The following is a 57,671-nucleotide window of genomic DNA, read 5'->3' on the forward strand; positions in this document are numbered from 1 at the left end:
ATATGCCGATTTCTTCATGATTTTTACCTCATTATTTTCTTATTTATTTTTATGCAAATATATAATTTCAACTGCCATTTCAACAGCAAGTTGCGCTGTAATCATTTGATCTTCTGAATGCATATATAATGGAGAGAATGGTACTTGTTGACCTTGCGCCTCTTGAACGATTACTTCCATGTGGATTTGCCCTGCTTTGGCCAAACTTTCTTGAGCTTCTTTTATAAATTCATCAGCTTTTGAGAAATCATTTTCCTTAGCTGACTGAATTGCCATCATCGCACTTGATTTAGCCATTCCTGAATTTGAAATTAGACCCATAGAAATTTCTTCTAGCTTTTCTTTATTCATATCATATTTCCTCCAACTTAATTTTATTACTTTACATATTTATTTGGTGAATTTGTCCTATTATGTAACTAGTTCCTAAAAATGAAATTAAAAAGCCCAACTTAAAAAGCTGGGCAATAAATTAATTAATATTTAAAATATGATAATTTTTTATTCTTTGGCTCAGTCTACTGCGGAAGTAACTCAATTAACAGGTATTAAACCTAAAATTGAAATCTGAATTCCGTTGTTATCTTTGTTAAAAGTCTCAAGTTTTTGTGCGATATCTTGAATTATTTTAGTTATCTGAGCTGTTGCATTTGATAACGAAGGCACTTGTTTGGTTAATTGCTCAATTATTTGGGCAATACCAACCGCTGTAGTAAATCCTGAAGCAAAATCTTTTGCCATTGGACCATTAATATCTATAATTCAATATGCTGTTATATATGTAAATCAGAAATATTGAATTTTGAATTTTCATTCACTATAAACTCTTGGTGTTGAAGTCACATCCACAAGAGATTGTTTAGGAAATAGTAATTCTAATACTTGAATGATAGTTTTATCTTTAAAAATGTAATTTTCAAAAATTTTTGAAACACCTTTGATATCTTTAACTCCTTTTTTTGAGAGTAAATCTTCAAGTTTGTTTTCATCAAATATTACATTTTCTTTATTTTGAATCAATAATGACTTTACTTCATCTTGGGTGAAACTACCCAATTTTGTATAATCATCTGTTAAATCACTTTTTAAATAGTCATTTTTAGCTTTATTTTCGTTAACATTAATATTTGGAATCGCTAAAACTGCTGCTGAAGGAATGACGAATCCAAAAGTTCCTAGTATAGAAAATAAATATTTCATAATAATACCTCCATCAAATTTAACTAATCTACTATAATAGTAATTTAATAACGGTAATTTATTTTTATTATCTTGAAATCTTAATCGTGCACTAAGAAGACGGCTTTCTTTAATTAGAGTATCACATACTTTAATAATTTCCAGTATTTTAATTTTTTTTCAAAAAAAAATTTACCACTTTGAAAGTGGTAAATAATTTTAAATACTAGTTTGTTTTAACTTCAAGTCCTTTATTTGCTCTTCTCTTAAATATTTTTTAATTTTTTTATCAAATGATTTTTTTGTATTATTTGAAATTTTAATTTGATTTTCATTTTGAAAGTAAACATAAATATTATTATTAATTAATGTAAATTGGTTTTCCAATGATTTTTTATTACGAACTTTTAAAATAACTTTTGTTGACAATGTATTTGTCAATCTTAAAGTTAAAATAAGAATGGCTGTACAGAAAACAAATGAGAATCAAGTGTCTGAAATATAGTGAGTTCTTGCAACTACTAGTATATTTACCATTATCATTTCATTTATAAATCAAATTATAAATAATGTGTTAACTGTTATGTGACGTTTTTTATCGTCCTTAATTAAAGTACTTGCAAATAAAACATAATATATTCCTGTATAACCTGAAATTGTATGCCCTGAGGGGAAATCTCCATTAGCCCAAGCTGCTGGTTTAACATAATTTGGATCAAATTTCATTCATCATGTAAGTCACTTTAGATTTGTTCAATACTTTAAATTTTGATACCAATTACCATTAATTTCATATCATTTATAGTATCCATCTGCTTGAGTTCAATAACCTCCGGTATTATAACTTTCTAAAATTTGCTCTTTTAGGTCTGGGTGATCTAGTTCTAATTTTTGAGCTTCAGGTGTTAAATCAATATCAACAGCTCAACCATTTTCATCAAGGTTAACTTTACCAATATATCTTTCAAATTCAACATTTAAATAGTAAGGTCGACCAAAAGTTTGTTTTAAAACATAGTTGATAGTAAAGTAGCAAATCATTCCAAAGAAGATTGAACTAAGAGCTATTACTCATGCGCGATTTTCTACAAGAATTTTTGACTTAGATATTTTAAATCTCAATAAGTAAATTGAAATAATCAAAATAATCGATTCTATTACAAATATACTAATTCGACTAGCGATTTTAAAATTATTGTTTGTTAAATACTCTACATCAATTCCTGGACCTCATCCTGTATTTTCATTTACTACCCCAACTAAACGGTCTAGATTATAGTAGAGGAAAAATGCAATTAACAATGAATAGCATCCAAAAATGGTTTTATAAAATTTTGATTTTTGGTCATGTCTTGAGTAAAAAGTTTCAATTAAAATTGCTACTGAGATTGAACATACTAAGAATAACGAGGTAAATCCCATTTCATTATAAAAAACTACTCAAAACTTGATAAAGTCTACTTGGATTCATTCTCCCATAACATCAGCAAATCACCTGTCAATATTTCCAAAAGATGTTAATAAAAAAGCAACTAAGAAAACCCCTGCTGTTGCAAGGGTTACAATAATATATCACTGTTTATAAATTGATTTAGTCATATTATATTTTCCTTTTATTTTTAAATTTATCATTTTTGATTCAATTAAAGTTTAAATTTTCAAGGGGTCTTCCCTTCACCAAATTCATTAATTGTAACATCATCTCTTATTCCTAAATTAAAGTTAATATAAGAGTCTGGACCCTGGTATTCTCAATCCGATTCTCCGGTGCTATATGAAGTTGAGAATAAATAACCTAATGGATTACCATTTTCTAAGTATAAATAAATGTACCCAGCTTCATTTACTTTTAAATAAGACTGCTTTTCTATTAAACCAAAGCCGTTTATATAGTCTTCAAAAGAACTAATTTTATACTGTTCTTTTTGTTTTTCCAATTTAGCTATTGTTTCTTCAACAATTGGTATAAAAATATCACGAGAATCATATGATTTACCAATCTCGATTTTATCGTCCATTTTTTCAGCTAATTTAAATTCGTAAGTATAATCAAAATTTTCATCAGCTTTTATAGAATCTTTATCTGCAAAACCAAAAATCTCGCGTGCAAAAATTAAGTTTGCCTTAGTATATTCATCATGAAGCAATTGTGTATTTGCAAAAGTTGTATGTTGACGATGAACTATGAATTGTACAGGTAAATCAAGCACAACACTTTCATCATTATTTGTATAATTCAATTGCAAGCTTCTAATTTGAGTTCCATATAACCCAATTGTTCTTAATTCTTCTTCATTCTCAAGGTTTTTATTTAGGTTTATCTTTCTTTCCAAAACTGCATTTCTTAAAGAAGTTAAATCATCATAATATGCTCACATATTGAAGGCATTTATTACCTCCGAAGAAACCTTATCTTTTTTTAGATGAGCTTTTAGTCCTTTTGAAATATAAGCATTACTATATACTGAATTACGACGCGACATTTCTTTGGCGGCATCATCGATAGTTTCTCCACCACTTTTTAAAAGATCCTTGATTAGATCAATACGTTGGTAGTAATCTTTTTTTCAGCTTATTTGAGGCTTGTCATTTTTTTCAGCAAATTGTTGAGCCAAGACAACATGATCTGGGTTGACAACTTGTTGAACTCTTTCTGTTTTAAAATTGAATTTTGAATAATCAATTTGATTATCTAAATTGTTTTTAAAAACCTTATCTTTAACTATATTTTCTAAAACTTGATTAAAATTAGATAAGGTATTAATAGTCTGACTAATTTTTTCTGAATCATAAGAATTGCTCTCAATTATAAAAGAATTAGCATATTCTTTTGAAGCTAATGAAACTTGCAAATCATCAGCTATTTTTCAAAAACTATTTGAAGTTTCTTCATTTTCAAAAATTGTCATTGTAGACTCAAATCAAATATCTGAAGTTTTATTTGCTTGTGTTGAATCTAAGTATTCAACTGTTGTTGTTAATGAGAAATTAAATCCTAAAATTCTTTCACCAATACTTTCAGATTTAGTTTTCTGAACTGCACTTACTTTTTGAATTTTTATTTTTGAGGTAAAAGGATTTTTACCATTTTTTAATAAGGGACGATAATTAACATTGCCAACAATTCTTTGGTTTGCATCTTTATTTAGCTGGTCAAGGTCTATTGTTTGATCTACAAATTTAGAAAATTGATCAAATTCTTTTGTCCCTTCTTCAAAAACAAAGGCATCTCCGTTAGCCGCTGTTCCTACATGGTCTCATAAATTATTAAAATCAAAGTCCGAAAATTCTTGACTGGCTTCTTTTTCGCTTAGGTAAAATAAATTTTCAAAGTTTTCGGCAAGATTTTGTTGAAACACCAATTCAGTTATTCCTAAAAACTTTTTCTCCAAGTCTGCAAAATCAAATTCTTTAATTTTTGAAGTTTCTTTTTGACAAGCCACAACACTTAAGGGTGCTGCAATCATTAATGTTGATGATGCTAAAATACTAAGTAGTTTTTTCATGGTAATACCCCCTATTACTATGTTATATATCTATTTTATAATCATAACAATTTTTTAGGTTTTTTACAAGCACAAAACAGTTGCGAATTCATTTTTTTATTAAATAAAAAATACCGCTGATGCGATATTTATCACTTAATATGACAGTATCCGTTAGGATTCTTTTCTAAATATTTTTGATGTCTTTCTTCTGCTAGTAAGTAAATTTCTAAAGGCTTAATTTCTGTCATAATTGGTTTTGAATTTTTTTTAGCTATTTCATCACGAGATTGCTGTAAAATAGTTCCAATTTCTTCTTCATCCTCTAAATTATAATAAATTCCAGTACGATATTGTGGTCCAAAATCATTTCCCTGGCGATTTTTTAAAGTAGGGTCAATTATTTTTCAATATTTTTGTAAAAGTTGTTCTAATGTAATTTGGTTTTCATCAAAACTGATTTGACAAGCTTCAACAAAGCCGGTATTTCCCGAACAAACTTCTTCATAAGTGACTTGTTCTTTTGTGCCGTTTGCATAGCCAACTGTTGTTTTTAAAACACCTGGTAAACTATCAAAGTAGGCTTGCACCCCTCAAAAGCAACCTCCAGCAAAAGTTATTGATTTTTTCATCAAATTCACGCTCCTTAAAATTAAAATAACAATTTATTGCTTTATTTTACTCCCAATAAATCAAAATAGTCAAAAAATAATAACTTAATTTTCATTAAAAAATGCCAGACCTCTGAGTTAATTCTCATTTGTTTGGCAATTAATAAATAATATTATAATTTTAATTTTTTAGAAAATATTAAGTACGATACTTCAATCATAACTAAAGAAGTTGCTAATAAGAAGGCTTCATAACCAATTTTATTAAATAACTTATTACTTTTTGATATTTGCTTACTTTCAACTATTTCTACACCCGGAATGGCATAGCCACTATATTCTAGATCTTCTGATTCTGCAATATTAATATATTTATGTCCATTGTCGAAAATGTATGTCGAAAATGAGGCCGTCTCATTTTTGTTATTTCTTAAAATTTGAAAGTCATTTAAAAATGGGTTAGGATTTACAATTGTTTCGTAAGTCATAGCTCATGGAAAGAAAAAGTTATAAGCGTTCACTTTTGCGATATTTAGTTTTTCATATCCTAAATCTTCTTGATATAAAGCTGCTGAAAATATTTGAGCAACAGCTTGATTCCAAACTCTCAATCCAACAGGAGTATTGATTTCCCCTTTTTTCAAGAAATCATGAAGTTTAGGTGTCAGTTGATCATTTATTGTTGGAAAAATAAATTCCATAACTTCATTATTAAAAATTTGATTAGTTGAACGACTGTTTCAAATTTGATTAATACCAAAAGTATAGACAAGCTTATTGAATTCCTTCATGTGATTTTTAGAAAATCCTAAATCCATACCATTTATTAAATTAATAGTTTTTTCAAATTCATTTTTAGTAAATTGAAATTGCTTGTTATTAAAGGGCTGGTTCAAGTAAAACGATTCTTTATAGTTTCTAGAAAGATTATTACTTTCACTTTCTCCAATAATTTCACTATTAACCTTAATTAATAGGGTGTCTTTAATACCCTTTGGAAAATCGCCTTCTAAATGATTTTCATTTTCTGGTTTTTTATAAGCAATTTTTAAATCTTCAATATTATAAATTCCTGAGTTTAGAGATGTAATCATTAATTCTTGTTTAGTTAAAATTGGTGATTCTTCTCCTAATTCAAACAAATCATTTAATAAATTTGCTTCGTTCAAAACTCGGTCTACAACTTCGTTTCCATTTTTTAGTAAATTTAATGTTTGATTTCTAATATTAGAAAATATTGCTATGTCATTTTGTAAATTCAATTGACTATCCTCATTAATAAATATACTTGCAGTCATCCCTAAAAGTGGTGAAGGAATAATTAAAACACTAATTAGTGTTGAAAGTGCAATTGCCAATTTGAATTTTCTAAAAGAAAAAATTAGCAAAAAAGTACCAACAATTATTAGATTTAAAGGAATTATCAAGAAAAACATCATTGGGAAGTTTTTTAATTCTGATGGATTTTTAATTGCTAAAATAATTATGAAAATAATCATGTAAGTCGCTATTATAGCTACACTCACTATTAAATTACTAAATAATCGTGATCAGAATATCGCCTTATTATTTCGTCCTTTTCTAATCTCAAGGTTCATAACACCTAATTCCATATCGGTTAGAAAAATTTTACTTAGATTTACTAAATTAAAGACAGTCAAATTTATAGTTAAAAAAATAAAGAATAAAATAATTGCAAATACATAAGTTTGTCCCATTGTAACCAAAAGGGAGGACAATATAATTGAAAATATTAACAAAACAGAGGTGCAAACTAAAATCGGAATATTTAAAGCAGTTCTCTTAAAGGAATACTTGAAAATTGTTTTATCAAAAATACTATTTTTCATTTTTTAAAATCTCTTCTAATTTACCGCTTACCAAACTTCTGCTTGGTCGGTTATAATGTTTGGCATAAATATCTGCTAGTTTTTCTTTTGTTTTATCAAATTTTTTGGATAAAATGATTTCTCCGTCTTTTATTAAAACTATCTTTGTAATTAACGTTTCCAATTCTTCGATATTGTGGCTTGTAATTAAAATATTAATTTTTAAATCTTTGGAAAGCATTTTTAAAATCTCGTTAAACTCTAGGCGGCTTTCCACATCTAAATTGGCAGTTGGTTCGTCTAAGATTAATATTTCTGGTTTTGTTAAAAGTACCATAACCATCAAAGCTTTCTTTTGCATTCCCGAAGATAATTGAGAAAATTTTGCATTTAATTGCTCTTGTAAATTTAGCGCTGTCATAGTTTTTTCAAATAATTTATTAAATTCATCTTTATTAACTACTTCTTTTGATAATTTGTAGTTATAGTAACAGTAATCTCTTACTTTATAGTTTTTGGGAAAGTTGTTTTGATCTGGAAAAAATTCAATTTTTTTCAAAATGTTGTTATCAATTTTTTGATCATTTATCAAAATTTCACCATGTTGGATTTGATATTCTTGAAATATTGATTTAATCGTGGTAGTTTTACCAGCACCATTATCACCAATGAAACCAATTATTTCACCCTCATTCAATTCAAAACTAATATTTTTTAAAATAGGTTTTTTATTTATAGACTTTTCTACGTTTTTTAGTTGTAAATTCATATTTCATCCTTCTAAAATTTACCAACTTAAAAGTTCAATCGAATCAACTTTTGAAGTTGTTGTACAGGAATGAACAGATCCAGCTGTTCTAGCATATATACTTGAATTTAAGTAAAATGTTGTTATATTTTCCTTTTGATTGTAATATGCAGATAGTTTTAAACTTATTCTAGAAGTTTGGTGACCCCAGCCTGTTCATTGGTCGTTTGTGTAAAGATTATCATTCGATGTTCAAACTCTTTTATTTGATTCAGAAAGTTCTGGATTATAGTCCATGCTTAATGAATAAAAAGTCTTTGGTTTTTTATAAGTCCCTAAATTAAAGGTTCCATGTGCGATAGCATATTTGGTATTAAGGATTTCACCATTTCAATCTAAAGTTTTTGTTGAATATATAGCTTCTTTTTCATCTTTTTTAGTTTGAGTCCCGCTTTTTTTGGTTTTTACAGTATGATTAATTTTTAATTCGTTTATTGTTGAAAAATTTTCTTCTGAAAGATTAGTATTGCTTGATATTTTTGATAAACTAAGCGATGGAGCCAAAGCAAGGCTTGCCGCCGCTAAAAATGGAAATATTTTTTTCATAGTTTAATACCTTTCTTGCAACTTAATGCACTTTAATTATATTACTTTTGGTTTCATTTGTAAATAATATTTAATAAAAATACAAAAAGCGGAAATTTTTACTAAAAATATTATTCTGAATTTTTTTTCAAATCATTTGGTCTAATAAATGCTCAATAACCCAAATAAGAAAATAGCGCCCCAAAAGAAAATAATAAAATATAACTAGCTGTTGTTGAAAATGGACGTTTACCAAATTTTAAATCCCCATTACTTTTATAAGTATAGTAATTGAATTCATTTATTGACATTGCCAAGTTCTTAGATATCAAACTATTTGTATCAATATTATTATTCCCAGAAAAATAAATGGTTTCATAATATCACATAAAGGGATTTAGCAAGAAATTAGCCCTTCCATTTACTTTTAAAGACAAACTTTGATCAAAATAACTAAGAGGTTTTAGATCTTTAATCAAACTATAATTGATCATATTAAACAAGTAAGATCCCGGAGAATAATTGCTGTATTGGATTCAAATATGATAATTACTGAAGAAGTCATACTTAAGCGGTCTAGTATTTGATCTTGTTTCAATCACTAATTTGTTTGAATAGGGACTAAATTCTGACTGATAAATATTTCTAATTGATTTTTTTAAAGCTTTGGTTTCCTTGGCGCTAATTTCAAAACCGTTATTTTTGAGATTATCTAAATTATTGATTACCTCGTTTAATTGTTGAGATTTGTTGTAATTACTAGAACTATTTTTATAGAAATATGAATTTTTTCAATGCTTTTCCTTATTACCTTTTGATTTTATATTTACAGACTTGGTAAACTGGTAAAACAAATTATCTTGTAGTTCCTTTTTTATAGACTCTTCATCAACTTTGATTCTTAAACTTTCTAAAGTTCAGCCAAAATTTTGTAAATAGAAATTAATACTTTCACTGAAGACTTCTTTTTCAATTAAATCACCAAAAAAAGTTAACATACCACGATCTAAAAATAATTTAATCAAGTAATCACTATCTGGAGCATCATCTTTGTAACGACCTTCTCTGGTAATATTACTTTCTAAAACAGTTTTTAAATCAGCAGCACTTTTAGAAAGTTCTGTTAAAAAATTATCATCTTGGTTTTGAGTATTGCGCAGTGATTGTTGATATTTTAAATACGGATTATATTGGTTTTCAATTTCTTTATCCATTGATAAAAAAAATCCTCCGGGTCCCAAAATTGGAAACAGCATAAAAAATATCATTACCATTCAACAAAAAGAAATACTCTTTTTCATAGATCTAGTTGCACTACTAATTCAGATTGTCAATCCAAAGATAATCAAATCAAAAGTGAATAAACTAAAAACTCCAACAGCCAAATTTCTGATTATAAAGCCTTGCATTGAAACCGGAAAAACAAGAGTAAAGAAAGTAAAAATCAGAAAGACACAAAAGATAAAAGTAGAAGTAACTATTTTTAAGGGTAAAAATTTGGCAAAAAATATTGTTGAATCTTTTACACCTCTTCGATTTTCTAATCCCTGAATGCCATTTCTAAGGTCACTAATTGATATCTTAACAATACTGTTAATATTAACAAATGAAAGTCAAAACATAGAAAACAAAATGATAACTATCATTCAAGCTTCGGTTTTCTTTAAAATATTATCAGAGTTCTTCATAGCAATAATCATCATCAAACTCAAGATTAAGAAAAAAATTGAAGTAACAACTATAAAAGCCTTACTTTTAAGAATTCGACTTAAAGAAAATTTAAATATTACTTTAAACTTGTATTCCATTAAATAACCTCATAATTTCCAAGAAATCATACTTCGTCCTAATCATTATACCAATATAAAATTAATAATTAACTTATTTTAAGTATAAAAAAAGAAACTTTAAAAGCTTCGTTTTGTCTATAATTTGAACTATAGCAATTCACTACTTTTCGAAGAACTACTTATTGGTGCTGTATCAACATCACCTAATAAAATAAATAATCCTACGATAAGTCCGAATGGTGCAGCAAAGAATAGTGCGCAAATCGCCATTGCATTATGTACTTTAGGACAACCGTTCTTTAAATCTTTTTTTAAAGTTACTTGAAGGATTATTGGCATAATTAATAATGGTATTGCACCACCTATAACAGAAATTATTGTTAGAATACCTCATCCCGTAGCACCTGCTATCATCATTAAAAATCCCATAAATATTCCTGATAGCGTTCCTAGAGAAATTATTACTATATTAACAATATTTCAGTTTTTAGCAATTCTGTATTTTGTATCTTTTCCCATATGGCTCCTTTCTAAATTATTATATAGTAATTATTTTTTAAAAAGATGTTTTTTTATATTAAATAAAATTAATGTCAAAATAAATATAAATTATCAGTAAAACATAAAAAAATTTCCCTAAGGAAATTTTTATAATTTAAATTTTCAAGGAGTTATTTGATTACCAAATTCTGTAGTTAAAATGTCATCTCTTACCCCAGCGGAAATATTAATGGATAGACTTCCTTGAAATCCTCATTCCAAATCCGAAGTACTATATGACTGAGCCAATTCTAAAGAATTAATTAAAACACCCTGTTTATTGTAAAAGAAGATATAACCTTCATCATTTATTTTGAAAGTTTCACTGGCTTTTAAGAAACTATAGCCATTAATGAAGTCCTTAAATGAACTAATTTGATAACTGTCTTTTTGAGCTTCAAGTTTATCAACAGTCTCGGCAAAGATTGGGTTAAATATTTCTCTGGTATTATAGCTTTGTCCCGCCACTAACTTATTATTAAAAGCGTTCGGAGTCTGGAATTCGAAAGTGTAATCAAAGTTGTTTTCACCAACTGAATTATCTTTTTGGTTAAAACCATAAGCTTCTCTCATAAATAACAAATTAGCACGAGTAAATTCATTGTGCAGTTCTTGAGTTGTTGAAAATGATGTTAATTGTTTATTAACAACAAATTGTTCTGGCATTTCAAACTCAATTTCAGGTCCAACTTCGGGTTGATAGACTAACTTGATTCCAGTTATTTGAGTTCCAAAAAGACCAATTGTTCTTCTTTGCTCTTGGGTTTCATGGCCTTTATCTAATTCGATACCCTTATTTGCCAATAAAGTTCTAAAAGCTGAAGTTTGAGTTCCCCTTTTTAAATGTTCTCACAAATTATAAAGGTTAATTATTTCTGAAGATTCAGGATCTTCTTTCAAATACTGTGCTAATTCAGGATAGATTGAATTATTGTTAAAAATAGAGTTTCTTTGAGCGTGTTCAATTGCTAAATTATCAAGAGTTGATCCCCCATTTTTTAAACCAGCTTTAATTAAATTTACTTTATCAAAGTCTTTTGATCAATTAAATGGTATATCAACCGGAGCTGTTAGGTCTGCTAAAATTGTATATTTTTCAGGATTTTCATATTTCACTTCATCTAATTTAAATTTAAATTGTGACGATCCTAAAACATCTGCTGCGATTTGATTTTTAAAAATATCTTCAAAATTTGTTAGTTTATTTAATTGAGTTGCAGTTTCAAAAGTATTTGCTGAATTGCTTGTAAAGAAGAACTTATTGGCGATTTCATCGTTGGTTATCTTATCAGATAAATCATTTGAAATTTCTTTAACATCGTCACTAATATCAATATCTTCAAGGATTGTAATTGTTGATGAAAAAGTAGTTTCTTGTGTTGTTTCTTTTTGTTCAAGATTCAAAAAATTTATTTCTGTTGAAATTTGAAAGTCAATGGCGACGATTCTTTGGTTGGCAACTCCCGATTTATCAGTTAAAACAATTTTATCAATGTTTACTAAATTACGAATCGGAGTTTCCTTATTAATTAAAAATTTCTGATAATCTGGGTTATTTAAAACTTTATTTAAAATATCGTTTTGAATCACAGTAAAGTTTACTTGATTTTGTAAAAAATCTGATAATTTTATGAATTCTTCTGAATCTTTTTCAAAAATGTATTCTTTGGTGTTTTCGGTATTATTTTGTAATAAATTTCATAAATAATCAATGTCTAAACCTTCAAATTTATCCTTAGCTTCTTGGGCATTTAGAATTTGCAAATCTTTAAATTGCCTTTGCATATTTTCTTTAAAAATTGATTTTAATAAATCTAAAAATTCTTTTAATGATTGACTGTAATCTGGGGTGATTTCATCAACAATTGTTTTTTTACAAGCAACCACACTTAGCGGAGCTGACGCAACTAAAACAGAAGCGGAAAGGATACTCAATAATTTCTTCATAATGGCAATTCTCTTATTTTCTAATATTGAAGCAATTTTAGGTTATTCAAAAATAAAAGCGAAGAATCTCCTTTGTTTGCTTTAATATGTTCATATTATAAGTGTTTATTTTTAAAAATCAATAATAAATAAAAAGTATATTAAATAAAATTTTCCCATTAACAACTTGAATTTTGATTTAATTTCCCCTTTTCTCGTACAAAATTTCATATTCTAATTATGCCCCAGTTTTAAATAAAATTAAAAACTGTAAAAAAACATAACCATTTAGGTTATGTTTTTTTTAAATAAATATTTTAAAAATTTTTAATTTCACGAACTCGATTGTCAGAAAAATATATCTTTAATATCGTATCTAATTCAAGGGCTACTTGTTGCCGCTTGACTTCCAGAATATAAATCTCAATGAATTGTAAAATCCATATTGCTGTCTATAGTGTAGTTTGTTAGAGCTCCAATTTCTTGTCAAGCTAAACCGAGTCTTTCTTCAACAGCTAACATCGCTCACTGAGGTTGATTTATTAAATCTCTTGTATTTCATCGAGCCTCTGAATTTGTATTAGCAAATCTATCCACCCCTAATACGTTACCCCTAGCTGACTCATCAATTGTGCTATAAGTTGGAAAGCGTCTAAGAAATTCGGATAAATTACTTGCTCAATTTCTAAAATTGATAACAGTTTTTTGACTTCTATTTGTATCAAATCCATTTCATCCAGAAGAAACAGATTCTGAAACATCTATTTCTACTGGAAGAGCCAACATCCCGTTAAGAGATACAAAACCTTCATCATTTGCTTCTTTATAACTTACACTATTTTTTTCCACTTCGGGCTTAATTGAATTTATTAATGTCGGTGTTGTCATTGTTAAAATTCCTATTATTGGTAAAATTTTTTGCATAAAATTATCCTCCTATTATGATTCTCAGAAATAAACTCTTGAAACTTCATAACTTATCCATGGGCTGCTAGTAGTTGCCCTGCTGTGTGCTGATATATCTCACTGGATTCTTAATACTAATGTAACGGGATCCATAAAAAATCTAGCTCGAGCAACTATTTCTTGTCATGCTGAACCTATATTTTCTGAAAAGGACATAAGTTGACGTAACGACAAAGTAGAATCAAATAAATCTTTTGTATTAAATTTTAAATTAATATCTGTATCAGCAAAACGATCACTTCCCAAGATATTACCTCTTACTCTTTCTCTAGATAAAGAAAAGGTTGGAAATAAATTCGTAAACTCCTGCGCGCTTGATGCTCATGGTTGTAAACTACTAAAGAAATGTGTGCCTGAATCTTGTTGATTATCATTTCATCCTGATGAAACAGTTCTAAATAAGGGGGTGTTAATTGGCAGCGCCAAACCACGTCCCTCTATTAATTCTACTTCTGCTGGTGGTACTTCATAAGTATTTTTTGAGTCCAGCTGGGTTTTTATCACATTCATAGAAACTGGCGGAACCAAAGCGAGGGCTCCGATTATTGGTATAATTTTCCTCATAAATATTTCCCTCTAAATATTCTATGTTCTTGTAAACTTATAAGTTTACAATTTCATTATACACATATTAATAATAATTTCCATAAAACTTTTAAATATTTGGATTTTTGGAATATCTTAATGAAAACTATAAGCACTATCAAAATTTTGAAAATTAAAACCAGTCATCCCGCTTGACTGGTTTTTAATCTAATTAGTTTTTTTACTATAAATTTCTGAGTAATCTTTTTCAACTTTTTGGATAGTTGATTTTTTGTAAATTGTTTCAATTGATTCTTTTTTATTATTAAAGGCTTTATTGTATTTAGTTACCCCTTTTTCAATAATTACTAAATGATCAATCATTTCCTCTAATTCATTAATCATATGACTGGTAATCAAAATCCCGACACCCTCTTTTGAAAGCATTTTTAAGATTTTGTGAAATTCAATTCTAGTTCCAACGTCTAAATTCGCAGTTGGCTCATCCAAAATTAAGTATTCTGGCTGGGTTACTAAGCAAATTACAAGCATGGCACGTTTTTGCATACCCGCACTTAACTCATAAAAAGTCTTTTCACGATACTCTTTTAATTCAAATTTTTCAAGTAGCATATCCAATCTTGCTACAGCCTCTTTTTTATTCATGCCACACAACAAAGCGTCATGTACTGCAAATTGATAAATTGATATATCCTTGGGATAGACACTTTGGTCTGGGAAAAAGCAAATTTTGCTAAAATTATTATTTTCGTAAATCGATTCTTCATTTAGAAGAACTTGTCCCGTATCTTTTTTATACTCATTAAAGACACTTTTTAACAAGGTTGATTTTCCTGAACCATTATCACCAACAAGACCGATGATTTGTCCTGATTTTAATTCCAAGCTAAAATCAAAGACACCCTTCCCGTTTTTGAAATCTTTTGTTACATCTACTATTTTTAACATTTTAATCTACCAACTTTCTTTCATCCTTGGTTTTACAAAATAATCGATAACCAAGAGCCGATAACACGGTTCCAAAAGTTATAAATCCTAAGTAATTGGCTCAAACAGCAAATGGTCTATTTGAGTATATTAATTCTTCGTTTTTATCTAAATCATAAAAGGTAAATATTGATATTGGTAAAGGAGAGTTCTCAGTTATAACTGAATCTACTTTAGCGTTATTTGACCCAGAAAAATAGACCATTTCATAGAATCACATAAATGGATTAATTTGATAATTTATAGTTGCATTAGACTTTCATTGAAATTTTTCTTCACCAACTTTGATTGGATAATTCAAATAATGCATCATTTCAGCATTTAGCATATTGAATAAATACGAACCCGGAGAATAAAGACTTGAGTTAATTCAAAAATTATAATTTTCCAAAAAGTCGCCTGAATTATTTTTTTCATATCCAATATACATAGTTTGAGAAAAGATGTAAGGGTGAGTGGTATATTCAAATTTATAAGTATCGATAATTGCCAATTTTAAAACTTCAATTTCCTCATCAGAAATTTTTGCCCCCTTATATTCAAATGATTTAAAATTATCTAAGACTTCTTTTAACTGTTGAGGTCCATTATAGTTTTTGGGGCTGCTTTTATAGAAGAATGAATTTTTAAAATGTTCTTCTTTATTTCCGACTGCCTTAATATTTAGTGACTTAACAAAATGATAATAAAGATTATATTTAAGAACTTCTTTTAACTCAGCTTCGTTGATAGTTATGTTGCATTTTTCCAAAGAGGTATTAAACTTTAGAAAATAACTTTCCACAGATTTTTCAAAACTATTTTGTTCTATTAACTCTCCAAAAAATGTAATCATTCCGTAGTTGATAATTGGACTAATAATATCAGAAGCAAAGAATTTTGGACGATTTTCAAAATCCAATTCTTGAACGATATTATCGTTAAAAGAATCTCTCAGCTCAAAAAAGCTTTCAGATAATTGAGTTAAAAAATTTATTTCATTAGTTTGAGTTTTTTGTAACTTAAATTTATTATCAATACTAGTGTCGTAGACATTACCAGCTTGCTCTCCCAAATTGGGATTGAAGGCAAAAAATATCGGACCAAAAATAGAAAAGAACATAAATAATGTCATTAGTATTCATCCTGCTGGAAGAGTTTTTTTCAAAGACTTAGTTAAGCTGCTTAACCATAAAACAACTCCAAAAATCAGAAAATCATAAGCAATTAAACTGAAAACTCCAACAGCTAAATTTCTGATTATAAATCCGCCAAGAGGAACTGGCAAAATCAAGGTAACCAAGGTAAATATTAAATAAACTAGCAAAATAAATGATATTGTAATAATTTTTAATGGACCAAATTTTGAAAAAAATATTGCTGAATTTTTTGCCCCGCGGCGATTTTCCAAACTTTGAATTCCGCTTTTTTCATCAGTTATGGCTATTGTCACAATATTATTAATGTTTGTAAATGAAAGTCAAAATATTGATAAAATAATGATAAAAATCATTGCTACTTCAACATCAAAAATAATGTTTTCTCCCAGACTAATAGCTAAAACTGGTATTAAGATAATTAGTGATATACAAATTGCTGAAAAAGTAATAAAAAACTTATTTTTAATGATTCTTAAAAACGAGAATTTAAATATAACTTTGGTATTTTGTTTCATAAGTCTCCCTTTTTATTTTATACATACTAATAATATCACAAATACTCCTCTTTTAAACTAATTATAAATTAATTAAAATTTAGAATTATTTAAACTTGGCTTTGTAATATGAAATGCAAAACAGCGCCATTAGTAAGCGAAATTACTCTTGGCTACTGTTTTAAAATTTAATCAATCATATTACTTTTACTCTTTTGCTTATTGAAATATCGATATCCAAATGAGGTTAACATAATCCCTGAACCTATAAATAATAAATAGTTAAGTCAAACTATAAAAGGCCTTTTTGAATAAATTAAATCACCTTCACTATTTAAGTCATAAAATGTGAATCCAGAAATTGGCATGACAGAATTTTTTGTAAGTATGTGATTTGATTGGGGATCATTACTTCCTGAAAAATATGCCATTTCATAAAATATCATGAAAGGATTGATTTGATAGTTTAGTGCATATTTTGAATCAAAAATAAAAGATGATTTATCAATATTAAAAGGTTCTTTTAGTGAGTCAATTATTTTATAATTAATAATATTGAATAAATACGACCCTGGAGAGTACGGACTAAAATCAATTCAAAATTGATAATTTAAAAATACATTCTGGTCGAAATTTTGATCAGTTTCATAAATTTCTAAAACGTCTCTATTTAAATTAATACTAAATTCATAATCATAAATATTTTTAATAGTTTTTATTAAGGCACTAATTTCACTTGAAGAAATTTTACCAAGTTCATTATCAAAGCCCCTAAAATTGTCTATAACCTCTTTTAATTGCTGAGGCTTACTTCAGTTGCCTGAAAAATTTTTATAAAAGTAAGAGTTATGATAGTTATTTATTCTCTTGCCTTCTGAGGGGATATTTATTGATTTAACAAATTGATAGTATAAACTTTTTTCAAATGTGTCCTTCAATTTGCTCTCGTTGATTATTATCGACTCATTTGCTAAACTTGAGTCAAAGTTTTTTAGATAATAATTCAAATAAGTAATTAGTTGATTTTTTTCAATTAAATCTCCAAGTAAGGTGATTAACCCGTTTCTTAAAAACAAATCAATAATGTCTCTTTCATTATACAATTTACCCTCTCATCACCCGGGTCTATCAGTTGTAATATTTTCCATCAATTCATTCTCTAGGATTTCTAGACTTTCTGAAAGTTGATTTAAAAAACTAATTTTCTCATTTTGCGTCTTTTGCAAAGCGTGTTTACTGATTTCATAATTATTAAATATATTTTTAGGATTAGAGTCGTAAGAACTTTCAAATAAAAAGAATATTGTTCCAAGGAGCGGAAATAGCATAAACATTGTCATAATTACTCAGCCAACTGGCAAAGCTTTTTTCAAAGACTTTGTCTTGCTACTTATTGCAAAAACTAATCCAAAAATTAGAAAATCATATGCAATTAAACTAAATAACCCGATTGATAGATTTTTAACAACAAATTCTTTTAAAGGTATCGGGTACATTAAGGTAACAAATACGAATATCATAAAAACTATTAAGACAAATGAGGTTGTAATAATTTTTAAAGGTAGAAATTTCGCAAAAAACTGCGTAGATTTTTTAACTCCCCTGCGATTTTGTAAGCTTTGCAGTCCACTTCTTTCATCTATTATTGCAATCCTAATTGCGTTATTTATATTCACAAATGAAATTCAAAATATTGATAAACCTATTATAAAAGTCATTGCTATTTGAGTTTTAAAAACTATTTTTTGACCAAGACTCATAGTCAAAATTTGGATTAATAATATTAAAGCAATTATGATTGCTGAAATAATAATAAAAACTTTACTCTTAATAATTCTTAATAATGAAAATTTAAATATTACGCTAAATGACTGCTTCATAAATATCTTAGATATCTCACAAAGTTCAATTTATTGATAAGCCACTTTCTATTGGATTGATCATTGATAAAGTTAATAATAGTTTTGTAAACATAATATCCTCCTTTATGCGACTCAATCAATTTAGTTAAGTCTTATTTATACTATCACAAATTTAATCCTTTTTTAAATTAATTATAAAATAAAAGAGTTAGAATTTTATAATTAATATAGTGGTTTTTCCTTTTCATAAAAAAAGAAAAAGACCTTTGAAATGGTCCTTTAAAATAATATTCAAGTAATTTTATTTAATGCTGTTACCATTATTTTTAATGACATCTTGATATCAATAAAATGATTTTTTACAGTATCTTTTCATATCTTTTAAATCATGTTCGTCACGATTTACATAGATAAATCCGTAACGTTTTTGAAATCCTTGATGAGATGAAACTAGGTCAATTGCAGTTCAAGGATTATAAGAAATTATTTCAACTCCATCTGTAATTGCTTTACGCATTTCTAATAAATGATTTTTATAATAATCAATACGATAATCATCTTCAACAGTATTGTTTTGATTCAATTCCTCACGAACCCCAATCCCGTTTTCTGTAATCATTACTGGTAGCAAGTATCGTGAATATAGTTCTCTTAAAGTTGTTCTAAATCCAATTGGATCTATTTCTCAACCATATTCATTAGCTTTTAAGTTTTCATTTTTAACACTAACAAACATTCCCGGAACATCAAAACCAGTTTGTTGATCTAATCCATTATTTTTTTGGTACTCAAAATTTGGTTCAGCCGCTTTCACAGTGAAAGTTGAATAATAATTAAAGGCGATAAAATCTGGTTTACCATTTTCTAAAATTTCATCATCACCAGTTTGAAAATCAATATCAATGTTTGCTTGTTTGAAATAAGACAAAGCAATAGGATTATATTTTCCATTAACACAAACATCGGTATACATTCAATTTCTCATTACATTGGCATTTGAAGCGGCTAAGACATCTTCGGGTTTTGCACTGGCAGGATAAGCCATCGCAATGTTTGGGGCAGGACCAATTTTACCTTTTTGATTTTTAAAGTCTTTGTGATACATTTTGATAACCAAAGCTTGGGCTAAAGTCATCACATGGCTTTCTTGATAGCAAAGCTGAGGGCTTTTTTTTACTCCAGGAACAAACAGCCCAATCATATTTACCATAGTTAAAATATTTTGTTCATTAATTGTTAATCAATACTTAACTCGATCACCAAAGTTTTCAAATAAAGTTTTAGCATAGTTTGTAAATGCTTCTAGCATCAACTTACGATTAGCTCAACCCCCTTGCTCTTCTAAAGCTCAGGGCAGGTCGAAATGATAAATTGTAACAATTGGTTCAATTTTATATTTAACTAACTCATTAATTAAATCATTATAATAATCAATTCCTTTTTGGTTAATCTCTCCATTACCTTGAGGATAAATTCGCGTTCAAGAAATTGAAAAGCGATATGATTTCATTCCTAATTGAGAAAATAATTTAATATCTTCTTTGTAGTTGTGGTAAAAGTCTGATGCTATTGAAAAATCACAATACTCTTTGCCGTGATTAGCTAAATCAACAACACTGACCCCTTTACCATCTTTATTACTAGCTCCTTCAACTTGAAAAGCTGAGGTGGAGGCTCCCCAAAGGAAACCTTTAGGATAATTCTCTAATTTAAACATTTTTAAACCCTTTCATTAATTTGTAATTGCTAAGTTTTTTTGATATTTTTTAAATTCTTTTTTGTCAAAATTGTTTTCATCTTTTTCAGTAATCAAATAATTGATATCCAATGAGTGAATGGCATTGAAATAGTTACTGCTTATTTTTTTCATATCTTGATACTTAGTTTTTAAAACTACTTCATCTAAAGTTGAATCAATTAAGTTCATAAAATCTTTTTGTCAATTAGTTAGTCAACTCATTTCAACCTCAATTTGTTCTCTTATAATTTGTGCTTCTGAAAATAGTTTATTAACTTCATCACTATTTTTAATTTTTAAATAATTTTGTTTTAATTTTTCAATTAAAGTTTTATTTTGTTTTTCTTCAGGTTTATTAACCAGAACTTTCAATTTCTTAATTAAAGCCTCTTTGCTTTTTTCTTGTTTTTGAAGCAAACTCTCAGCTTTACCTTCTATTTTGGAAAGTTTGACTAGTTGTAGTTCAAGATTTTTTATTTTTAATAAATCTTCTGCCTTAATATAACTTGATAATTTGTTCAAATTGTTTTCTAAATCTTTTTTAGCCAAACTTGAATTAGTATTTAAAGCTTTGCTGTAATATTTTACTAATTTGTTATTTGTTTTAATAATTTCTTTATTTTCTGAAATTCTTTCTTTGTAAACCAATAGAGTAAATACAATTCCTAATACTAATCCAGCTCCATTAACAATAAATCATAAAACTAAATTAAGCACAGCACTGTTGGCGGCTCCAGTGAAGACATTGTGGGAACTAGGATCAACAAGGATTCCCCCAATTGTTTCAGCCACCAATCTAGGATCTCCAAGTGTTGTGGTGAATCCAAAAACCCCCATTCCTCCAGGTAATCGCGCTTCAACTGCTAGTAATCCAGAAAGTAATCCCGCAATTCCTGCAGCACAAACTCCCGCTAGGAAGGGACGGAATTTTGGTAAGTTAACTCCATAAATTACTGGTTCAGTAATTCCAACTAAAGCCCCTGGTAAAGCTGAAAGTCCTGCAGTTCGTAGTTGACTGTTTTTAGTTCGAACACAAACCCCAATTGTGGCTCCCATTTGAGCAAAGGTTGCAATGTTCATAGCAATTAATAAAGTTGAGTGGAATCCTTGCGCATTTGTAACCGCAATTGGCATTACCACGGTGACATGCATTCCTGTTAGAATTAGTGGTTGTCAGATAAAGGCAAAGACAGCGGTGCCGATTCCAAATGGAATTAAAGCAATCTTACCAATTACAAATCCAATTCCTGATTCTAGTAAAAATAGAATTGGTCCAACAACAAAGAACACGGCAGCAAATGTTATTGTCATGGTTAATAAAGGTCTAAAAATAATATCAATGGCTGTTGGCATTCAACTTTTAATTCATTTTTCAATGTGAAATAAAATAATAGCAGCAGCAATATGAGGCAAGATTGATGAAGTATAAATTCCAACTTTCATATGGAAGTTACCTATGGTAAATAAATCTCATTGGGTTGTACTCATTCCCAAAGTGGCTCCCGCAATTGCTAGACCGATAAATAACTGCAATAAGGTGTTACCACCTAAGTATTTACAAGTATTATATCCAATATAGATTCCAAATAGTTTCAAACCACTTTCTGCGAGCAGATTAAAGAATAAACTAAATGAATCAACATTTGTATTTATTGGACCCGCACCAATTCCCATGTCAACAATCACGTTGCTCATTACCAGAATGGCTTTGATTCCCATTAACAATCCCGAAGCTAATAGTAGTGGAATGGTTGGCATAATTACTCCAGTTACCGCTGCAGTTAAACGTTTTGCAAATGATCTTTTAATAATAATTGGTTGATTGTTTTGATCATAATTTAAATTGCTTACAAACACTTTAACAGCATCCAATACCTTATAAACTTCTCCTCCAATTATAATTTGTAGTTGACTTCCTTGTCAGTTTATTCCTTTAACAATTGGGATGTGTTTGATTTTTTCAATATCAACTTTTTCGGTATTTTTTATTTCAAATCTTAATCGAGTCATACAACTAAAAACTTCAGTGTAGTTTTCTTTTCCTGAAATTGCATAATAAATTTCTTCAGCAATTTTTTCATAACGACCCTTTTCCTTTAGAAAATCAAATTCATCCTCATAGTTTTGATTAACAGGTTTGGTATAATTTCACTCTCCAATTAAATCACCCTTTTTAGCTTCAGCTCCTTCTTTTAAAATTTTAAAACTTCAACCCGGTGAGTCGTTAGTATCCAAAACTATTGGAGTTGCTGTTGAAATATTTTCTTTTTCAATCGCATCCAAATCAACTTTAACAATTTTGTTTTTAAGTAAAATTTTATCATTGACTTTTGCTTCCACTTTAAATGGTTCACCATTTAACTTAACGGTGTCTAATCCAATGTGCATTAAAATTTTTACATCATCAAGTGTTGAAAAATAAAATGCATGTTTGGAATCAGTGATCATTTCTAATTTTCCAGTTTCAACTGGGGCATAGAAATCTTTGCCACTTGGAATAATATACAATCCATCGCCAAGCATTTTTTCACTAAAGACGCCATCATTTAATTTTTCAATACTATGAACTTTCCCATCAACGGGGGCAAATAACTTAATCTTATTTTCCTTCATGTGTTTTTCCTCCTACAATTAAAATAACAAATTAGTTTTATAATTGATGATTTTAACAGTAGGTTTTAAGTGCTTAACAATTTGTAAAGTACTTTACAAATAAAAAAACCTAAATCAATATTTAGGTTTTAAGGCTTGATGGTTTTACAAATTGCTAAAATTTGAACCAAAATGTAGTTTAAATTAATTAAACGAAAGTCTAATTGGTTTGGACCAATATTGTCCATAATAATTTTTCGATCTCTATCAATTTTAAAGCGATTCTCTTGAGAATGAGAAGTTATGCAAAAAATATTTTTAGTTTTTTTACCAGCCATTTGTAATACCTCGATAAAATGAGAATTGTCTTGTCCTGAAATAAAAGCAATTACTAAATCATTTTCTTCAACCAAATTTGAACTCTCGATCATTTGCATTGTGTGGTCAAACTTTAAAACATTTTTATTTAAAAGTAATAAATTTTCAAAAAATAATTGAGTAAAATTTCTAAGCTGGTATGAACTGTAAATAAATATTTTTGAACTATTAGAAATTTCTTGGGCAAGTTTCAAAAATACTGATTTATATTTTTGAAAGTAATTAATGTTTTCAACTACATCTTTTTGAAGGTCTTGAAAAATATCTAGTTCAATATGTGTTGGTTCTTTTTCACCATGGAAATGTTCAAACTCATATTTTAATCTTGTTAATAATTCACGATAACCTGTGTAGCCTAGTTTTTTGGCAAATTGAGTAATATATGATTCTGAAACAATCGCTTCTTGGGCGAGTTCTTTTGAGTTAGGAAAAACCCCAATCATAAACTTATCTACTAGAATTGAAGCAATCACCTCGGTAGTGTTGGGAATTTCTGCTTTCTTCATTTTTATTAATTTAGTAATAACTGCTTCCATAAAATATACCCCTTAAACTTAATTATATCAATTTTAAAATTATGGTTTTAAAAAATGTTACTACTAAGTAAAAAGTTATTTTACACCGAGCTAACATTATCAACTTTTTTAGAAGTAGTAATAATTGATTTGGTTTTTATATAAGCATATCTTCCAATTAAGAAACAGATAAAAGCCGTGATTAAAGAGGAAAGCACAAGGATAGAAATTGATATTGGTTTTAATATATAATCATACAAACTTTCCAATCCTTTGGCTGCTTCTCCAATTTGTAAATCCAAGATTTCAATTCCTACAGTTGAAATTAAATAATTTTTTTCAAAGTAGAAAAATAGAGTTTTTCTGAATGCTATTTCATAAATATCAGGTTTAAAATAAATACTTAATTCGATAAAGATATTAAAAAAAATTATTAAAAATACTACATTAAGAGAGGCGAACACACCTTCTCTTTTGGGGCTACCCTTTTTGTAAACTCTTAATCCCATTCAGTTTGAAAAAGAAATTACTCATAACGGCATAAATGAAATCGGCAATCCAGAAACACTACTGGTTTCCAAACCTCAATCTGAATGGATTGAAAATAGTGAATGTGGATAAAATAATAGCAATCAACGTTCTTGACCGTTTTCATTGACAAAGCCGTTGAAATAATCTTTTTCAACTCCGGGTATTTCTCTTATATCCACACTTTGAAAAATCAATCAAAAAAATACAATTGTTGTGAAAATTGAAAGTATTGTGGTTGAAATAAATAGCGTTAAATAGTAAGCTTTTTTTATTTTAATTCTTGGTTCTTTTGCCAGTGATTTATTAAGTTCTAATGCTTCAACAATGGGTTCATCGTCTATTTCGATCAATCCTATTTCTTGTTTTTTTGGATCAACATTTGTCTTTTTCTGTTTTTTTAAATAAAGGAAGTCTTCTGCTAATAATGATAAAATACTAATCAAGGCTAAGCTAGAAATTATAACTGCTGGTATATTGCATTTCAGATACTTATAATAACCCAAATTTTCAATAATAGAATTTCTTAAAATATCTAGTTGTTGCTTAAGAATATCTGTATCAAAAAAGTCTCTTCCAAAGTAATCATAGATTTGCTGGTCAAAAACCTTTTGAAAAATACTTTTATTCATTGGAAGCGAAAACAAAATAATATAAAAAACAATACATATAGATGAGGCGATGGCAGCTGGGTATAAAAATTTATGACGAGAGTTTTTGGTTTCTATACATAAAAACGCAACCGTAGCAAAAAATGTAAATACAAAAACAAAATCCAATAACTGTACTATGCCCGAATTGTTAGTAATTTTGCTTCCTCCAGAGGAAAAAAATAAATATCGCGAGCTAAGTATAGTTTTATCTGAAATATCAATACCATTAACAATAAAACCGTTAAAAAAATCATTTTCGATTCCTGGAAGGTACTTAATATTAACATCCTGGGTCATTGTTACTAGATATCAAAAAATTTGAGAAAAAATAAAAACCAAAATAAATAAACTGATGGTAACCAATATTTTCGTAAGTTTAATTTTTTCTTTTCTAGACATTTATTTCTCCATCTATTAATCTAATTATTATATTTTTAAAAACTAAATATATTATATCTTATTTGTAAATTATCCTTTATTTTTTAGAGCAAATTTAATAGTAACTATTTTGGGTTAAATTTTTTTACATTACTATAAATCAAGACCATCATGTTCGTCTTTGCCATCTTTGGGTTTAATATAAAAATACGCAAAAGAACTGTACAATAAAATCATAAACATCGTCAAAAAAGAAAGTATATTTGATATTATTGAAAAAATATAATTAACATTAAAATTAAAACTTTCTAAAGCCCCTGATTTTGCTATTTCAAATTGCTCTTGAATTAATGGTGTCAAATTATTTTCTTGAAAATCTGTAAATTGCTTAAAGAATTGATTTTCAAAACTGTTATAAAAAGAATTGTTATTATTAATGTAAAAATTTTGTACTATTATTATCATAATTGCCGGAATTAAAAAATAAAAAGCAACTAGACATTTTCTATAACTCAATGCAATTCTTAATTTCTCCGTGGAACGACAAGAATAGTTAACTATAAGTTGTTCAATGATTAGGGGTCAAAGTATAGAAACAAAAAGAAAAATTAGAGCAATAATTAATAGCGCTTTAATTGTAATGCCGTTTTTAAATCCCAAAAACATCATCTTTGGCATGAATCAGGCAGTCTTGCTTATATCAACATTATTATTTATAAAACCGTTAAAAAAATTGTCTTCAACTCCAGGTAAATCTTTAAAATTAATACTCTGAAAAGCAAGTCATATAAATCAAGATATATTGAAAACCACAAATAAGGCGATCATGCTAATTGAAAAATAATAATAAGTATGGATTTTTTTTGGATCTCAAAAAGTAATTTTCAAATTAAAGTTTTTTCTCTCTTTTTTATTTAACTCATTTTTTTTCATATTAATACCTATCTTTCCAAATAATTTAATAAAATAAATTGCTTAAAATATTTATATTTTGATTAAAAATATCTTCAAAAATCGTTTTTCAATATAATCTGTCATTATAAGTGTAATCTAAATTAAAAATTTCCAATTTTATTTTTAAATTTTTTATACTTTCTTCGAGATCTCTACGTGAATTTACATATATTTTAGTTAATTCCGATTTGGTAAAATTATTTATATTACTTGATTTTTTTTCATTCATAAAATCACTTTCTTGAATTAGATTTCCGAATGAAAATTTTTCACCTATATCTATAAAATTTTCTTCTATTTCTTGATTAAAGAGCTCTATTTCATTGTTTTTTGTTTTCATAATTTTATTTTGATAATTCAGATTATTTTTTTCAGATAATAAATTGAATATTATATTATCAAAAGCCTTAATTCTAGAAGTAAGCTCTCCAATTTCATCTTTTGAAGTGGAGAGGCTTTGAGACTCAATGGTTTTTGTAGTTGATTTAAATTCCTTTTTTAATTCACAATAGTGATCAGTAAAATAGCCCATTGTAACAGCGGTAATAAAAATATTAAAAAGTCTAAGAGCTTTTTTAACATTTTTAATTGTATTATCCAAAACATTTTTGTACAAATCAGACAATTCACTATTTTTTATAAATCTATTGGTCAAATTTAGTGATTTTTCAAATTTTTTAAGTTCTTTAGAAAGATTATCTAATGATTTTTCTCAGAAAAACTCCGAATAGGATATTGCATCTTTAAAATCGTTAGCTGCGTTTTCGAAAAACTTGCCAGAAGCAAGCGCAGTAAAAGATGCTGGAGGTCAAAAAATACTTCATGTTGTTAGGCCAATTGTGATACAACCCTTTGTCATAGTTCATGCATATTTAGAAGTAATATCTTGAAAATTATTATTACTTAAATCGATTTCATTTATAAGAGTGTTATCTAAATTTTCGATATTTTTTATTTCCATATTTACTTCTCTAATAGAATTATCAGCATCTTTTGTCTCCTCTTCAATTATCTCGATTCTTTCTTTATTTTTTGAAATTTCTGCTAAGTTTTCCTCAAACTCTATTTTCATTAATTCTTGCTTAATTTCCTTTGTCTTTACTAAATTTTGCAAAACTAAAATGAGAGTTTCTCTGTAATCATATATGTATTTATATTTTTCGACATTATTTAAATTTGACCATTCATCAAAATTATATTTAAAAAATTCTATTTTCATTATTTGGTCATAGTCATCAGAACTCACTAGATTTTCGTAGGCCAAAATATTTTGAAATAAAATATTTTTTACAAATCCGATTTGTTCGCGAACTTGGCCTTCGCTATATTTTCGAGTTACCAATCTTGAAGAAATCTCGTTTTGAATCTGCAAATTAACATCAACAAAATCTCCATTTTTGCTCACACTTTTATTAAAGGAATCGCCACTTACATTTTCTAATTCATTTAGATATTGAGCAATTATTTCTTCTTCAATGTCAGCCTTTTGAAATGCTGATATAACCTGTTGATTTGAAGTGAAATTATAATTATTTTTTAAGCGAATTCTGAAATTATTGTTATGAGATAGAGAATTAGCAAGAACTGCGGAACTCGAAGAAACAAGCACTAAGCTTCCGATAACCCCTAATCATATATATGTTTTTTTTCTTTTTCTAATTTTCATTTTAATTACCTTTTTCTATTTAATTAATAAATCTATTGATGTTTGATTTTGAATTCATTTACCGCCGAAAAAAATTACTGAGTAATTTTGGAAATTTTGTACAGCTTTATTTTTTTCATAAATAAATATCTTATAGTCAATATATTCCCTCATAAATGGGACCATTTCTTGGAGACAATTGTTAATTAGTACCTGGTTTTCAAGATGACTATTTTGCGAATTAATGTCAACCTGATTAAGTTCATCTTCAATTCCCTTAATTTCTAGTTCATTAACATCGAAAATAATTTTGTCACCTTTTAAAAGATTGGAATTTTGAATTACACTTAAACAAATACTGTCAGTGTAGTGTAAAAACTGATTTCCTGAGGTTGTCGTTAATTCGAAATCAATATCTTCTTTTAAAACTGAGAACCTAGAGTCTGTTCACAAAATTTCTTTAATTAAATTTGCCATTCCCGAAAAAGTCGCCCCAGCATAAATATTAATTGCTGGAGCTAAGAAATCTTTAACCTCGTCAAGTTTTATATATTCCATTTTTTTGACAATACTTTTAGACTCTGAAGAAAAAAAGAATGAGTTATTAGTTGGAACTATTTCAACACTTGAATTTCCATTAAATGTAGTTTCAAGGTTATCTGTTCTAATTTCCACTTGGTCCTTAATATCAATGTCTGATGATAGCAAGTCTAAAGTTGAATTTACTTCTTCTTGAAATTCTTGAATTGTAGTAACACCTAATTGAACTTCGATATTCGCAATATCATCTTCAATTACTTGTAAGTCTAGTTTAGGAACCTCAAAAGTTAATTTCTCTCCAATTAAGTAGTGATTACCAGGGATTATTTGTAATTCTACAATGTCGGTAGGCATAAAATATTGGAAATCAGTATTTGAAATTAGGGTGTAATCTAATCCTCTTTGTGATTGAGGAACTTCTGATAAGATAGCGCTTTCGATTTGATTCAAAAATAACTCTTGATTTGTTTTAAAATTAAAATCTAATTGTTCAATTGTTTCTTTTAAATCTTTAATATTATAAGTTTCAACAATAAATTCAACATTTTCACCGGTTAAAATTCGAGAATCTTTTTTGGCTACTATCCTTACTTTATCTCCTTCTTTTAGCAGATTAGAGTTTGATGGAAATTCAATAATATAATCCTCATCTTTTTTTGCATCAAAGACGTTAGTTTGAATGACTTTTTCAAGCCGTGTTTCAACATCCGACGGTTTCTCATTTATTCTAGGAATAGCTTTTTCATAATTAATAGTATTTATGTCAAAGATATTTATTTGTACTACAGATGCTCCTCGAATTATTCTAGATTTAGGAAAAGAGGTTACAGTAATAGAGTCTCCTTTTGAAAAAGCTAAATCATTTTTCATTTTATAAATTACTTCATAATCAGTTTCTAATTTAATGCCCTTTATTTTTGTTTCTAAAAATTCAATCAACAATTTATCAAAAGTATTTTTGTCTTCTCCTGGTAAGGGCTTTATTAAATTTAATTCTTCATCTAACTCTGACAAACTTATCAAATTAGTAGACTTATTTATTATTTTTCCATAAATTTTATTATTATCTTTTACTGGTTTGATATAAACTTGGTCACCGACCATAAATTCAGGTTCTTTATTAGTAGTAATTATTTCATAATGAGTTTTATAAACTAAATCCTCAGATCAATTTTCAAAAATACTTATAATTTCATTAATATAGTCAGTTTCTAGGTCATTAGGTCGTGGTTCGCGGATATTTATTTCAATATCGCCCATATTTAACATATCAACTTCTTCTTCAAAAACATGTCTAACTTCCTTAGAGCAAGATAACGTCAAGACCGGTGATGTAGTAATAGAAATTACAAATAATAGAGATAATGATAATTTTTTCATTTTATATATCTTCCTTATGATTTTATTATATACTATATATGAACAAGGACAGATAAAAATGAAAAGTTTTATTAAAAAGTACTGATATGCCATTATCCCATTTATTAATTTTTTATTTATCTTAATCTTTTTTATTTTTTTTCTATTTTTTGCTAGTAACGGGATAAACCATGCTAAAAACCAAATGCAATTAATTAATTTAAATAATCTTAAAAATTTATTAGAGGAAGATGAATATTATCTTATTATCAACGAAAATAACAAGTCTAGAGTGGATGGTATTCTTGACGGAGTTTTTCAAGATGCATTTAGTTGTTTAGAGGAAGGTATTCCAATTGAAAAAGATGAGAATTGGACTTTTTTTATTGAAGAATTCACATCTTATCAAAAATATGAAAGTAACTTGAATTACTTTGATTTTGCCTTAGAAATTATAAATTTGCCTATAACATTTTTAAGTTATCAATGTCACAGTTTTCAGACCAATGATTATAAAGCGGTTTTTCACCCCAAAGCAATATCCAGTTTAAATCAGCAATATTACGAAAGCGATATCATAAATAGCAGATTCTGAGTTAATTTTCAAACTGATAATAATTACTTTATTTATCAAAAAACCTTTACAGAACAAATGGTAAAAACCTTGATGGCAATAATTAATCAAGATTTAGAAAATCCCGAAAAGAAGATTCTTTCCAAAAATTATAGTCAATCAAAAAATTACTATTTAAATAAGCGGTTGGAAAATTTTGAGATTTTTTTAAAAAGTTATGAAATCAAAAATTATTTAAAGAACCTATTGAATAGTTGTTATATGACAGTGATATGAATGCCCTTGTTGGTAACTGAAATTATTTACGGACTCAGCTTACTAATTTTCTTAAGATTTTCAGAAAACTACTACTTCCATAAATATATTCAGGTAATTGATCGTTAAAATAAAAAACTTATCCTTTGATTAACAAGAATAAGTTCGCCTTTATATTTTATCTATTTACTTTCTAAATCTTCAACTAATTTTTTATATTGTTGAGGACCTCATCAAATATTATTATTTCAATGGTATAGCTCATTTAATTCTTCAGCTTTTAAGACGCTGTTGATAACAATATTTGGATTAAAAATTATTTCTCTTCCAATTGCCACTAAATCAATATCATTTTTTAAAGCTACTTCAATATCGCTGCGATTTTGGTAATTTCCAACTGTAATAATTTTTTTATTAGTTCATTTAGAAATCTCTTTTGCATATTTTAATCTAAATAATTTAGTTCCAGCAGTTTTAATTATTTTTCCCATATAAACAACCCCGATTGTAGCTCCACTAGAAATATGGAAGTATGACATATAAGGGTCTAAGGCTTCAACTAACGGTTTCATATCATTGATTTTTAATGGGGACTCATCAACATCATCTTCAACTGAAAATCTAATTCCAATTCCTATTTTAACTTCTTGAGTAATTCTCTTAGCAATTGTAATTATCATTTCTGATCTTTCAATGATATTTGAACTTTTATTTACTTCATTTAAAAGTGGGTGGTAGATTTCATTTAAGAGATAACCATGAGCGGCATGAAGTTCTATGAAATCAAATCCAGCTTTTTTAGCTCGCATTGCTGCACTAATAAAATCATTTTCAATTCTATTTAAATCGCTTTTTTCAGCTATTTTTAATTTACTTTGATTTAGGTAATTAAAATAATTTGTTACCCCAATTGTTTGCATATCTAGTTCTGCTTTTGCCCCGGCATGATTTAGTTGAACCCCAATTACAGCGCCCCCTTGATGAGCAATGTCAACAACTTTGGCTAAAGGAGCAATCTGAGTATCATTTCAAAGACCTAAATCCTTTTCTCTAATTCTTCCCTCACTTGAAACAGCAGTCGATTCAACAATAATGGTTCCAATTCCCCCGTATGATCTAGAACCATAATGTTGAATATGAAAGTCATTTGCTAAACCATCTTCACCCATTAAGGTGTCCATTGGTGGCATTACAATTCGATTTCTGGCAAATTTATTATTAGTAATTTCTATTTTATCTGTTATTTTCTTCATTATAATTACTTCCTCTACGCTTTAATTAGCGTAAAGTAATATTAATTCAAATAGAAACCAAATGCAAGTGTTTTTAGAGTGGGCAATCTTTCGCTAATTGTTTCATTAAAAAATACCAACTTGAAAAGCTGGTATTTTATTGCTAAAAATTTATTCACCAATTACTGTAAATCTTTTATTAATAAATTTTTTATTTTTAATTTCATCAATCATCGCTTTGGCATAATCCTCATAAGTTATGTAACTTTGATTATTTTTATTTAAAATAACATTATCAAATCCTATTTCATAATTACCAGTTCCAGGTTTTTGGGCATCAAAAATGGCTGCCGGGCTAAGATAAGTTCAATTAACATCTGCTGTATTTTGTAATTCGTCAAACGCCAAAGACATACTTGTTGCCAAAGGTACATAATCTTTTGGGAATTCTGGGGTGTTTAAAAGTTTTGTAGTTTTTTCATCGTCCACAAAAAGAGAACCCGCTCCTCCAACTACCATCAATCTAATGTTTGTTTTAGATAAAATATTAGCTAAATGCTTTAGACTTGATTGGTGTAAATCCAATTTATCAGGTTCAAAAACCCCAAATGCATCAATTACTACATCAGCTGTTGCTAAATCTTCACTGGTTAAATCAAATAAATCCTTTTTTAAGACTTTAACTTTACCATGATAGTTTTCATGCAAGTCACCTCTTACCACAGCGATAACTTCATAATTTTGATTTAAAGCTTCTTTGACAAGTGCTTTACCTTGACGACCGTTAGCTCCTATGACAAATATTTTCATTGTTATTCCTCCTTTGGGTATTAACCTCATTAACTACATAATAGACCTAATTTATCTTTATGTAAAGCATTAACTTTATTTTAAAAAATGTAGCTTTATTTATAAGCTACATTTTTAAATAATTATTTAAGTTTTCTTATCAAATTTTCTTTACGTTTAGTTTAAATCATTCAGGTTCTATAAAATATAAATGATATAAAAATAGCAATAACTGATCCTAATCCAAAAATAATAGTCATGATAGCCATTATTTTATATTCAATTCCAAAAAGACTTTTTAGTCCTAAGGCAGCTGTTGAGGTTTGAGAACTCAAGGCTTCAGCACCGATTTTTTGTTCCAAAAAGTTTTCTCCAAAATATCAATCTAGATGTTTATTTAAAGTTATTTCATAGATATCTGGTTTTAAAAATAAGATTAACTGAACACAAATATTTATAGTCAAAATCATCATAATAATTCCATAAAAAAGCATTATTGAGCCATTCAGTAGTTTATTATGAATTAAAGGTATTAGAACAACAGGAATTATGATAACTATTCAAAATGGAATTAAAACAATTTGTGTCATAAACTTTGAGCTTGAACTACCCAAATTTCCAAAAGACACAATCATTAAAACTGGATTAAAAATTTGATTAGCAACCGATCTATTATTTTTGTTTATAAAACCGTTAAAATAATCTTGTTCCACAAGCGGAATTTTTGAAAGCGAAACTTTTTCGTTGGAAAGAATGATGTAAAAGATTAAATTAAACAAACCCGTTAAGAATGATAAAGTTACAATTATGTAGACATATTTATTGTTAAAACTTTTCACTTAATAAATCCCTTTCAACACATTTCTAAAACATAATTTACTTAAAAATAGTCTTTAAATAACATAGTATTTATATTTTTAATATTATACCCTATTATTTTCTTTAAACTAGACTTTTTTTATATAAATTTTAAATTTAATAGAAAAGCAATTGAAATTAATAGAATGAACCCGCCATTGTAATATCTGGGAAACCCCTTATAATACATTTAGGAGGTTCATTTTTTTATGGCAACTAAAGGACAAAAATTTAACAGCTATACTAATGAATTAAAAAAAGAAATAATGGATTATGCAAGAACTGAGGGAAATGTTGTGGCAGGAAAAAAATTCAATATGTCTCACCACACTATCAGGGATTGATTCTATAAGGAAAGAAATAGCATTTCTCCCAACAAGGAACTAAATAAACAAAAAAAAGAAATGGATTCTTTGGAGGAAAAATATGAAATTTTAAAAAAGCTCCATGAATTCTACAAGTCAACAGAAGACAAAAAGTAGAATTCATTCGTGAGGAATTAAAAGATCATAAGTTAAAAATTTTACTTGAAGTTTGTGAATTAAAGCGTTCTTATTGAAATCGTTTCAAAAATAAAGACTGAACGATTATTAAAGATCAATTTCATATTGATACGCTTTGAAAAATTTTTAAAGAAAACAAGGAACAGTTTGGTTACAGACAATTAACCAAATTTACTAACGAATACTACGAATCAATTGGTTTACCAAGAATTAATCATAAAAAAGTACTTAGAATTATGAAAGAACAAGGAATTATTTCAAAATATGTCAGGAAATATATTTACAAAAGACGAAAAGCTAAAGTAAATAAAATTTGAGATTTTCCAGACTTGGTTAAAAGAAAATATAATATTCAAAAGGAACTTACAGTTTTATATACAGATGTAACATACTTAGTTTTAAATGGAAAAAGAATGTATCAATCAACAATTATTGATGCTTGTACAAAACAAATAATAGATTTTCAAATTTCTAAATTTAACGATTTAAAATTGGTTTTAGATAATTTTAATGCTGCAGTGATTAGAATAAAAAAAATTAATTCTAGCACAAACGGAATTATAATTCATTCTGACCACGGATCACAATATATCTCAAATGCTTACAAAAATAGATGTCATGCAGAAGGGATCAAAATTTCTATGGGAAGAGTCGGTCAATGTAGTGATAACGTTGTAATTGAAAGCTTTCACGCTCTTTTAAAGAAAGGAACAATTCATAATAATGAATATACAGATATTAATGCCTACGTTACTGATGTCATTGATTGAAATAACTGATATATATTTAAAAAAAATAAAAAGCTTATTGAAATTTTTCAATAAAGCTCTTTGCATATTAATATGGGTTCATTCTATTAATACTTACTTTTTTGGGTTTATTAAACTTAGTGTTGATGTTTCTAAGTCACTGTTAATGTTTTCTTCTCAACTTTTCTTTACGTTTAGTTCTAATCGCTCAGGTTCAATAAAATACAAATGATATTAAGATAGCACCAGCGACTCCTAATCCTAAAATAATTGTCATGATAGCCATTATTTTATATTCAATTCCAAAAAGACTTTTTAACCCCATTGCAGCTGTTGAGATTTGAGAACTTAATGTTTCAGCACCAATTTTTTGTTCCAAAAAGTTTTCTCCAAAATATATATCTAGATGTTTATTTAAAGTTATTTCATAAATATCTGGTTTTAAAAACAAGATTAATTGAAAGCAAATATTTATAGTCAAAATAATCATAACAACTCCATAAGTAAGCATTATTCAACCGTTGAGTTGTTTTTTATGAATTAAAGGTATTAGAACAACAGGAATTGCTACAACTATTCAAAACGGAATTAACACAACTTCTGTCATTAAAGCTCAGTTTGAACTACCTCAACAACCAAAAGACATAATCATTAAAACTGGATTGAAAATTTGGTTAGCAACCGATCTATTATTTTGGTTAATAAAACCATTAAAATAATCTTGCTCTACAAGCGGAATTTTTGAAAGCGAAACCGTTTCATTTGAAAGAGTGGTGAAAAGGATTAAATTAAACAAACCCGCTAAAAATGATAGAGCTACAATTATATAGACATATTTATTGCTAAAATTTTTCACTTAATAAATCCCTCTCGCTATATTCTTATAAAATAAATTACTGATTAATTATTTCAAAATAATTATATTATTTAACTATTTAATATTATACCTTATTATTTTTCTTTAAATTAAATCGTTTATATAAATTTTATGTTTATTATTTTAATCTATTTTTTTAATAAAGCGACAATCGATTCAGGATTATCTGTTACATACATTTTTGTAAATGGATACAAATATGCAAAAGTGCTATAGAAAATAATTGGTATTAAAGTCAGGATCGAAATTGAGGTTGATACTATTGAAAATATTTTGTTAGTCTTAGAATCAAAGATATTTGTAACACCTGATTCAACAATTTCAAATTGTTCTTGGATTACTGGGGTTAAGTTGTTTTCTTGAAAATCTTTAAATTGACTAAAAAATTGGTTTTTAAAACTATTAGAAAAAGCGCTATAATTAGTTATATAAAAATTTTGCACAATTAGTATAACAATTACAGGAACTACAAGATAAAAACCAATTAGGCATTTTCTAAAATTTGCTGTTGCAATTTGATCGTTTTCAGTACCTCAAAAAACATCAAACAAAGCTATATATAAGGCAATCGGTCAAAATATAGAAATAAGTAAAAGCACTAATGAAAAGATTCATAAGAACATGTTAGTGCTTCCGCTATTGTAACCATAAAACATAATCTTGGGTTGAAACTTTGCTTTTGAGTAAATTTTGATTTTATCACTTATAAATCCGTTAAAAAAACTTTCTTCAACTCCGGGTATATCTTTGAAGTAAACTCTACTATAATCTAGTCATAAAAATCATCAAAGATTAATAATTATTAGAGAGGAAATCATCCCAATTATTATTCAATAATAAACTTTAAATTTTTTGGAATTCAAAAAGATATTCTTAAGTATAAAATTATTTTTATCTTGTTTTACTATACTAATCTCATTCATTTTAAGAACCAGCTTTCTGAAATAAATATTATTTATTATTAATTGAATTATTTTGCAAATAAAATATAACTATTTAATTATATACTATTAATAATCAAATATAAAATAACAAAACAGCTTAAAAAGCTGTTTTGTTTTAAAAGAAATTTTAATTTCCCAGCACAGAATTGACCATGCTAAAATCACGGTTAATCTTTGCTGCAAATATCTGTGTCTTACATTTAAATATTATCATCTAAATTTTAACAATACTTTAATATTATTGAATTAATTTTCTCTTGAAAATTCAGTAAGTTGAGCAATTAATTCCAACCCCAAATGCACTTACAATTAAAAACTGAATTAAGAATATGTAGCTTAAGTTTTTATGACTAATTTCAATAGCATTAAAAATAGTTTGTCCATCTTTAAAACTTTGATATTTTTTATCAAAGTAGTCTTCTTGACTTTCGCTTCATTCTAAATATTCATTTTTTAATTTTTCATCTTTGATTTTTCATTCTGTTTTAGGGGAATTTGGAACCCCAAATAAATTACTTTCATAAAAAGTCTGACTTGTCATATTTGACCCATACATTAGGTTATCGTAGAAGTAGAAATAATCTCATAAACTCTTATTCACAGTTCCATCTTCAAATTCTGTAAAAGCAGAAAAAACACTATTATTATTAATTGCAATTGTTAGCATTTCTAGCAGTGCTAAGTTTACTGAAGGAATTTGAAAATGATCACCATACATTAGGTTTGTATCATTTTGAAATTTAGAATCATTAAATTGTGAATTTCCCCTTGTGATTAAAGCATAGGAATTTGATGGTTTGCTATTTTTTTTAGTTGTTAAAAATTCAAAATGGTTTAAAAAAGGAACGATTGGTTCTAGATATGTTTTTGTAACTTGATGACTACTTTTAGAAATTACATATTTCACATTGTCTTGAGTTCTTGATTTTAAACTAGTCATGCTGCTGTGATCTCTTGATAAAACAAACGGTAAAGAAACTTCTTTATGTTCTTTTTCTTGTTTCAATAAGGTTGTTTCGATATCTTGAAAAACAATTTTTAATGAATTTGATTCAGGAAGCTCTTCAACTACATCTTTAAAGGTTCCGTTTTCTAATTTCATAAATTCAGACCCTTTATCTGTACTAATTGATTTAGCAATCGTAATGAATTCTTGGTAATCAGAAATAAAATTCTTGGTTTCATCATTTTGTAAATAAGCTTTATTTAAAGTATTGGAAATATTTTGAGTTACCCCGATTCTGGCATTGACTTCAATTTCATCTGTATAAATTTTTCTTGATTTTAAACTTTGTGTCCCCGCTTCAACAAATGGTGTTAATAAAAAACTAACAACTAATAAAGTTCCAATAATAATAGCGGTGGTTTCAGATAAGAAATTAACAACAAGATTGATAATACCAAAGAAGATAATAACAAATACAAGCACAAATAATTGTGATCCTAGCATTTGAGCTGAGGCAAAGTTTCAAGATACACTATAATTAAATACGGTAATAATTGTGAATAAAAAACTAATAATAACGTTAATAGCGAAAATAAACAAAGTATAAAAAGCTATTATGAAAATTCTCATTAAGAACTGCTCTTTGTGGGCTCAAACATTTCTAATTTCAATATCCAACACTCCCTCTTGTTTTTGCTTTTTGAAAAAGTAATTGAACAAGAAGATTAATTGTACTCCAAAAAGTAAACTTAGTGTTGAGGCCTTAAAAATAATAATATAGGTAAACATAATTCCCCCGATAGCTTCAGGAATTAAGAGAAAGCCAAATATATCAAAAAGTAAATTAATTATTAAAATAAAAATACCTAATAATAAAATCCCCTTTTTAGCCAGCAAAACTTTTATATTTAAAGCAGCACAGATAAAATTATTTTTTCTCATTTTTGATAACTCCTTTTTCGTTGTGGATTAGTTTTGAAAAGTCTTTCTTTTGTTTATGAGTGAATTGGTTATAGATATCCAGGATTTTTTCCTTTTTATTATTAAAGTTTTTGTCATAAACAATTGTCCCACTATTAATAACAATCAAATGATTAATATATTTTTGTAACTCATCAATAATATGGGAAGTAATTAAAATTCCTTTATTTGATTTACTTAAAAATTCAATAACTTCCATCAACTCTTCGCGACTTTCTATATCTAGATTAGCTGTAGGTTCATCTAAAATAATATATTCAGGATCATTTACTAGGGTTGCAACTAAAATCCCTTTTTTCTTTAATCCTGCCGAAAGCTCGCTAAATTTTTTATTACTAATTTCTTTGAAATCTAAAGTTTCAATAATACTTTCCGCTTTTTCTTTAGCCTCTTTTAGACTTAATCCTGAACAAACCCCATTATAAATCGCATAATCGATAACCTTCATTTGTAAAGGAATGTTATTTGAATCGGGGAAAAAGGCAAGTTTTGACATTTCCTCATTTTTAATTTTGGCCCCATCTAAAAGCACTTCACCGTCTTTATATTTTATTAAGTTGAAAATGGCTTTAATAGTTGTTGTTTTACCAGCGCCATTAGAACCAACTAAACCGATAATATCTGATTTTGAAAAATTAAAGCTAACGTTTTCAATTCCGGTTTGGTCTTTATATTTCTTGGTAATATTTTTTACTTCTAACATTATTTCTCCTTATGTTGTTAAATTAGTTTTATTATTTATATATAACATAATTATATTGTACCATTTTATAAATATAATTATATTAATTAGAAATAAAAAAGGAAGCTTTACTTCCTTTGTGTAATCAATGCAATAATATCACATCAAAAATTTAATTAGTTGCTAAATTTTTATTTTCCCTCTTTATAATCTATTTCTTTGGCCCTATTTTTATCAAATTTAGAAAAAGCTGCAAAGTTACCAAAGAAAGCAAAACCTGATAATAATACAATAGAAAAAATTGTTGAAAAGGTTGAAAATATTTCATTTGTACCAGAATTAAAAATTCTTTTAGCCCCTTCCTTAGCTATTTCAAATTGATTTTGTATTTCAAGACTTCAATTATTTTCGCCAAGATCAAGAAATTGATTGAAGAACTGAGTTTTAAAACTATTTGAGAAAGTATCAGGATCAATCATATAAAAGTTTTGCACAATGACAATGATAAATGCAGGTAATACTAAATTTAATAAGATTAAAAACTTTCTAAATTTTAAAAATATTGAATTTTTAATTTTGGTGACTGAATTCACTAGATGAAAAATGAAAATAGCGGGTCATAATATTGAAAATAAAAACAAAACTGATGTCGGAATTAAAACTGCTCAATTGGTTATTCCGGTTCCAAATCCAAAAATCATCATAGACGGTTTGAATTTAGGTCCGAAGTTAATATTAATATCTCTACTCAAAAATGAATTTAAAAAACTTTCTTCCATACCTGGTAAATCCTTAAAAAAAATTTCTTCTCCTCTTAATCAGATAAGTCAATATAGATTAATAAATATTCACGGCAAAATAAATCCCGTCACAAAATAATAATGAAACTCTAATTTTTTTGAACCAGCAAATACATTTTTAAAATATATTTCTTTTCCTTCTTCCATTCTAATATCAATTTTTTTCATTTCTAATTTCCTAACTTTCTAAACTATCTTTTATAATTTTTTTATTATTTTTATCAAAATTTATGAAGAATGCAAAAGTACTATAAAATAGAATAACTGAAATTGATAAGACATAAAACGTTGTTGAAATAATTGAAAATATTTTATTACCACTAAAATCAAAAATTTTTACCGCCCCTGCTTTGGCTATCTCAAATTGATTTTGAGTTTCTTGGGTTCAATTTATTTCACTTAGATGTGTAAACTGTCTAAAGAACTGGGTTCTAAAACTATTTGATAAAAGATTAGAGTCAATTATATTAAAATTTTGAAAAATTAAGATAAATAACCCCGGGATTAGAATTCAAAAGGAAATAAGACACACTCTATAATTTAGAATACTTGGAACCCTTGGGTCGTTATAAGAATATAAAGCAAGATAAATTCAAATTATGGGTCATAGTACAGAAGTCACAATTAAAACCGTTGTAATTATTAGTCATGGTCAGCTTGTAACTCCTTGACTAAAACCAAAAATCATCATAGTTGGCTTTATTACTGCACTATTTGCGATATTAGTTTCGTTATTTACGAAACCATTAAAGAAATGTCCATCAACACCTGGTAAATCTTTGATTAAAACTTGTTGGCCACTTAATCAAAGAAACCAAGCGAGATTTATTAAGGTACACAACAATATTATTGCCATTATAAAAAAATAATAAAAATTTATTTTTTTAGGATTCATGAATATATTTTTAAATTTTGATAATTCTTCTTCTTTGATATTTGTTTGATTTTTCATTTTTTAAAACCTATCTTTCTAAAACATTTACCAATTTTGAAATTTTTTGCTCATAAATATTATCAAAAATATCATTTCAATAATTTCTATCGCTGTAGCTATATTCAATTCTAAAAGAATTCAATTTATTTTTTTTAATTTCTAATTGCTGGGCTAATTTTGATTTTAATTTTAAAAATTTTTCAATTAATTCTGCATCAGAATACAAATGTGAATTAGCCTCTTTCACTTCAGAAACTTTATTAATTCTAACTATGTTTCCGTTAGAAAATATTTGATCAATATTTGAAAATTCGGTTTCCAAATAATTTATCTCATCTTCAAAACCACGATTTAATGACTCCATTTCTAAATTATTTATTTTTAGATCACTTGACTCTCTAAATAATTTTGAAGACTCGTAGTTTATTTCCGTTATTTTTTCATCAATTTTTTCTAAATCCTTTTTAGCAGAAATATTTTTTTCACTATTTAATTCATTTATTATTCCGTTAAAATCACTATTCATATTTTCTCATTGAATACCCATAGTTATCATCGTATAAAGAGTTGTGACAACTGTTAATAAAGCGATAGAACGATCAATAGTTTTAGCGGCATCTTTCACATATGAAGAGAAATTATTAGTAATATTTCAAAGTTTGTTAATAGTAGAGGGCAGAGTAAACACAAGCGGAACCAGTGTATATAGTATTTTTAAATCATAATATGTTTTTTCAAATTTTTGCCCCATTAAATCAACACTCGCTTCATAAGCAAGAGCTGTACCTTTGTGTATCAAGGAGGACGCCAACGCACTTGCAACAAAAATTGGCAAAAATATAGATAGGGCATTTAGAGCGACAGTAGCTGTACCTGCAATTTCAGATATTATCATTTCAGCCAAAGCTGCAGCTTTCGCAAATCCTAAAAATTTTATCAATTTATCGATTTCTGATAATACACTTTCTATATTTTCTTTTTCAATTTTTAGTTTTTTGATTTCTCCTCCTAAATTTTTTGTTAAATCATCAATTTCATTAATTCTTATTTTATTGCTACTTATTATATTTAAATTATTTTCAATTTTTCTTAATAATATTTTTTTCTTCAATTCTTTAAGTTCCTGAGATGTTGTTAAAACATCTTCAACCGATTTGCTATAATCATAAATTAATTTATATTTATCTATTTGATTAAGATTTGATCACTCTTCGAAATTATATTTAAAAAATTCAATTCTAGATAAATCTTTGTAATTTTCTCTATCTGTTATATTTTCATATGCCAAAACATTTTGAATTAAAATATCCTTAACAAAACCAATTTCCATTCTTACCTTTTTTTCTGAATAATTTTCAGTAACAAGTCTAGAAGAAATTTCATTTTGTATAGCGAAATTTGAATCTAAGAAATCGCTACCCCCAATATTTGAATAATAATTTGGAAGCAACTTAATTTTTTCCAACTCATTCAAATAGTCTTCTGTCATTTCTGAAGGAATATTCGCCTTCAAAAATCGTTCGCGAACTAATTTTGATTTTGTAAATTCATAATTGTTGCTCAATTTTATTGATAATTCATTTCTTCTAGATAAGGAGTTAGCCAATATAGCAGAACTTGATGTCACTATAATAATACTTCCAAACACTGCCATCATAATTTTTCTTTTATTACTTATATTTTTCATTTTTTAAATTTCTTTCTATTTAATTTTAATAAAAATTACTTCTTCATTTTTAATTCACTGCCCTTTTTTAAAAGTTATTACAAATTGCTTATTTCAATTTTCAAATTCTGCTTCATATCAATCAAACCACTCGATTGTATAGTCTAAATTTTCTTTCATAAACGGAATGTTATCAATTAAAAACTGATTTAATATTTTATAGTTTTCCAAGTTCGAATTTTTATTATTTATATTTAGCTTTTCAATTTCTAATCTTATTGAAGATAATCCAAACTCTGCTGGATACCATTCTATTTCCTTGCCCTTCAATAATCTAGAATTGATTATCGGTTTTAAAATCACCGATTCTCCTATTTTCAAAAATTCAGTATCAGAATTTCAAATTATCTCATAATCTAAATGCTCACTTAGCGATGAGTATTTTTCATTGCTTGATAACAAGTCCTTTATTATTTTTTTGGTTAGCTGATTACTCATTCCCGCAGATAAGTTTAATGCCGGCATAATAAAATTGTTTAATTCCTCACTATCAATGAATTCGAAATTTATAACAATTTCATTTAAATCGTTATTAAAAAAATAAGAATTTTCCCTCGGGGTTATGCTAATAGATGAATCTGCATAAATTGTATTTTCTAAGTTATTTTTAGAAACTATTAATTCATCTGTTATGTCTAAAATTGGAGAAAAAGTTTCCAGAACTAACAAAAACTGCTCTTCAAAATATTTATATTCAGTAACTCCCGGAGTTACTTGAATTTTTCTAAACTCTTCGTTTAGTTTCGATAAATTAACTTTAGGTACCACAAATTCCAATGAATCTCCAATTAAATAATTACTTGATTCAATTACACTTAAATTAATTTTGTTACCTGGTATAAAAAACTCAAATTCACTCGAATTGCTAATAATATAATCAATTCCTCTTTTTGCATATGGAACTATGTCTAGAATTTGGGCTTCTAAATTATTTTCATAAATTTTTACATTAGTATTAAAATCTAAATCTAATTTAGAAATGGTTTCATTTAATTCCTTAATGTTGAAAGTACTAATTGTAAAAATAATGTCGTCACCAATTAAAAACCTTGATTCTGGATCAACAATAATTTTTACTTTATCCCCCTCTTTCAAAATTTCAAAAGATGTGGAGTATTCAATTTTGTAATCTTGGTTTATTTTTGCTCCAAAAACATGTTCATTTATCTTCTTTTCAACCCTATCGTTAATAATTGAATGCTTTTCATTTATTAGGGGCTTGATACTTTCAAAATTAATTAGATTAATGTCGAATATATTAATTTGTAATATGGCCGCACCTTTTATAATTTCTGAATCAGGAATTGATTGAATTGTAATTAAATCTCCTTTTGAAAAAACAGAATTTTGTGCCATATCATAAATTACTTTAAAATCCACTTCATGTTGGGCTGCTGGAATTGAGTTTTTCAATTCCAAAATCAGATTTTTTTCAAAATTATTCTTTTCATCTCCAGGAAGAGGCTTTACTAGCTCTAAATCTGACTGAAATCTAGAAAGGCTTATATGATTTACTATTTTATTTATTATTTTTCCATAAATTTTGTTATTGTCTTTAATGGTTCTAATATAAATTTCATCATTCACCGAAAAATAATTTTCTTTATTAGTTGATATTATTTCGTAATGAGTTTGATAAAATACCTCATTTGACCAATTTCTAAATGTCTCAATTATCTCATTAAAATAGTCTTTAGCAAGTTCTTTAGGTTTTGGCTCTCTAATACTTTTTTCTATATCGCCAATATCTAACATTTCGACTTCATTTTCAAAATTATTTTGTTTTTTTGCAGAACACGAAATTGTAGAGATTGCTGATGTTGTCGCTGGAATAATAAAAAATAAAGATAATATTATTCTTTTCATTTTAATGTTTTCCTTTCAATGTTATTGTATACTATAAGTGTTAAGGAAAAAAGTATTTGCGCGATTTTGTAATTAAAAATTTTTATAAGATATTAGGATTTATTAATTTCTTAATAATTTCAATATTTTTTATTTTCTATTTATTTTTTTCTAGTAATGGTATTAATCATGCTAAACAAAAAATGAACATGGTTAATTCAGATAATCTAAGTAATTTGCTAGAAAAAAATGAGTACTACATCTTGATTAACAATAAAAATGCAAATCGTGTTGAAAGTATTCTAAATGGCATCTATCAGGATGCGTTTAATTTTATGCAAGAAGGTCTTAATATACCCGAAAATAACGTATGAATAAAATTTCAAGAATCCACTTTATACCAAAAATACAGCAACGAATTAAATTACTTTGACTTTTTCTTAGAAATTTTAAATCTGCCAATTTTATATTTAAATTATCAATCAAAAAGCTTTCAAAAAAATGACTTTGAGGCAGTTTTTGATTTAAACGCAATTTCTGATTTAAAATATCATTATAATAAAAACAACATTATTAATCATCAATTTTGAGTTAATAATGATATAGATAGCAATTATTTTCTATATCAGAGTAGTTTTTTAAATCAATCAGTTAAATCATTAATCGGGATAATAAATCATGACATTGAAAATTCTGATAATAAAATACTTTCTAAGAAATATTCACAATCAAAAAATTATTACTTAACTAAACGTTTAGATAACTTTGAAATTTTTTTGAAAAAATACGAGATTAAGAATTATTTAAATAATCTATTAATTAGTTGTTATATTACAGCCATCTGAATGGCACTATTGATTATTGAAATAATTTATGTAATCACTTTGCTAATTTTTTTAAGATTTTCAGAGAACTATTACTTCCATAAATATATTCAGGTAATTGATCGTTAAAAATGAAAAAAATTCCCAAAAGGGAATTTTTTACTACACTTTCAGAATATTCACAGTGATGATCAATTAAAAAACGAATTTTAAATATTTCGTATCAGAAAGGTTTTTATTTTTAATTTTTCCATTTTTAATTTTATTAAATTCATTATTCTTGCTTTGAATCTTCTCCAAATTTATGAAAAGCTGCAAATGAACTATAAAATAAAATCATCAAAATTAATAAGATTGAAAAAACGGTAGAAATAATTGAAAATATTTTATTGCCGTTAGAATCAAAAATTTCTATTGCCCCTGTTTTGGCAATTTCAAATTGGGTTTTAATTTCTTGAGTTCAATTAGCTTCACTAAAATCAGTGAACTGGTTAAAGAATTGGGATTCAAAACTACTTGTGAAAGTTTCTGACTGAATTATAATGAAATTTTGAGCAATTAGAAAAATAATAGCTGGGATTAAAGTATAAAAAGGGATTAAACTTCTTCTAAAACTAAAGAATAAAGAATTATTTTGTCTAGAAAATCCAATTACATAAAAATAACTTAGGATTGCGGGTCAGGCAACAGATAGTACCAGCAATATTAACGAAATTATTAAAATAGACCAAGTTGTGATTCCATCCTGAAATGCGAATATCATCTTCGAAGGACTGAACGTCACTTTTTGGCTTATATCTATTTCTTTATTTGTAAAACCATTAAAAAAACTATTCTCTACGCCTGGTAAATCTTTAATAAATTCTTGTCCTCCACTCAACCATAAAAATCAAGCAATATTAATAATAAGCAGTAAAACAACCATGCCAATCAAGAAAAAGTAATAAACATTTCATTGTTTTGGGTTTAAAAATATTTTTTGGATTCTTAAAGAAACTTTTTTATTTTCTATTTGATTTTCATTCATATATAATAATCCAACTTTCTAAAGTATAAAATTTTTTAACTATTATCAACACTATTTTTTAAGCAATTATTTTCTCAATCTTTATTAATGATTTTCTTAGCAAAAATTAGATTAAACATTGTTGCATAGAACCAAGTTGTGATTCCCAATCCTAAAAATATAGTCGACGTTAAAATCAAGGCATCTATTTTTGCTTTTAAAATAATTTTTAACTCTGCTACCACAATTTGAGTTTGACGCTCTAGTTCTTCTACACCCAAATTTTCTGCTAAAAAGTTTTTATCAATCTTTCGCTCAAGAGTTTTTTTAAATATCATTTCATAAAAATCTTCATTTAAGTACATTAAAAATTGCCAAAAGCAAAGAATGAAAAAGAAAATAAGAAGACTAAATCAATAAATACTTTTAACAAATGTATGATCATATTCCCTATTTCAAGACTTTTTCATCGGTAAGATAAAGTAGATAAAGACGCTTGCCATTGGCATCATTAATCAAGAGCACACATTTGTTTCAAGAAGATTACTTGGAGGAACTCACTTATTAAATGGTGTAATTAAATTTCATGAATAAAATACAATTTGAATAGGTTTGCCATCTTGATTTGTAAAATTATTAAAAAAGTCTTTTTGAACTTCGCTTAAATTATTGACATTTATATTTTCCCCAATAAGATAAAAATATGTACTAAGACTAAATATTGCCCCTAGGCTAAGAAGTGAAAAAATAAGTCAAAAGCAAATTTTGTTATGTAATTTAAATTTCTTCATTTCTATATTTCTAGCCTTTCATATTTTTCATAGAGAACATCATTTTTATCTTGCTTTCTTTTATCTAATTTGTTTTCAAAGTAATCATGAAGTGACCATAAAAGTATTGCTAAAATAGAAACCGAAGCCAGAGTTATTTCAATGGCATTTTCAATTAATAAATTATTATAATTGAAAGTTTTACCAATGCCTAATTTTAGAATTTGTAATTGTTCTTGAAATTCTGGTGTACTAAAAAAATCTTTACCAAAATATTTAAAAATTTGATTTTCAAAAGATTGATTGAATACATTTTTGTTTAAAGGAATTGATAGCCCAACGATAATAAGGACTAGCAATACTAATTCAAAGAAAGAACTTCAAAAACACCAAAATCTACCTCAAAGATTTTCGAAATTATAGGTTAAAATTTTAAAAATTGGTCCCATGACTAACATCGCGAGTAGAAGAGTTACTGAAAATAATACTCAATAACCCTCAAAAGATTTGGTTCAAAAAAATGATGAATACACACCTTTCAAACTCAGATATGCTGTATTCAAAATAGAAACACCATCTACTTGAAAATTATTAAAAAAATCTTCTTCGACACCAGGCAAATCTTTGATATAAATACGTGAGTTTGCTATATTTATAATTGAAATAAGAATCGTAATAGAAGTAACTATAATAATTATTTGTGTAATAAATGTAGTTGTAAATCTGGATATTTTATTTTTTTTCATTTTTACTCCCATTTTATTACTAGCAATATTTTTAGATTATTATTATTATTATTATTATATAATTATTAATTAATTTTCGTATTTTTTTGAGAAATATTTTTATTTCTAACTCAGAAATACTGAGTGATAAAGAAAATGCATATAGATGCGGCGGCTAAACTTATAGTCAGAAGTGTTATCACAATTGGATTTAGTTTTTGCTCATACAAGATTTTTAGACCATGAACGGCATTATTAATTTGATAGTCTAAATTTTCTCTTCCAACCTCTTTAATTAAAAAGTTTTTTTCAAAAGCAAAAAAAAGATTATCTTCAAAAGCTATTTTGTAACTTTCAGGACTAAAGAAAAATATTAGTTGAATTATTATATTAGCTAAAAAAATAAAGCAAATAATGTTGTGAATTAAAAATACCTTGTGACTATCTACTTCTTTTTTATAAGGTCTTAAATGAAAAAAATTCATTATAGATAAAATTCAAAGTGGAATAAAAGTTAAAAAAAACATTCAAGTTGGTCCAATAATTCCACCAATCGAGTAAGAAGAAAATAATAAATTAGGATAAAATTTATAGTCATTAATAATTTCACCTTTTTGATTAATAAAGCCATTAAAGTAATTACTTTCTACAAGCGGGATGTCTTGAATTTTTACTGAATCAAAAAATAAAACTGATCAAAATATCATTGAAAGTACCGATAATATAAGAATTGATCACACAAGTGATAAATAATATTGCTTTTTGATTTTAAATTTTGGCTCATTTATAAGTAATCCTGATTTTTGAAAATCAGCTTCACTCATTTCACTGGGGTGTTTATCTTGGATTTGGTTTTCAGAATCACTCATTAATAAATTATTTTGAGATAAAGCATTTATATCGTTTTCTTTATTTCTTAATCCAAGATAATCTTGTAAAAGACAAAATAAGATAGCTGAAATTGTGAGCAAGCCAATTATAATATATGAAATATTTATCCCAAGAAATTTTTTATATCCAAATGCCTCTAGCACTGAATTTCTTAATATATCAAGTTGTTGTTGTAATTCAACGGTATTAAAGAAATCTCTACCAAAGTAACCATATGTTTGCACCTCAAATACTTTTATAAAAATATTTTTATTAATTGTTAGCGCAAAACCAACTAATAAAATGATTATTAAAAATATTGAAATTATTGCTGAAATCCAAAATCATTTTCTACCAATCATTTTATCTCTTCAATGTGAAATTATTAATGGTATAACACCCACTCAAAATAAAATAGTAGTTAAGCAAAACATTAAAGTTCTACCACCATAAAATATTTTGCCCCCAAATGGAAACAATAAATATTTAGAATTTAGCACTGCTATATTTGATATATCTTCACCATTTAAAGTAAATCCATTAAAAAAATCTTTTTCAATTCCAGGGAGGTCTTTTATATAAATACTTTTATCAACTAGTATTTGAAAATAGATATCTGATAAAAGCATCATAAATATTCCAAGAATATATGCAGTTATAATAAAAGCCATTTTTTTCTTCTCTTTTTTTGTCATTTCCTCACCCCCTTTATAGTTAAAATAAATTATTTAAAACCTGAATTCTATATTTGCAATTGATAATTATTTTTGAATCCTTGATTTAAATCTATCAACATTGTAAATACAAAGTTCTGAATCGCATAGCTTCGATGATTAAGTTTTATAGAACAATAAATATCTTAGCAATAAGATTTTTAAACTTCTAAGCCAACTTCTTCCTGGTAAAGAACATCATTTTTGTTATTAAGTCTTTTTTTAAATTTTTTATCCAAATAAGTATAAATTCATCAAGCAATTATTGTCAAAGCAGAAATAATAGCAAATAGGATTGCGAATAGGATTGCGAATACACTACTAATAGCAAAGCTATTATAATTAAAAACTTCATTAATTGATTCTCTCAATATTTGTAATTGACTTTGAAGTTCATCGGTATTAAAAAAATCCTTACCAAAATATTTAAAAATTTGATTATTAAACGATTGGTCAAAACGAGCCCCGCTGAAAGAAATTAAGTATATAACTATTAAAAAAATTGATAGTATAAATTCGACTACTGATTTTCATATCAGGGATTTTTCACTTCATACCTTTGATGGAGGGCATCAAGCAAGTCAACTTATCGGACCTCATAGCAAAAAAATTCAGAAAGTACTTAAAAATAGCATTAATGTGTGACCGGAACTAAAATCAGAAAAGCCCAAAATTGATGAATATACCCCTTCTGTGCTTAAGTATGCTTCTTTGTAGATACTTACACCATTTACTTGAAATTCGTTAAAGAAGTAATTTTCAATTCCGGGCATATCCTTTATATAAACTTTTGACCCTCCAATTATAAAAAACGGCAACGATGCAATAATCACACTGATCATCAAAATCAATTGATAGGCAATAGTTATTTTATGTTTAGGAATTTTTAGAATTTTCATTTGTACTCTCCTTGATAATTTCTTTACTTTCTTTTTTACGACCTTTGAATTCGAAAATAAAATAGTGCACTATTAGTATTAAAATAATTGTTATTGATATTGAACAAGTCACTAATAATAAAATGCTCATTATTGTAAATTTTGTTCCAATAATAGTTAGAAACATCAACCTTAAGGAGACATCATCAAAAACGATGAATCTCCTTTTTTAATTAATACCTTAAATTTTGTAGATTATTTTTGGCAAAAACAAATTTACTAAATTCATTTTCAAAATTTTCTATGCTATCAAATTCTATTCCACAAGTTTTAAAAAAAATTGTCTTTATTCAACCATTCATAGATTCTGTTGGTGCGTTATGTTTAAAACCCGCTTTAGACATCGACATGATAAAGTTATTTTGTTTTTCTTCGAAATTTTTAACTATAATTGAGGCATTTGCTCTGCCGCGATCAGATTGAATAATTGCATCATTGAAACTATTTTTCAAACAATATTTGTGTACTTGTTTTATAACATCCAAAACAATTTGTGCATTTTCGCTGGTACCAAATTTTCATCCAATTACTTTGCGACTGTAGAAATCATAGGCAATTTCACAAAGTAATTCAACTTTCTTACCATCAATTAATAGCTTTAATACGGTTCCATCAATTCCGATTTTTTCGCCGCAATTGTTAGCACTAAAATTGTTTTCGATCAAATCAGCTCTAATGGTTTTTTCCATTAAATCGCGACCTAGAATTTTGCTTCGCTTGAATCGGTAAGGGCTTTGAAATTTAAATTCGTTATCTTTCATTATTTTTAGAATTGTTTTAACACTAACTTTAATGTTAAAAACAGATTTAATTCATAATTTAATGTTTTTAGCACCCGATGATATCTTGTTTTCTTTGAAAAACTCATTTATCAATTGAATAACATCGTGCTTAATTTTACTTTGAAAAATCGGTAAAGTGCTTGAATTAAATTTATAATCATTTTTAGAAATATTGTTTAATAATAAATTATCTTTTTTAAACTTTTGATATTTGCTTCGAGAAACCTTGGCAATTTTGCACATTTTGGCAATTGATAAAACTTTGCGAAATTCAATTTCATAAATTAAACAAAAAGCTTTGTACTTATACTCCCTCGTTGCTTGAATCATCATCACTTGTTGGCGGCTGTAATTCATGCAAGAGGGCATGCACTTTTCCATGAACTCTTTTTCAATCTGTAGTTTTAAAAATTCCTCATCTTTCTTTTTTAGTTGTTTTTGTAGCTCTTCTATTTTGTCTGTTAATACTTTATTACTAACATCTTTTTTCAAAATATAATCTCCTTTGCAAGATAATTTATTTCCTGCATTCTTTATGGATTGATTATACATTGAAACTCATAATTTTATAAGTTGTGGACCAGATTTTATATCATAATCTTTTGCAAGTTCACTAGCACTAAATCCTTTATTATAAAGTTCAATAATTAATAATTTTAATTCCTGAGAATATGGTTTTTGGGGCAAAAAAATCAACCTTTCTTTAGGAAACCATTTTAGGTCTCCTTAAGGTTGATGTTTCTGTTTCCAAACCCTTTGCTGTTTGTTCTATTTGCCAATTAAGTTTTTCTACTCCAACATTTTTTACTAAATAATTTCTTTCAAAGAAAAAATCAATATGTTTAGCAATTGTAATTTCAAATATTTTTGGATTTAAAAAAAATATTAACTGGATAATTATATTTAATGTAAATAAGAAAGTAAAAAATCCAATACCTCCAACAACTAATTTATTAAAGCCACTTTTTTGGATTCAACCAATCATCGTTAAGATAATTGTGCAAATAATTCAAAATGGTAAAAATGTAATATATATCATTTCATTATCGCGGGCGTTTCCCAATTTTCAAAATGACATTATCATTATAGCTGGATTAATGTATGGCCTTTTAACTGGGTTGCCCGCCTCGTTAATTAAACCATTGAAGAAATCCTTCTCAAAATATGGGATATCATAAATTAAAATTTTTTTATTTCACAAAGAGAAATACAATACAACACTTAATACTAGTGACAGTAGTGAAGAGGCGATAAAGGCGTATAGAAAAAATTTTTTAAAATATTCAAATTTGGTTTTCATTTTTGCGTCTTTCTATTGTGACTAATTTTGATTAATAATTATATACTCTATGAAAGCTAATAACTTAATTATATACTATTCATATTTAAATTAACACATTATAAAGTTTATTTAAATATGAAAAAAATAACGCCGGTGCGTTATTTTTGGAATACTCTAAACATTTTCTACATTTGATTAAATTAGTTTTTGATATCAATGAAAAAAATATCTTTAAAAATAGTTTTAGTTCCCTGTCCCAAATCATCTTGGTCTACATAAATTAGACCATAAAGTTATGAGATTTCACTAGTTCATTGAGAAATTACATCAATTGTAGTTCATAAAGTATAGTCCAAACCCTGTACTCCATCTTCATTAATAGTTTTGCTAGTTCAGTGATAGGCTAATGTAAATAATTGATTCGATAATCATATTATTCTTATCTAAAATCTCAACAACTTTAATGCCGTTTTTCAGCCACCACTAATGGTAAGTTGTAATAGAATTAAAAATTATTCATAGCATAGCCAATTCTTGGTGGATCAATTTGTCATCCCCATTCTGATGCTTTTAAAAATGGGTTCAATAAAAACTCTTATAATATCTTAAAAAAGCAAGGCTTATTCATTTCCGGCATTTTTACTAATTATTTTTTTAGAAAATATTAAATTAAATACATCTGCATAAGCTAATAAAAAAATTCCAAATCCCATAAATATTGTTGTGGTTAAAACTAGGGCGTCAGTTTTAAATTTAAGTATATCTTTAAGCCCACTAACTGCTATATTTATTTGCGAATTCAATTCTTCTAATCCCAATTCATCTAATAAAAATTTATGATTAAAGTTTTGGTAGATTGTTTTTTCAAACATTAATTGATAAAAATCAAAATTAAAATAGATTATAAATTGACAGAAGCAAATTATAAATATAATTATCAAAAAATTATAAGAGTAAATTTTTTTAATATAAAACTCATCAGGCTTGGAAAATCAGGTATTTTTCAATCCAATAGGTAAAATAATTATAACGCAAAGCATGATTATTGAGAACTCAAAAATTCAGAATGTGTCAAAAAAACCTCCAATTTGTACTAACTGACTAAAGGGGTTAATAAGGTGTCGCGGTTGAAAAACTGTATAATCTAAATCATAATTCCACTGATTTATAAATCCGTTAAAAAAACTATTTTCAACTCCAGGAATATCAATAACTCTCATAGTTTTACTGAATAAAAACCAGTAAGTACTAAAAGTTAATATTGCACTAGTACTTAAGAATGCGAATATTAATCAGAATAATATTGAATTATGTAATTTAAATTTTTTCATATGCTATCCTTCCATGATATTTATTTTTAGTTTTTAAATTTTTGATTTTGGTATTTGTTCGGGATTTAAATCCTTATCTTTTTTTAAAAGATAAGCTGTGTTTCAGGTCATAGCCACCCCGATTGTAATTGCAATTAAAACTATTTGAGAGATTACAAACGCATCATATTTAGGAGCTATTAAACTCTGCAAACCTTTGGCGGTGTCATTAATTTGGCTTTCCAAAGTCTTTAATCCAATAGTTTTTATTAAATAATTTTTTTCAAAATCAGCATAAACAGAGTTTCTAGCAAAATTTTCATAGTTTCTAAAACTCAAGAAACCCGACAATTGCAAGCAAATATTAACTAAAAAGATAATTAAAAAAATATTTACTCAAAAAATTAAACCATTATTTACCTGACCTTTGTAGTATTTGTGAATAAACATTACATTAACTGATGCTCAACCTCAAAGAGGTAAAAAAGTTAAGAAAAACTTGAATTTTCAACTGCTAATTGGTATAAACCAAAAAGAAGTTAACAATCCTTCCATTCTTAAATGGTCTTTACCCGCTCTTCGACCACCTTGATCGATAAAACCATTAAAGTATTCTTTCCCAACAAAAGGTATTTCTGACAACTTAAAAGTTTCCAGCGCGAACATGAAAAATAAAACAATTGTAGAAATAGTAAGTATAGAAGTGAATAACAGTAGGACAAAAAAGTATTTTCTATTGACAACTTGTTTTGAAGAAAACCAAATATCTTCTTCTGAAACTTCAACTGCTGCCGGAATTTCTAGTTTTGCTAAATCATCCATGTTTTTGAGATTTTTGATTATTAAAACATCTTTTACCATGCAATAAACAATTGCCAAAGAAGATAATAAAACAAAAACCATTCCCAAGGAATTAAAAATAACTCCTTTTGAAAAACCAAAACTTTCAACAACTGAAGATCTAAAAATATCTAACTGTTCTTGTAGTTGTTGGGTGTGAAAAAAATCTTCACCAAAATACCTATAAATCTGCTGATCAAAAACTTTTGTATAAGTATTGATATTCATTGGTAAAGCAAATCCCACTCCCATCAATATTATGAAGGGCAATAAAATTACTCCATTAAATCAAAAAAAAGTTCTTTTAAATACGTCGCTTCGTAATCTCAATGATGCCAAAGGTAAATAAACAAAGATTGCCAAAATTACGATTATACTAGTCAATAAATACGGTCCAGGTTCATATAATGATTTTCCAAAAGGAAATATTAAGTATTTACTTGTGACATAAGCTTTATCATAAATATCATTACCGCCAACTATAAAGCCATTAAAAAAATCTTTTTCAATATTTGGCAAGTATTTTATATAAATTTTTTTTGAAAATCACATATATACCATTATTACTGAAAATAAAAGCGTCAAAGCAAATAGCAAATATGTAATCAAAAGAGAAATTAATCAATGTTTTTCATTTTTAGTCATATTATTTCCCTTCTAATCATTTTATTCATAAATTTATAAAAATTTATTTATTATTCTATTAATTCATTTCTAATTTTTGTCTTTCTTTTTTTGAAAAAGTCTTTTTGTCTGAAAAAGAAAAAGAACGAAATAATAATCAACTCTATAAAACATAAAACAATAATTATAATTGCTAAAATGTGAAATTTATTTGAATAAATTTCATTTAAACCTTGAACCGCATCTGCAATTTGACTTTCTAAAATTTCCCCTCCAATTGTTGATGATAAAAAATTTTCTTCATAATAAACATTTAAATATTTTCTAAAAGTTATTTCCATAATATTAGGACTCAAAAACATTATTAACTGAGCAATTACGTTTATTAAAACAAGCATTAATACAAAACTAAGTCATAAAACTTGTTTATCATTAATTTTATTTTTTTTAATTCTAGGTATTTCAAAAAGTTCAGCTAATGCAAAAATTGCAGGTAAATAAAAAGTTAATGTGTACATTACTTGCACATTTATAAGTCCTTCTTTTCCAAATGAAGCCAATGCAATTGATAATTTAAATCTTCTAAATTGTAGTTGTTCTCCTTTCTCATTTAAAAAACCGTTAAAGTAATCTTCTTTGACGTGGGGTATTTCAAAAAGAAATTGACTTTTCCCTGCAACTAAAAAACACAAAATAAAAATCAGAACAGATAAAAATGCAGCTGATAAAATTATTCAAATATAATATTTGTTCAATTTTGATGTTTCTTGCTTTGTAATTATTTCAGCTTTCATTTCCGATCCTCCTTGGACTATAAATAAAATAGATTATTTAAAGTTTCTTTTTTGAGAAAGTCATAATGAACTACAAAATTAAATAAATGCAATTAGAAATGTTATCTCATATGTTTTATTAATATTTAAAGTAAAATTATACTTCATTTTTAATTAAGTATTATATACTCTATAAAAACTAACAACTTAATTATATACTATTGATATTTAAATTAACACATTATAAAGTTTATTTAAATATGAAAAAACAACGCTTAAGCGTTGTTTTATAATACTCTTAAAAATTATTGCCATTTAATTTAATTAGTTTTTGATATCAATAAAAGCCATCTTTTTTAAAACGCTTTTTAGTGCTCTGTCCTAAATCATCTTGGTCAACATAAATTAAACCATAACATTTTGACATTTCACTAGTTCCATGAGATATTGCATCAATCGGGGTTCATAGGGTATAGCCTAAAAATTCCACCCCATCTTCGCTAATAGCTTTACTCATTTCATTAATAATTTGACTTAAATAATCAATTCGATAATCAATGAAGAAATGTCTAACTTTTTTCAGGAAACCATTTTGGGTCTTCCAAAAGGAGATATTTTTAAATTATTTTATTGTTTATCTATATTTTATTTTAAAGACTTAATTCTGTCTCCCTATTTTTTAATTACCTTTTCTAATTAATTGATAAATCAATTGTTGTTTCCTTACTAAGCCATTTACCACTAAAAAATATAATTGAGCACTTTTGAAAATATCTATCAGAATTATTTCCTTCATAAATAAATATTTTGTAATCCTCATATTCACTCATAAATGGAACCATTTCATGCAGACAACTATTAATTAAAATTTGATTTTCAAGATGACTATTTTGTGAATTAATTTCCAACTTATCAAGCTCAGACTTAATTCCTTCAATTTCTAGTTCATTAACATCGAAAACAATTTCACCCCCTTTTAAGAGATTGGAATTTTGAATTACACTTAAACAAACGCTGTCAGTGTAGTAGAGAAAATCATTTCTTGATGATGTTGTTAATTCAAAATCAACGCCCTCCTTTAAAACCGATAGTCTAAAATCAGTTAATAGAAGGTCCTTGATTAAGTCAATAATTGATTGAGATGTTGCCCCTGCATAAATATTAAGTGTTGGAGCCAAAAAATCTTTTACTTCATCAAGTTTTATATAATCCATTTTTTTAACAATGCTCTTAGACTTTGGTGAAAAGAAAAACGAATTATCTGCTGGTATGATTTCCACACTAGAATTTCCGTTAAAGGTAGTCTCCAGATTTTCTGTTTTTATTTCTACTTGATCTTTAATATCAATGTCTGAAGATAATAAATCTAAAGTTAAATTTACTTCTTCTTGAAATTCTTGAATTGTAGTTACTCCCAATTGAATTTCGATATTTGAAATATCATTTTCAATTACTTGTAAATCAAGCTTAGGGACCTCGAAAGTTAACTTTTCTCCTATTAGATAGTAATTACCCGGAATAATTTGTAATTCTACAGTATCTGTTGGCATGA

Annotated in this window: 50 protein-coding genes and 1 pseudogene (2 of these 51 only partly in view); 4 read left to right on the forward strand and 47 right to left on the reverse strand. The window is 26.8% G+C overall.

Annotation, left to right across the window (positions count from 1 at the left end):
* The 24 genes from SALLE_RS04480 to SALLE_RS04595 all read right to left on the reverse strand — a co-directional run.
* On the reverse strand, window positions 1-18 hold the 5' portion of the coding sequence (locus SALLE_RS04480) for a MurR/RpiR family transcriptional regulator (protein WP_115558427.1). The gene continues 759 nt to the left of window position 1, outside the view; the window shows 18 of its 777 coding nt (coding positions 1-18); the start codon lies at window positions 16-18; its stop codon lies off the left edge, out of view.
* A gap of 21 nt (window positions 19-39) precedes the next feature.
* Window positions 40-351 carry a PTS sugar transporter subunit IIA gene (locus SALLE_RS04485; protein WP_115558428.1) on the reverse strand — a complete coding sequence of 104 codons (312 nt, stop codon included), beginning with the start codon at window positions 349-351 and terminating at the stop codon, window positions 40-42.
* A 150-nt stretch (window positions 352-501) separates the two neighbouring features.
* Window positions 502-1,200, reverse strand: a complete 699-nt coding sequence (locus SALLE_RS04490; RefSeq protein WP_115558429.1) for a hypothetical protein — start codon at window positions 1,198-1,200, stop codon at window positions 502-504.
* A gap of 198 nt (window positions 1,201-1,398) precedes the next feature.
* The gene (locus tag SALLE_RS04495; protein ID WP_115558430.1) at window positions 1,399-2,778 is read right to left on the reverse strand and encodes a phosphatase PAP2 family protein; all 1,380 of its coding nucleotides are present in this window, start codon (window positions 2,776-2,778) and stop codon (window positions 1,399-1,401) included.
* 44 nt (window positions 2,779-2,822) lie between these two features.
* Window positions 2,823-4,685, reverse strand: a complete 1,863-nt coding sequence (locus SALLE_RS04500; RefSeq protein ID WP_115558431.1) for a hypothetical protein — start codon at window positions 4,683-4,685, stop codon at window positions 2,823-2,825.
* A gap of 128 nt (window positions 4,686-4,813) precedes the next feature.
* A complete protein-coding gene (gene msrA, locus SALLE_RS04505) occupies window positions 4,814-5,296 on the reverse strand; it encodes a peptide-methionine (S)-S-oxide reductase MsrA (protein ID WP_115558432.1) in 483 nt (160 codons plus the stop codon).
* 152 nt (window positions 5,297-5,448) lie between these two features.
* Complete coding sequence (locus SALLE_RS04510; protein ID WP_115558433.1) at window positions 5,449-7,125, reverse strand: hypothetical protein; 1,677 nt, start codon at window positions 7,123-7,125, stop codon at window positions 5,449-5,451.
* Window positions 7,115-7,873, reverse strand: coding sequence for an ABC transporter ATP-binding protein (locus SALLE_RS04515; protein WP_115558434.1), 759 nt, complete (start codon window positions 7,871-7,873; stop codon window positions 7,115-7,117). Before SALLE_RS04515 ends, SALLE_RS04510 begins: the two co-directional genes overlap by 11 nt.
* A gap of 18 nt (window positions 7,874-7,891) precedes the next feature.
* Window positions 7,892-8,458 (reverse strand): hypothetical protein, encoded by a 567-nt coding sequence (locus SALLE_RS04520; protein ID WP_115558435.1) that lies wholly within the window; start codon window positions 8,456-8,458, stop codon window positions 7,892-7,894.
* Window positions 8,459-8,568: 110 nt separating this feature from the next.
* The gene (locus SALLE_RS04525; protein ID WP_115558436.1) at window positions 8,569-10,245 is read right to left on the reverse strand and encodes an ABC transporter permease; all 1,677 of its coding nucleotides are present in this window, start codon (window positions 10,243-10,245) and stop codon (window positions 8,569-8,571) included.
* A 129-nt stretch (window positions 10,246-10,374) separates the two neighbouring features.
* Entirely contained in the window at window positions 10,375-10,746 is a 372-nt protein-coding gene (locus SALLE_RS04530) for a hypothetical protein (RefSeq protein WP_115558437.1), read from the reverse strand.
* A gap of 129 nt (window positions 10,747-10,875) precedes the next feature.
* Window positions 10,876-12,714: a lipoprotein gene (locus SALLE_RS04535; protein WP_115558438.1), complete on the reverse strand. Its 1,839-nt coding sequence runs from the start codon at window positions 12,712-12,714 to the stop codon at window positions 10,876-10,878.
* Window positions 12,715-13,020: 306 nt separating this feature from the next.
* Window positions 13,021-13,617 carry a hypothetical protein gene (locus tag SALLE_RS04540; RefSeq protein ID WP_115558439.1) on the reverse strand — a complete coding sequence of 199 codons (597 nt, stop codon included), beginning with the start codon at window positions 13,615-13,617 and terminating at the stop codon, window positions 13,021-13,023.
* A gap of 15 nt (window positions 13,618-13,632) precedes the next feature.
* Window positions 13,633-14,223, reverse strand: coding sequence for a hypothetical protein (locus tag SALLE_RS04545; RefSeq protein ID WP_115558440.1), 591 nt, complete (start codon window positions 14,221-14,223; stop codon window positions 13,633-13,635).
* Between the two features lie 189 nt (window positions 14,224-14,412).
* Window positions 14,413-15,153: an ABC transporter ATP-binding protein gene (locus tag SALLE_RS04550; protein ID WP_115558441.1), complete on the reverse strand. Its 741-nt coding sequence runs from the start codon at window positions 15,151-15,153 to the stop codon at window positions 14,413-14,415.
* 1 nt (window position 15,154) lies between these two features.
* Entirely contained in the window at window positions 15,155-16,846 is a 1,692-nt protein-coding gene (locus tag SALLE_RS04555; protein ID WP_115558442.1) for an ABC transporter permease, read from the reverse strand.
* A gap of 167 nt (window positions 16,847-17,013) precedes the next feature.
* Window positions 17,014-18,705 carry a hypothetical protein gene (locus SALLE_RS04560; protein WP_115558443.1) on the reverse strand — a complete coding sequence of 564 codons (1,692 nt, stop codon included), beginning with the start codon at window positions 18,703-18,705 and terminating at the stop codon, window positions 17,014-17,016.
* Between the two features lie 283 nt (window positions 18,706-18,988).
* Window positions 18,989-20,404, reverse strand: coding sequence for a glycoside hydrolase family 1 protein (locus SALLE_RS04565; RefSeq protein ID WP_115558444.1), 1,416 nt, complete (start codon window positions 20,402-20,404; stop codon window positions 18,989-18,991).
* Between the two features lie 15 nt (window positions 20,405-20,419).
* Window positions 20,420-23,038: a glucose PTS transporter subunit IIA gene (locus tag SALLE_RS04570; protein WP_115558445.1), complete on the reverse strand. Its 2,619-nt coding sequence runs from the start codon at window positions 23,036-23,038 to the stop codon at window positions 20,420-20,422.
* Between the two features lie 128 nt (window positions 23,039-23,166).
* Window positions 23,167-23,931: a MurR/RpiR family transcriptional regulator gene (locus tag SALLE_RS04575; protein WP_115558446.1), complete on the reverse strand. Its 765-nt coding sequence runs from the start codon at window positions 23,929-23,931 to the stop codon at window positions 23,167-23,169.
* A gap of 80 nt (window positions 23,932-24,011) precedes the next feature.
* Entirely contained in the window at window positions 24,012-25,490 is a 1,479-nt protein-coding gene (locus SALLE_RS04580) for a hypothetical protein (RefSeq protein ID WP_115558447.1), read from the reverse strand.
* A 132-nt stretch (window positions 25,491-25,622) separates the two neighbouring features.
* The gene (locus tag SALLE_RS04585) at window positions 25,623-26,402 is read right to left on the reverse strand and encodes a hypothetical protein (RefSeq protein WP_115558448.1); all 780 of its coding nucleotides are present in this window, start codon (window positions 26,400-26,402) and stop codon (window positions 25,623-25,625) included.
* A 25-nt stretch (window positions 26,403-26,427) separates the two neighbouring features.
* The gene (locus SALLE_RS04590; protein ID WP_115558449.1) at window positions 26,428-28,089 is read right to left on the reverse strand and encodes a hypothetical protein; all 1,662 of its coding nucleotides are present in this window, start codon (window positions 28,087-28,089) and stop codon (window positions 26,428-26,430) included.
* A gap of 15 nt (window positions 28,090-28,104) precedes the next feature.
* Window positions 28,105-29,988, reverse strand: a complete 1,884-nt coding sequence (locus tag SALLE_RS04595) for a hypothetical protein (protein WP_115558450.1) — start codon at window positions 29,986-29,988, stop codon at window positions 28,105-28,107.
* Window positions 29,989-30,046: 58 nt separating this feature from the next.
* Between SALLE_RS04595 and SALLE_RS04600 the strand changes: the two genes are divergently transcribed.
* The gene (locus SALLE_RS04600) at window positions 30,047-30,925 is read left to right on the forward strand and encodes a hypothetical protein (RefSeq protein ID WP_115558451.1); all 879 of its coding nucleotides are present in this window, start codon (window positions 30,047-30,049) and stop codon (window positions 30,923-30,925) included.
* Window positions 30,926-30,978: 53 nt separating this feature from the next.
* Here the strand turns inward: SALLE_RS04600 and SALLE_RS04605 are convergent, their stop codons facing one another.
* From SALLE_RS04605 to SALLE_RS04615, 3 genes are all read right to left on the reverse strand, one after another.
* A complete protein-coding gene (locus tag SALLE_RS04605) occupies window positions 30,979-32,049 on the reverse strand; it encodes an oxidoreductase (RefSeq protein WP_115558452.1) in 1,071 nt (356 codons plus the stop codon).
* A 150-nt stretch (window positions 32,050-32,199) separates the two neighbouring features.
* Window positions 32,200-32,838 carry an NAD(P)-dependent oxidoreductase gene (locus SALLE_RS04610; RefSeq protein ID WP_115558453.1) on the reverse strand — a complete coding sequence of 213 codons (639 nt, stop codon included), beginning with the start codon at window positions 32,836-32,838 and terminating at the stop codon, window positions 32,200-32,202.
* A gap of 161 nt (window positions 32,839-32,999) precedes the next feature.
* Entirely contained in the window at window positions 33,000-33,656 is a 657-nt protein-coding gene (locus tag SALLE_RS04615) for a hypothetical protein (RefSeq protein ID WP_115558454.1), read from the reverse strand.
* A gap of 228 nt (window positions 33,657-33,884) precedes the next feature.
* Here SALLE_RS04615 and SALLE_RS04620 point away from each other — a divergent pair, with 228 nt between their 5' ends.
* A complete protein-coding gene (locus SALLE_RS04620; RefSeq protein WP_115557854.1) occupies window positions 33,885-34,157 on the forward strand; it encodes a hypothetical protein in 273 nt (90 codons plus the stop codon).
* 143 nt (window positions 34,158-34,300) lie between these two features.
* On the forward strand, window positions 34,301-35,002 hold the full coding sequence (locus tag SALLE_RS06060) for an IS3 family transposase (RefSeq protein WP_281267724.1): 702 nt from the start codon (window positions 34,301-34,303) through the stop codon (window positions 35,000-35,002).
* An 88-nt stretch (window positions 35,003-35,090) separates the two neighbouring features.
* Here SALLE_RS06060 and SALLE_RS04630 read toward each other — a convergent pair whose 3' ends face one another.
* The 8 genes from SALLE_RS04630 to SALLE_RS04665 all read right to left on the reverse strand — a co-directional run bounded on the left by SALLE_RS04630 (window position 35,091) and on the right by SALLE_RS04665 (window position 44,683).
* Window positions 35,091-35,783, reverse strand: coding sequence for a hypothetical protein (locus SALLE_RS04630; protein ID WP_115558455.1), 693 nt, complete (start codon window positions 35,781-35,783; stop codon window positions 35,091-35,093).
* Window positions 35,784-35,932: 149 nt separating this feature from the next.
* Window positions 35,933-36,727: a hypothetical protein gene (locus SALLE_RS04635; protein ID WP_115558456.1), complete on the reverse strand. Its 795-nt coding sequence runs from the start codon at window positions 36,725-36,727 to the stop codon at window positions 35,933-35,935.
* 259 nt (window positions 36,728-36,986) lie between these two features.
* Window positions 36,987-38,636 carry a hypothetical protein gene (locus SALLE_RS04640; RefSeq protein ID WP_115558457.1) on the reverse strand — a complete coding sequence of 550 codons (1,650 nt, stop codon included), beginning with the start codon at window positions 38,634-38,636 and terminating at the stop codon, window positions 36,987-36,989.
* Entirely contained in the window at window positions 38,623-39,378 is a 756-nt protein-coding gene (locus tag SALLE_RS04645) for an ABC transporter ATP-binding protein (RefSeq protein ID WP_115558458.1), read from the reverse strand. The genes SALLE_RS04640 and SALLE_RS04645 overlap by 14 nt, the downstream gene beginning before the upstream one ends.
* Before the next feature lie 170 nt (window positions 39,379-39,548).
* On the reverse strand, window positions 39,549-40,325 hold the full coding sequence (locus SALLE_RS04650) for a hypothetical protein (protein ID WP_115558459.1): 777 nt from the start codon (window positions 40,323-40,325) through the stop codon (window positions 39,549-39,551).
* A 10-nt stretch (window positions 40,326-40,335) separates the two neighbouring features.
* Window positions 40,336-41,109, reverse strand: coding sequence for a hypothetical protein (locus SALLE_RS04655; protein WP_115558460.1), 774 nt, complete (start codon window positions 41,107-41,109; stop codon window positions 40,336-40,338).
* A gap of 10 nt (window positions 41,110-41,119) precedes the next feature.
* Window positions 41,120-42,778 (reverse strand): hypothetical protein, encoded by a 1,659-nt coding sequence (locus tag SALLE_RS04660; protein WP_115558461.1) that lies wholly within the window; start codon window positions 42,776-42,778, stop codon window positions 41,120-41,122.
* 15 nt (window positions 42,779-42,793) lie between these two features.
* On the reverse strand, window positions 42,794-44,683 hold the full coding sequence (locus SALLE_RS04665; protein ID WP_115558462.1) for a hypothetical protein: 1,890 nt from the start codon (window positions 44,681-44,683) through the stop codon (window positions 42,794-42,796).
* A gap of 56 nt (window positions 44,684-44,739) precedes the next feature.
* Here SALLE_RS04665 and SALLE_RS04670 point away from each other — a divergent pair, with 56 nt between their 5' ends.
* Window positions 44,740-45,615 (forward strand): hypothetical protein, encoded by an 876-nt coding sequence (locus SALLE_RS04670; RefSeq protein ID WP_115558463.1) that lies wholly within the window; start codon window positions 44,740-44,742, stop codon window positions 45,613-45,615.
* A 145-nt stretch (window positions 45,616-45,760) separates the two neighbouring features.
* Here the strand turns inward: SALLE_RS04670 and SALLE_RS04675 are convergent, their stop codons facing one another.
* The 12 genes and pseudogenes from SALLE_RS04675 to SALLE_RS04735 all read right to left on the reverse strand — a co-directional run.
* Window positions 45,761-46,513, reverse strand: coding sequence for a hypothetical protein (locus SALLE_RS04675; protein ID WP_115558464.1), 753 nt, complete (start codon window positions 46,511-46,513; stop codon window positions 45,761-45,763).
* Between the two features lie 35 nt (window positions 46,514-46,548).
* Window positions 46,549-47,283 carry a hypothetical protein gene (locus SALLE_RS04680; protein ID WP_115558465.1) on the reverse strand — a complete coding sequence of 245 codons (735 nt, stop codon included), beginning with the start codon at window positions 47,281-47,283 and terminating at the stop codon, window positions 46,549-46,551.
* Window positions 47,284-47,285: 2 nt separating this feature from the next.
* The gene (locus SALLE_RS04685) at window positions 47,286-48,008 is read right to left on the reverse strand and encodes a hypothetical protein (protein WP_115558466.1); all 723 of its coding nucleotides are present in this window, start codon (window positions 48,006-48,008) and stop codon (window positions 47,286-47,288) included.
* A gap of 65 nt (window positions 48,009-48,073) precedes the next feature.
* Window positions 48,074-49,552: a hypothetical protein gene (locus SALLE_RS04690; protein ID WP_115558467.1), complete on the reverse strand. Its 1,479-nt coding sequence runs from the start codon at window positions 49,550-49,552 to the stop codon at window positions 48,074-48,076.
* A gap of 179 nt (window positions 49,553-49,731) precedes the next feature.
* Entirely contained in the window at window positions 49,732-50,469 is a 738-nt protein-coding gene (locus SALLE_RS04695; protein WP_115558468.1) for a hypothetical protein, read from the reverse strand.
* Between the two features lie 212 nt (window positions 50,470-50,681).
* Complete coding sequence (locus tag SALLE_RS04705) at window positions 50,682-51,977, reverse strand: hypothetical protein (RefSeq protein ID WP_115558470.1); 1,296 nt, start codon at window positions 51,975-51,977, stop codon at window positions 50,682-50,684.
* A gap of 16 nt (window positions 51,978-51,993) precedes the next feature.
* The gene (locus SALLE_RS04710) at window positions 51,994-52,590 is read right to left on the reverse strand and encodes a hypothetical protein (RefSeq protein WP_115558471.1); all 597 of its coding nucleotides are present in this window, start codon (window positions 52,588-52,590) and stop codon (window positions 51,994-51,996) included.
* Between the two features lie 602 nt (window positions 52,591-53,192).
* Entirely contained in the window at window positions 53,193-53,903 is a 711-nt protein-coding gene (locus SALLE_RS04715) for a hypothetical protein (protein WP_115558472.1), read from the reverse strand.
* 33 nt (window positions 53,904-53,936) lie between these two features.
* A complete protein-coding gene (locus SALLE_RS04720) occupies window positions 53,937-55,367 on the reverse strand; it encodes a hypothetical protein (RefSeq protein ID WP_115558473.1) in 1,431 nt (476 codons plus the stop codon).
* A 50-nt stretch (window positions 55,368-55,417) separates the two neighbouring features.
* Window positions 55,418-56,140 carry a hypothetical protein gene (locus tag SALLE_RS04725; RefSeq protein ID WP_115558474.1) on the reverse strand — a complete coding sequence of 241 codons (723 nt, stop codon included), beginning with the start codon at window positions 56,138-56,140 and terminating at the stop codon, window positions 55,418-55,420.
* Window positions 56,141-56,417: 277 nt separating this feature from the next.
* Window positions 56,418-56,672 (reverse strand): annotated as a pseudogene (locus SALLE_RS04730) (family 1 glycosylhydrolase); the annotation flags it as partial.
* Between the two features lie 139 nt (window positions 56,673-56,811).
* A protein-coding gene (locus SALLE_RS04735) for a hypothetical protein (RefSeq protein ID WP_115558476.1) crosses the window boundary here: on the reverse strand, window positions 56,812-57,671 show its final stretch. It continues 1,024 nt past the right edge of the window; the window shows 860 of its 1,884 coding nt (coding positions 1,025-1,884); the start codon falls outside the window, past its right edge — the gene reads right to left on this strand; the stop codon is at window positions 56,812-56,814.

The organism is Spiroplasma alleghenense (assembly GCF_003363775.1).
Classification (GTDB): Bacteria; Bacillota_I; Bacilli_A; order Mycoplasmatales; family Mycoplasmataceae; genus Spiroplasma_B; species Spiroplasma_B alleghenense.